Source organism: uncultured Thiothrix sp., assembly GCF_937873765.1.
Lineage (GTDB): Bacteria > Pseudomonadota > Gammaproteobacteria > Thiotrichales > Thiotrichaceae > Thiolinea.
On sequence record NZ_CALMZC010000027.1, the window covers coordinates 1 to 56,430 of the forward strand.

Consider the following 56,430-nt stretch of genomic DNA (forward strand, 5'->3'; position numbering starts at 1 on the left):
AACTCGCGACCCCAACCTTGGCAAGGTTGTGCTCTACCACTGAGCTATTCCCGCTTACTGGCTTGTGACAGCCTGAACTTAATCCAGAATATGCTCCAGAATTCTGGAGCGGGAAACGAGATTCGAACTCGCGACCCCAACCTTGGCAAGGTTGTGCTCTACCACTGAGCTATTCCCGCTGAACAGGCTGCGAATAATAATCGCGCCCCTTAGGGCTGTCAAGCTTTAAGCAAGCAGAAATTAATATGTCTGCCTATTAGCCGACAACCAGCTCTATTCAGGCGACGGCTAAGCAGGTGTTGATAGCAAGTAAGGTTGAAGAATTTCATAGATTGCTGGGCGATGCTCCTGAATTTCTGCGATACTTAACCCCTCTAAGGAATGTGGATACTTTAACCACTCTTCCGTTTCATACAAATAGAAATTAGGAAGACGTTCGATTTGCCGCCGCTTAGGTTTGTAATACGGAACAGCCACCCGAATATCCTCGGGTGTATTCAGGCGTGCTTTACGGTGTAGCTCATTGATAATCGCCTCAATCGAACGTCCGGTATCAAAGACATCATCAACTATCAGTAAGCGGTCATGGTGCTGGCAATTCTTGACCAGATAATTCAAACCAAACACTTGGACTTGGCGCGCTTGCTGGTCAATTCCGGAGTAAGAAGCGGTACGAATCGAAATATTATCCGCGTGAATACCGTGAAAACTTAAATACTCTTGCACGGCGATGCCAATCGGGACACCGCCACGCCAGATGGCAATAATGAAGGTTGGCTCGAACCCACTTTGCAGAATTTGATGCCCCAAACGAAACGAATCCTCTAATAAACCTTGCGCATGCAGATAACGCTTCATGCTCATCCTGCCACAGCCCTCTAGTTACTTAACCATACCTTTGCATTCTTCAATCAGTTCATCTAGAGCTTTAACCGCCGTTTTAGCTTCGGCCTTGATCTCTTGCAAAAACTCTAATTCACTTTTGCTCACATCACCGTCTTTGAGTACTAAGGCTCTGAGCATATCAACTTCTTTAGTGCTAATATGTCCATCCCCTAAAGCGAAACCTTTTGCAACTTTGCGCCACTCTGCCATGACTATTTCTCCTTATTGATTTGTCTAATTTAACTAGCTTTAACTTGCTTCTAAGCCAAGCTTGGCTGATTATCAGCTAATCACTTCACTGGCACAATTGATTCATGGAAAAACGTTTCCTCAATGAAGAAACTTTAGTTCTCGACTCCTTCCGCTTAGGTGTACAAATCTACGCCAGTGGCTTTCACCCCAGTTTTATTGTGGGGTTATGGCGAGGTGGTAGTACCGTTGGAATCTATGTGCAGGAATGCCTACAGACTCTAGGTGTTCAAGCCAACCATATTGCTTTGCGTACTTCGTATCGTGGGCAACCCCATTATCAACAAATGGTGGCTGATCAAGGGTCAAGCATTCGCGTACACGGCACTCAATATTTGCTGGAAACCTTAAATCGGGAAGATAGCCTCTTGCTTGTCGATGATGTATTTAGCTCAGGGCATTCGATTGAAGCCGTTCTGAAGCGCCTACAAACCCATCTTAAACGCAATATGCCTGAACAAGTGAAAATTGCTACTCTTTGGCAACGTCCATCTTTTAATGCGACTACCTTAAAGCCCGATTTTGTACTCCACTACACCGAAGACTGGTTGGTATTCCCCTATGAACTTAGCGGCTTAACTGAAGCAGAAATCGCTGAGCACAAGCCTTGGTTAGTGCCGCTCTTAGTCAAGAACAAGCTCTCTCACTAAAAATTTTCCCCGGATTAAGTAAATTTAAGGGGTCTAGCGCTTGCTTGATAGTGCGCATTACCGCGACAGCGCCTCCTAACTCCTCTAACAAATAGGCTTGCTTGCCTTGGCCAATGCCATGCTCACCGGTACAAGTGCCATCCATCGCAATCGCTCGCTGGCTAATACGCGAAACAATGCCCTCGGCTTTTGCCACTTCAACTGGGTCATCTAAATCGACTAATAAAATAATATGGAAATTGCCATCGCCTACATGCCCAAGAATAGTAGCGACCATACCAGACGCCTCCAAATCTTGACGAGTTGCTTCCACACACTCCGCTAAACGCGAAATGGGTACACAGGCATCACTCGAATAAGCACGAGCACCCGGCCGCAAGGCTTGAGCCGCAAAGAAAGCATTATGGCGTGCCTTCCAGAGTTGCCCTAACTCCTGTTGATCGCTACTCCATTTGAATTCGTTGGCTCCAAACTCAGCAGCAATACTCGCAAACATGGCTACCTGCTCCGCAACGCCCGCCTCGCTGCCATGAAACTCTACAAATAAGGTGGGTTGCTCAGCCATATTTAGCTTGGAATAGCGGTTGCAAGCTTGAATCTGCAAAGCATCCAATAGCTCAATCCTCGACACCGGAATACCTGATTGAATCGTCACAATCACGGCATTACAAGCATCCAGCACGGTAGGAAACGCACATACGCCCCCTGCCACCACTTCAGGGCGAGCAAATACTTTTAAGCTCAACTCAGTGATAAGACCCAAAGTACCCTCTGAGCCTACAAATAAACGCGTTAAGTCATAACCGGCAGCACTTTTCTTCGCACGACTAGCAGTACGAATCAACTCACCCTGAGCAGTCACCACTTCTAAACTAAGAACTACATCTTTCATCGTGCCATAGCGCACAGCATTCGTCCCTGAAGCACGGGTTGAAGCCATACCGCCTAAACTCGCATTGGCTCCCGGATCAATCGGAAAAAATAAACCGGTATGGCGCAAGGCTTGATTGAGCGCTTCACGCGTTACCCCCGGCTGCACAACAGCCGTTAAATCCTCTGAATGAATCGCTAAGACTTTATCCATGCGCGAGACATCAATGCAGATACCGCCTTGTGGTGCATTCACTTGACCTTCAAGTGAAGTGCCAGTACCAAAGGGAATGATGGGGCAGCGATACTGCTGACAGAGTTTAACGGCATCAATCACCATTTGCTTATCAGTAGCAAACAATACACCCTCAGCAGGTTGATTAGGCAACCAAGTCTGAGTATTGGCATGTTGAGCACGTAAGGTCGCATTAGTCGTGAATAATTCACCAAAGCGTGCTTGAAACGCAGCCACCGCTGCCAGATGCTCACTACCAGACATGCTTGCTCTCCTGCGCCTAAGTGCTGTTTAGTGTAGGTTTAATCTAAGGCTTTATAAAGCTCATAGCGGGGTTTTTGCGCCCTCACCCGCCACTTCGCGCACGAGTTGCGGAACCATATAACCCGGAACTTGTAAGCGTAAAGCTGCGACCAGAGCTTTCGCCTCTGCTTCTGGAACTTCAAAATGTGCCGCACCCTGTACTCTATCCAAAATATGTAGGTAATAAGGCATGACATTCGCTGCTACTAAAGCTTCACTTAAGGCAGCCAAAGCGGGCACGTTATCATTCACCCCACGCAGCAAGACCGTTTGATTTAATAATAAAACACCGATTTCACGTAAAGCTTTTAAACCAGCTTGCACTTCAGCATCTTGGAATTCGTGGGCGTGATTCGCATGAATCACCATAATAACTTGTTTCTTTAACTGACTAAGCCCAGTTAACAAACGCTCATCAATGCGCTCAGGCAACACAATTGGCAAGCGTGTATGTAAGCGGATACGTTGCACATGTTCAATCGCTGCAAGCCGCTCGCATAAATTGCTTAAGCGCTCATCCGATAAAGTTAAAGGATCCCCCCCACTTAATAAGACCTCGGTGATTTCTGGGTTGCTAGCAATATAATCGAGGGCTTCTTTCCAATGGTCACGGGCAGGATTAGCTTCGCTATATGGAAAATGGCGGCGGAAGCAATAACGACAATGAATCGCACAAGCCCCTGTTGTCACTAATAAGACCCGTCCTTGGTATTTATGCAGGACACCATCCGTGACCATCGCTTCATGATCACCCACCGGATCACTTACAAACCCTTGGGTTAACTGTATTTCTGCGGATAAGGGTAACACCTGACGCAATAAAGGATCATTCCAATCGCCTTTTTTCATACGGCGGACATAACTATGCGGTGCTAATAAGCGAAATTGACGCGCTGCTTCTAGGCTCACTTCTGCGCCCTGCCCCTCTAATTCTAAGAGACGAATCAGCTCAAACGGATCACGTACTGCCGAGGCCAAAGCACGCTGCCAAACTGAACTTGTGAATGAACTTGAATTTTTAGTCTGATTTTTTGCAGCGATTCCGGTTATCATACGCACCTTAATTAAATTGAGTGATTTTTGGAGAGCAACAAGGCTATGCCAAGCTACAGCACCAGCGAGTTCCGTTCTGGACTCAAACTAATGATTGACGGCGACCCTTATACCATCGTTGAGAACGAATTTGTAAAACCGGGTAAAGGTCAAGCATTTAATCGCGTTCGTGTGAAGAATTTAAAAACCGGTCGTACCGTTGAAAAAACTTGGAAGTCTGGTGATAGTGTTGAAGCGGCCGATGTCGTCGACCGTGAAATGGAATATCTCTATAAAGAAGGCGATGATTATTATTTCATGGCCACCGATGGCTCTTTCGAGCAAGTAGGTGCACCGGCCTCAGCGATGGAAGATGCGGTGAAATGGTTACGCGGTAATGAAGTCTGCGTCGTGACTTTATGGAATGAAGTTCCTTTAACGGTCACTCCGCCGAATTTCGTTGAATTGAAAATCGTTGAAACCGATCCCGGTTTGAAAGGTGACACGGCCAGCGGTGGTACTAAACCGGCGATTTTAGAAACCGGCGCTGTAGTTAAAGTCCCTTTATATATGAATCAGGATGAAGTCCTGCGCATTGACACGCGTACTGGCGAATACATTTCTCGCGTTAAGTAAGTCTAAGGATCAATGGGGTGAACTGGCAACCAACAGCCTCAATTCAAGCTCTAAAAGCGCGTGCCTGCCTTTATCAGCAGCTACGCGCTTTTTTCCATGCACGTGGTGTCTTGGAAGTCGAAACCCCAGCACTTTCGCAAGCGGGTAATACTGATCCGAATATTGCTAGTTTCAGTGTGAATACACCACAGGGTTTACGTTATTTACACACCTCCCCTGAATACCCGATGAAACGCTTATTAGCAGCCGGCAGTGGCGATATTTATCAAATATGCAAAGTCTGGCGGCAAGATGAAGCGGGGCGCAAGCATAATCCCGAATTCAGTATGCTGGAATATTATCGGGTGGGCTTCAGTTATCAACAGCTTATGCAAGAAGTAGCTGAACTCTTACAGCTTGCGATTCCGCATCTAAATACTGAGCCGCGCATTCTCACTTATCGCCAAGCTTTCCTGCAAATCTTAGGGCTTGATCCCCACCAAGCAAGTATTGAGCAGCTAGCTGCTTGTGCTCAACAGCAACAGATTGATTTTCAGGGTGAACTCAGTCAACAGGCTTGGTTGGACTTGCTCTTCACCCACTGTATTGAAGCCAGTTTCCCGACAGATCGCTTGACCTTTATTTGCCATTATCCTGCGACACAAGCTGCGTTAGCACGTGTGCGTTTAGAAAATGGTCATTGGGTCGCCGAACGCTTTGAAGTGTATTTAGGCCCTTTAGAATTAGGGAATGGCTATCAAGAGCAAACTGATGCTGATCTCTTAGAACGTGTATTGGTTAAGGATGCTGAGCAGCAAGCCCAAGATATTCCAGTAGATACTCGGTTTATTGCGGCAGTAGCAGCCGGTATGCCGTTTTCAGCCGGTATAGCACTGGGCTTAGATCGAATTTTATTATGTCGCCTGCAGGCTAAACAGCTAACCAGCATGTTGAGTTTTGCGTGGGAAATAGCGTAAGTGCTGAAGGGACGGCACAATTCGCGCTTCACTTTTGAATTTTAAGGAGAATTGAGATGAGTTTTTTTATTTCTGATGCAATGGCACAAGCAGTTCCGGCAGGCCCTGCAGGTGGTGGTTTAATTGAAATGGTCTTGATGATGGCAGTATTTTTCGCCATTATGTATTTTATGATCATTCGTCCTCAGCAAAAGCGTGCTAAAGATCATAAAACTATGTTAGAAGCGCTCAGCAAAGGCGATGAAGTTGTCACAGGTGGTGGTCTCTTAGGTAAGGTTGCGAATATTGGCGACAATTTTATCCAAGTCGAAATCGCTGACAATGTGCAAATCAAAGTACAAAAGCAAGCCATTGCCTCTGTACTACCCAAAGGGACTTTGAAAAACGCTTGATTTTTCTCCTTTTAGAACCGCTTGCCTAGGCTGTGCTGTTGAGCTTCTCAGCCTAGGGGCTTGTTTTGGAATATAACAATGAACCGCTATCCCGTCTGGAAGTATGTAATGATTGCGATCATTCTCTTGATCGGCATTATTTACTCAATTCCTAACTTTTTCCCCTCTGAGCCTGCTGTGCAAATCAGCACGAAAACCGAGCAGCCGATTGAACCTGCTGAAATGCAGCGCTTTGAACAAGCTTTAAAAGACAAAAGCTTAAGCTTCCACGCCAGTGAAAATAATGGCTCACAGGTCTTATTTCGGTTTGCCGATACCGATGTGCAGTTAAAAGCGTCTGAAGCACTCAAAGCAGTTGTAGGTGATAAATATGTCGTCGCATTAAACCTCGCTCAATCTACACCACAGTTCCTACGTGCTCTACACGCCAATCCGATGTATTTAGGTTTGGATTTACGCGGTGGGGTGCACTTCTTAATGGAAGTGGATATGAACGCGGCTAAAGATAAAGCCTATGAGCGTTATGAAGATGAATTCCGTGATACCTTGCGCGAAGCCAAAGTCGCCTACCTAGGCATTGCGCGGGAAGGTGATCAATTAGTCGCTAAGTTTAAAACTGAGCAAGAGCGTGATGCAGCCGCACCTGTCTTAGGCAAGGTTTATGTCAATAATGAGCTGATCTGGGATAGGAAAGAACAGGATGGCAGTTATATTCTTGCAGCGGCGATGTCGCCACAAAATCTATTAAATATCGAAAAATTTGCGATCCAACAAAACATCACCACTTTACGTAAGCGCGTGAATGAGTTGGGTGTAGCTGAACCCGTAATTCAGCAGCAAGGCAAAGGTCGGATTGTAGTGCAGTTACCGGGTGTACAAGATACGGTGCGTGCTAAAGAAATCTTAGGTGCTACTGCCACGCTTGAATTCCGCCTAGTAGATGATAGTGGTAATGATGCTCAGCAAGCACAGTCTTCAGGGCGTGCTCCTATTGGTTTGCAACTGTACAAAGAGCGCGATGGCACACCGATCCTGTTAAAACGTAAAGTCATGTTAACCGGTGAATACATCACGGATGCTAGCTCTGGCTTTGACCAAAACAACCAGCCTTCAGTGAATATAACTCTAGATGGCAATGGCGCCAGCCGTTTCAGCAAAGCCACGGGGGAAAATGTCCAAAAACTCATGGCAGTGGTTTATATCGAAACCAAATTCCAAGAAGTAGAAGTTGATGGCCAAAAAGTTCGTAAACCGGTTAAAACTGAAGAAGTTATCAATGTAGCGCGTATTCAAGAGCAATTGAGTAAACGCTTCCAAATCACGGGTTTAGATTCTACCAAAGAAGCCCGTGATTTAGCTTTATTACTCCGTGCGGGGGCATTGGCAGCGCCTTTGTATATCGTCGAAGAACGCACCATCGGCCCAAGCATGGGTAAAGAAAATATCGAGAAAGGCTTCAATTCCAATATTTGGGGCTTTGTTGCGGTCGTTATTTTCATGGTGGTTTACTACCGCGTGTTTGGCTTGATTTCGAGTATTTCCTTAGGCGTGAACGGTTTCTTATTGTTTGCGATCCTTTCTATGATTCAAGCGACCTTAACCCTCCCCGGTATGGCTGCAATTGCCTTAACGCTTGGTATGGCGATTGATGCCAACGTTTTAATCAATGAGCGGATTCGTGAAGAATTGCGCAATGGTGCTGTTCCGCAAGTCGCGATCAATGCGGGTTACGAGCGTGCTTGGGGTACAATCTTAGATTCGAACCTCACCAACTTAATTGCTGGTATCGCACTCTTCATGCTGGGTTCGGGACCAGTGCGTGGTTTCGCGGTCGTACTGTGTTTAGGTATTTTGACCTCGATGTTCAGTGCCGTCACTGTTTCACGCGCCCTGACCAATTTGGTTTATGGCTATCGTAAACGCTTAACCGATATTTCCATTTAGGGGTTGACTCATGATTGAATTATTCCATTTCAAAAAAGACATCCCCTTCATGAAGTATGGGAAGGTAACGACCCTTATTTCTTTAGGCACTTTCGTCTTCGCAGTATTCTTCTTGTTGTATCGCGGTCTTAACTTAGGCGTTGATTTCACGGGTGGAACGATGATTGAGGTGCGCTATGCGCAAGCCGCACCGATTGAACATATCCGTGAGACTCTCAAAGGCCAAGGTTTTCCCGAAGTCTTTGTGCAAAACTATGGTTCGACGCAAGATGTATTGATTCGCTTACCAGTTGAACAAGGCAAATCCGGTGCTCAAGTCAGTGAACAGGTGATGAAAACCCTGAAAGCTGAAAGTCCGGATGTGCAACTTAGCCGCGTAGAATTCGTTGGCCCTCAAGTCGGTCAGGAATTATATGAAAACGGGGGCTTAGCACTGTTATTAGTCGCAGCAGGGATTATTATTTATCTATCCTTCCGCTTTGAATGGCGGTTTGCGGTCGCCGCGACCATTGCGAATATGCATGACGTGGTGATTATTCTGGGTATGTTTGCCTTCTTCCAATGGCAGTTCGATTTAACTGTTTTGGCAGGGGTACTCGCTATTCTTGGTTACTCCGTGAACGAGTCCGTCGTTGTCTTTGACCGTGTACGGGAAAATATTCGCAAAATGCGTGATACTAGTATTCCTGACATCATCGATAATGCCATCACGGTCACAATGTCACGCACTATCATCACTCATACTTCGACTCAAATTATGGTGTTGGCGATGTTCTTCTTTGGCGGTGAAGCCTTACATAATTTCGCCTTAGCCCTAACTATCGGGATTATGTTCGGGATTTACTCTTCGGTGTTAGTAGCCTCTCCTTTGGTCCTTTTGTTTGGCTTGAAGCGTGAACATTTGATTCCCAAAGAAAATGGGATTGAAGGCGCGAACCCGGATGGTTCTGTGGTTTAAACCTGAATCTGATCCATAAAAAAAGACCTGCTTAATGCAGGTCTTTTTATTTGTTACTCAAGCAAGACTCTCAACTCGCTTTCCCCACATACATCTCCAAGGCCTGTACTAAGGCGCGACCATCAAAACCTTGCTCGCTGATTTTTTTGGGTAGCACATAAAACACATCCGGCTTAGGATAAACCAAGAGAAACTCCCTATTTTGTTTCCAATCCTTAATATCTTTCCAGAGCAACTGATTCCTACCATGCATTGAGCTGATTTCCAGCCCCGTTGGGAGTAACTCTACGGTAAAGTTGTCGTGTAAAGCTTTAAAACCTCGATAAAACTTTTTAGCTTTATAGGGTGAACCTACAAAATGCAGAAATAGATAGCTCAAAACCAAACCAATTAAAGCACCATGCGCTAACTGCCCAAAACCATAATAATCCGTTAGATACACGGCTAAGAGCCCTATTAAAATCACCGCAAATAAAACTAACAAGCGCGTCGGTGGGGTTTCGTTTAAACGGCTAGCAGCTAAGAAATCGCGCTCTGAAATAGTATAACTGGCTTTAACAGCATCGGCTGACATCATAACTCACATAAATACCTTGAAACAGAAAAGCAAAAGATTAAGATAAGTTGAAATTTCTAACTCGCTATCTTAATAATTATATGATGAGTGCTCACACCCTCTGACTTGTCTGTACTCAGATTAATAGGATAGGAATTTAAACTCAGAGTAAGCCACTCATGGTCAACTATAGGACCAGGAAAATAAGCAACCTCTTTAAATTGACCTTCTAATTTATAGTCTTTTACTAACCACCAATCTGCACCACGAATACGTAAAAATGCTACTAGTGTATTTACATCGGTTAAATTGCTGAACCTTATACCATTAGGAACTATTGTTCCACCGATAGACTCACTAACTCCTGTTGTTTCTAATGTAAAATCAATCTCATAGGTCTCCTCAACACCACGCTCTCTGTCATCACGAGATGAATCCAGTAAAAATGACTTCCAACCGCTATAAGGGTAAGTACTTGAATCGCTAGGATCTATAAATAAGTCTAAATACACACCACTATCTGTGTCTGCATAACGCTGATTCGCAGTTGTGTGAGTCAATCTAAGTTTTTGTAGATAAACAGACATATGCAACCCTCTCTTAGATCTGAACGAAACTAAAGATAATGCTTACTTCTTAAGGAAAAACTCCAAGCATAACGATAAGTATAGTACTTGTCAGTCATTTAAGCTCCTCATACGGCAATCCCACATATTGCTCAGCAATCACCCTGCGCCCTAAATCTGAACTTAAATAATAATCCAGCTCTGAATCCATAAAGCGGCTGAAGGTGCCGGATTTCATATCACTTAGCTCCATATCACGATAATCGTGCAGCATATTACTCATCCACCACGAGAAGCGCTCCGCATGCCAGACGCGACGTAAGGCTATCGGCGAATATTGGTTAATGCAGTCTTTATCACCTTGCTGATACACGCGCTGCATGATTTTATACAAAGTGGCGACATCCGAAGCGGCAGAATTCAAGCCCTTAGCACCTGTGGGCGGCACAATATGAGCAGCATCACCTACCAAAAATAAGCGCCCATATTGCATCGGCTCACATACGAAGGAACGCAAAGGCGCAATACTTTTTTCTAAACTAGAGCCAGTGACTAAACGCGCTGCTGCTTCTGAAGGCAAACGCTTTTTCAGTTCTTCCCAAAAGGCTTCATCTGACCAATCTTCGAGCTTATCAGTCAGCGGAACTTGCAGATAATAACGTGAGCGGGTGGCTGAGCGCCGACTAGCTAAAGCAAAGCCACGCTCATGCTTACAATAAATGAGTTCTTCGCTCACAGGTGGCGTATCACTTAATAGACCTAACCAACCAAATGGATAGACTCGCTCGTATTCAGTACGAAGTTCTGCTGGAATCGTTTGGCGCGAAATGCCGTGAAAACCATCACAGCCCGCAATATAGTCACATTGCAGCTCGTATGCTTCACCTTGATATTCAAAGCTAATCGAAGGTTGTTCAGATTTAACATGATGGGGCTGTACATTTGCAGCTTCATAATAAGTCGTTAAACCTGCTGCAGCACGCGCATCCATTAAGTCCTTGGTGATCTCCACCTGACCATAGCAAACCACCACTTTGCCGCCAGTTAACGCTTTCAAATCAATATGCGTACACTGCCCATTCACGGCGATTTCAAAACCCTCATGAACTTCGCCTTCCAAATCCATGCGCTTGCCAACACCTGCCTCACGGACTAAATCCACAAAGCCTTGCTCTAAAATACCCGCACGAATCCGGCCTAGCACATAGTCACCGGTGACGCGCTCTACAATAATATTTTCAATTCCTTGTTTCGCGAGTAATTGCCCTAGTAATAAACCCGAAGGCCCAGCTCCAATAATCGCTACTTGAGTTTTTAAAGTTTTAACTGCTTTCATCACTCGCCTCCTAACCGTTAATCTTTACATGATCAAATAAATCCACCCTTTGCAGAATGTTGGAGCACAGCAAAAACTTGTACTTTTAAGTCAATCTTTTACACTAGGGAGCTTAAGATGGATGAGAGTCAATCATGAGGCGTGTGCAAGCGCAGCTTATTCCGCAGTTTGCTTTATACGGTGACAGCAATCTAAGCCAACAGCCGAGCTTAGTGCACATCGAGGATATTGCAGATCGCAGTCGTGACCATGATTGGGTAATCAAACCGCATCGCCATACCCGCTTGTTCCAAATTTTGTTATTAATCAATGGCAGCTTGCAGGTAAAATTAGACGATCAACAGCATCCCCTGCAAGGGAATTGGGCGGTAAGCATTCCTCCCGGCTGCGTGCATGGTTTTGAGTTTCCTGCTGATACTCAAGGCATCGTCTTATCCGTCGAAGCTTCTTTACTAAACACCGCAACCCAGCAATTCCAAAGCTTAGCTAGTTTATTCGAGCAGGCGCATACAGTCAGCTTTGTGGAGCAAGATGTACTTTTCGCTCAATTTAAAAACTACCTAGACTTAATTCGGCAAGAACTCAAGCAAGCTTATACGGGTCATGAAGCGATTTTAAGCTGGCTCGTCAGCACACTACTGATCACTTTGTGGCGACAATTGCAATACAGCAATACCCAAATACATCAGAATCCGAAAAGCAGCCAAAACTTCCATCAATTTAGACAAGCATTAGAGCAGCATTATCGCGAGCAATGGGATGTACAAACATATGCCAACACCCTGCATATGTCGGTATCGAGTTTAAATCGTTTGTGCCAAGAAAAAGCAGGCAATAGCGCTAAAGCACTCATTCAAGAACGGGTATTACTTGAGGCGAAACGGCGCTTAATCTACACCCAAGACTCTTTAGAGCGCATAGCAGAATATTTAGGCTTTAAAGACCCTGCTTACTTTTCACGCTTTTTTAAGAATTTGGCCGGTGTACCACCGAGTGATTATCGCAAAGCAAAATATTTAGAAATGGGCACTAGCTAGAACTCGGGTGGGCACTCAAACTGCAAAGTGGCTTGTGTTATAGGATGCTGAAACCCTAACTGCCATGCATGCAATAACAGCCGATCCGCCTTGGCTTTTAGCTCAGGCGGTGCATACAACTCATCACCCACTATCGGGTGGCCTAAGCTCATTAAATGCACACGCAATTGATGCGAACGCCCAGTAAAAGGCTCTAACTCGACACGGCTTAAATCATCAACTGCATGGTAAGAGAGTAAACGATAGCGTGTGAGTGAAGGCTTACCCGCTTCAAAATCAACTTTGTGCTTCGGGCGATTCGGCCAATCTAATAGCAATGGCAAATTAATCTCACCCTCTGCTTGTTTGAGCTTGCCACCCACCACTGCTAAATAACGCTTATGCACACTGCGCTCTTGAAATAAAATACTTAAAGCACTTTGCATAGGCTTACCTCGTGCCATTAACAGCAGACCAGAAGTATCCATGTCTAAGCGATGCACAATAAAAGCATCAGGGTATTCACGCAGCACTCGATTAATCATGCAGTCTTGTTTATCTTCACCACGCCCGGGAACTGATAATAAACCCGCCGGCTTATGCACAACGAGCAAGTATTCATCAAGATAGTAAAGGTCTAAACCCGTATCTGCTGGAGGACTATAAATCATGTTGGTCTTATGCTACGAAATCACGTTATCTTATCTGTGTAACCGCTTCTAAACGAGAACAAGGTCTATGTGGCCAACACGCCAGCAATTGTATACCTGCTTAGAGCAAGCTGATAGTAGCCCGATAGCGCGTTGGCTCGATTATGGCTTGACGAGTTTAATCATCCTAAATGTGTTTGCTGTGGTCTTGGCTTCTGAGGCATCCATTTACCAGCGCTTTTCTTTAGGTTTTGATTATTTTGAATGGTTTTCGATTGTTGTTTTTACAATTGAATATGGCTTACGAGTTTGGCTTATTCCACACTCAACTCAGAAAAAATACCAACCTCCCCTGAAAGGTCGCTTGCGTTATCTGATTACCCCGATGGCTCTCGTTGATCTACTCGCGATTTTACCCTTTTATCTAAGTGCTGTTTTGGGTATCAGTGACCTGAGAATCCTGCGTAGCTTACGCTTACTGCGCGTGTTCAAACTCACACGCCATTCACAATCGATGGACTTATTAATTAAGGTAGTGCGGCAAGAAGCTGAAACCTTAATCTCTGCACTGTTAGTTTTGTGCCTACTAATCCTACTCGCCGCCGCTGGCATGTATTTAGTGGAAGGTGAAGATCAACCCGAAGCCTTTGGTAGCATTCTACGGGCTTTATGGTGGTCGATGGTGACTTTAGCCACGATTGGTTATGGTGACGTAGTGCCAATCACCAGTTTAGGTAAAGTTTTGGCTGGATTTATTATTATGACTGGAGTGGCAATTGCTGCTTTACCCACTGCTATTCTCGCTTCAGGGTTTATGAATGAACTAATCCACCGCCGTAATTTGTTTCGGATGGAAGTTATTCAAGCCTTGGAACAAGATCAGTTAAAGTTTGCGGATCTGCGCCATTTGGAGCATTTACGTCTCACTATTGGCATTAGCCATGCAGATGCGCGCTTAATTTTTGAAGAGGTCAAGCAAACTGCTTGGCTTCAAACCCATCTGAACTGCCCTCACTGCCACCAAGGTTTAGTTATTCGCCACCCTGCTGGGCAAATTCACTTAACGGCGCATCAAAAAAATGCCACTACTTAAACTATCACTTACCAATCACCTGCGGCTCAGGCTCTAAACACACACCAAACTTATCTTGCACCGACGCAATAATTGCTTGAGCCAACTGCCAAATTTCTACACCACTGGCTTGACCGTGATTGACGAGCACGAGAGCATGTTGAGCATAAGTGCCTGCATCGCCCACACGTTTGCCTTTCCAGCCACATTGATCAATCAACCAACCGGCTGACAATTTCACAAGGGACTCTTGAGTCCAAGCGGGACAATCCGGAAACTTCGCTTTAATAGCAGCGAAGGCTTCGACCGTCACTAGTGGATTTTTAAAGAAACTACCCGCATTGCCCAATATAGCAGGATCAGGCAATTTACTTTGGCGGAGGGTCATAATCGCATCGCTAATACTAAGAGCATCTAGCACTTTCCCTGCTAAAGACTCGCTCACCCCCGCATAGTTTGTTTTCCACACTGGCTGCTTAGGTAAGCGAAAAGTGACGGTCGCAATCAGCCAACGTCCGGGTTCGACCGATTTAAAATGACTATCCCGATAAGCAAAGGCACAGTCGTCTAAACTGAATTTACGCAATTCGGCGGTGCGCCAATCTAAAGCATCGAGTTCATAAAAATGATCTTTTAGCTCCACACCATACGCACCAATATTTTGCATCGGTGCAGCACCTACCGTGCCCGGAATCAGCGATAAATTTTCTAAGCCCGCATAGCCTTGCCCAAGCGTCCAGCGTACAAATTCATGCCAGTTTTCCCCGGCCCCTGCACGCACATACACATAATGCTGATCTTCAGCAATGACCTTACGCTCTGCTAAACGTACTTGCACAACCATCCCGGGGAAGTCTGCAATAAACAGCATATTGCTGCCACCACCCAAAAATAGCACCGGTAAATCTGGATGCTCACGTCGCCAGAGCATCACTGTTTTCAAACCACCCAAGGTGGGTAAGCTACAAAAATACCGCGCTTGTACCTCGAGACCAAAGGTATTCAGTGCTTTTAAAGAATAGTGTTCATAGATTTTCATGCGGGGCATTGTGGCTCGAGTGCTGATAGCCTGCAACTGGATTTAAAGCTGGAATGGCCTATTGAATAGGCAAGATGACTTCAAATACTGTACCGCCCCCAGAACGCGCGTTGCAGGTAACAGTACCTGCATGACGGGTAGCAATTTGTTTGACTAAGCTTAGACCCAAACCCCACCCCCCTTGCATCTCACCATATCCAGCCGGTCGATAAAAAGGCTCAAAAATATGTGCTTGTGCTTCTGTTGGAATGCCTACTCCCCGATCCAAAACCTGCAAACTAACTTGCTTAAGGGTTGTACGAATTAAACGAGCCTCAACTTGTCCTCCACCGTGACGTACTGCATTTTCTAGGAGATTGCGAATTAAACGACGTAATAAGCGCTCCTCACCGTTCAGCTCTACAGCTTCGGCTTCGCAATCCAACTCCAAACGCGCACACTCTTCAGCGAGCAAACCTGAAAGATCCACCCCATAATGCTCCAAGGGTATTTCTAAGGTATCAAGGCGACTCGCCAACAAGATTTCTTCTACTAACTGATTTAACTCCTGCATATCTTGGCGCAGGTTTTTTACTGGCGTGGATTGCTCCAAATTTTGTTGCTCAGCCAAGATCGCTAAGCTCATGCGCATGCGGGCTAAGGGTGAGCGCAGCTCATGCGAAGCATTCGCTAATAATTGCCGATGGCTAGCTAACAGGGCTTGAATGCGCTCAGCGGATTGATTAAAACTACTAGCTAGAATCGCCACTTCATCACAACCCTCGACTGGAACGCGAGTCGCTAATTGCCCAGCTCCTAAAGCTTCCACTCCTTTTTTCAAATTTTCCAAGCGATAGGTTAAGCGCTTAGCAATCGGATACGCTCCTAACGAGACAATCAAAGCAGTAATCAGTAAAAGTGGAAAAATCGGGATATGCGCGCCCTGCTCACGCAAATGAAACACCATACCTGCCAACATGGAAACTAGTACGACACTGCTAATCACTACCAAATAAATTTGCCAAAATAAGCGGCGTTTTAAGCGTCCAAAGCGTCGCTGTTCTTTACGCCATGCTTTTCTATCTGAATGTTTAGCACAGCGCCGCCCCTCGCCTGTCATTACTGTTCCTCACCATCTTGGCTACGCGCAAAGATGTACCCGGCTCCACGCAAAGTAATAATCCGCTTAGGCTGCTTGGGATTATCTTCAATCGCGGCGCGAATCCGTGAGATATGCACATCAATTGAGCGATCAAACGCCTCCAAAGCTTCACCTTTCACCATATCCATCAGTTGCTCACGGCTTAAAACCCTGCCTGCTCGTTCCGCCATTGCCACTAATAGATCAAATTGGTAGCTGGTTAATTCACGTAGTTGCCCATCAACCCGAACTTCACGAGCCTCACGCTCAATCTCTAAGCGTCCAAAACGGAGCACTTGCGCATGAGTGTTTTCACGTAAACCCCGACGCAAAATGGCTTTAATCCGCGCCCGCAGTTCACGTGGCTCGAAAGGCTTAGGTAAGTAATCATCCGCGCCCATTTCAAGGCCAATGATTCGATCCATGGCATCGCCGCGTGCGGTCAGCATTAAAATAGGCACTGCTGCCGTCGCACCCATCCGTAATTGCCGACAGAGATCTAAACCATCCGCATCAGGGAGCATTAAATCTAAAATAATCAGCGACCATTCACCCTGTTGTGCTAAACGCAAACCCTCTTGTCCGGTATGCGCAGCCCTAACTGTATAGCCCGCCTCACCTAAATACTGCACCAGCATTTGACTTAAACGGACATCATCATCGATCAATAAAAGTGATTCTAGCATCAGGGTTTCATCCATTAAAAAAGCAGAGCTAGTGGCCTAACTCTGCTGCTGATTATACTCAATTAAGACCGCTTAACTGTTGAAGCTTAACGCATCAGCTCCACTGCTTTAGCACGTTGGGCAGGCGTGGCTTCAATCCCATCTAAAATCATACTCATGGGCAAACGGTTCGCACCGCCTTCATACATTTGCTGCTGATAGCCATGATGACGCTCATAATGGTGATAACTCGTTGCTTTGCCTAGCATAAAACCAAACAGGCCAATAAGGAACGCTGCTAACAGCACTTTGCCGCGACGTTTGCGGTGCTGCCAAAAGTCTTGTTTTGACCAATCCCCACAGCCACCCCGCTTACAGCCGCCATTGGAGGTGCTTGTTTGGGTTTCAGCCTCGGTATTGAGCTTAACATTTAAACCTTCAGTCGTATTTTCTGAGTGGGTTTCGTTGGTATTTTTTACATCTGACATGATAACTACTCCAGTTTATTGATTCATTCAGCTTGCTTGGCTGAGCCAGTTGTCGTTCTGGCATGGGAGCTATCATGCAAAACTTGTGTTGCTGGATTACGGCGGGTTTGTAAAGTTTTGTGAACTTGATTATCTTCATAAGACACCCTAAAGTATGAATAAGTATTCATACTCTGAGGACGTAATATGCAAATCAGTGAACGAGGACAAGTCACCATCCCTAAAGCATATCGGGCGCAATTTGGCTTTTTACCCAATACCGAAGTTGAATTTATTGTACGCAATAATGAATTAGTACTCGTGCGTAAAACCACCACTCAAAACCAAGCAATTCGAGCTTTACGTGGGCGCAAGCAAACAGGTATGACTACCGATGAATTGATGAGCCTGTTACGCGATGGCCACTGAATGGCTAGTTGATACCAATGTGCTCATTGACATTATTCACGAAGACCCGTTGTTTGCAGAAGCCTCAACACAAGCTTTAGAACGCTGTGCCGAACATGGAATCTTAGTGATTAATCCAATTATCTATGGTGAAGTTGGAGCTATTTGCGACTCTTTAGAAGAGCTAGATTCCCTACTGTCGCTGGGTTTGTTTCGGCGTGATCCATTGATTTGGGAGGCTAGTTTCCTTGCAGGACAAGCTTTCCGCCGTTACCGGAAAAATGGCGGACAAAAACAGCGAGTACTCGCAAATTTTTTAATTGGTGCACATGCGAGTGTAGCTGGATTTGGCTTGATCTCGCGGGATACTGGCTATTTGAAGTACTTCAAATTAGAACTGTTAAATCCAGCCGAAGTTTAAGTTCATCTTGCTTGGCTGAGCCCGTCGTTACGTAAGAAATCGCATTCTAAGCGAAGGGATTAACGATTTTCACGCTACCGATGACACGTCCGTTTTGCATATCTTCGGAATACAAAATGCTACAGGCGGTCTTTTGAGACATGCGTATGATGAGCGAATCCCAGAATGAAAAACCATGCAGTCGGTGCAGATCAATCGCTTGCACAATATCATCGGGAGCAATGCTGAAAACATTAGCCTGTTGGCTCAGTAGCTGAATTTTTCGCTGTGCCCTTTCTATGGGTACGCCAAGCTTACGCGTTGCAGCGGCGAAATACTCTTGAAGCACTTGGGTAGACAACACTAAATTGCTACTCATCCAAGCATTTTGTAGTAAAGCAAGCGCCTTGGCCTGCTTAATTGGATCATGGCGGTCATCTGTATAAAGCAAGATATTAGTATCGAAAAAGCTACGTTCTTTCATGGAGCTCATCCCGATTGAAAACCCAAGCTTTAGAGTCCCCCTGCCCAGATAAAGATAGAAACTCATCAAAACTAGCATTGGCCTGCTGCTGCCGAGTCAGTTGCTCTAAGTATTCTCGTACTAACTGGTTGAGGCTCGTCCCCATTTCTTGGGCAATCTTGCGAACTTCATTGACCACTTTATCATCAATTGAGAGAGTGATATTCATAGCACTGTATCCGTGTACACGTAATAAGGCTATTATTGTACTGACTTGAGTGGCGAGCAATGATAAATTGCGAATCCTCCCTACTTAAACCCTACACCACTGTAAAACCCAAACCTATACACAACACTCTCAACATGACTACGCCTTAGCCTTTAGGAGAAGCTCTTGCCCACGCTCAACTGGATAGGCAAACAAGCCGTCGCCTCACATCACAAGGAAGTGCCATTCCGTTTGGTCGAACCCGTACCGGAACTGTCCGCTGGGGATACGGAAAGTGGCAACTTGATTGTACAAGGCGATAACCTGCTGGCCTTGAAAGCCTTGCTACCGCGTTATGCGGGGCAAGTAAAGTGTATCTACATTGATCCGCCGTATAACACCGGTAACGAAGGCTGGGTGTATAACGATAACGTCAACAGCCCCGAAATCCGTCGCTGGTTGGGGGAGACGGTTGGGCGGGAAGGTGAAACGCTGGATCGGCATGACCGTTGGTTGTGCATGATGTACCCACGGTTGATGCTCCTCAAGCAGTTTTTGCGTGAAGATGGCGCAATCTTCATCTCCATCGACGACAACGAAGTCGCATCCCTGCGCCTGATCATGGACGAAATTTTCGGTAGCCAAAACTTCATCGCCACGATTCTCTGGCAGAAGAAATATGCGGTAGCCAACGATCACAAAACTATCGCACCAATGCACGATTTTGTTCTCGTCTATCAAAAATCCACTTCATGGCAGAGAAATCTACTACCACGTGGAAACGACAAAAATACTCAGTATAAGTATGAAGATGAGGGTGGTTTATATCGCTCCAGTGACTACACCTGCAATAAAACAGCGGAAGAACGACCGAACCTTTATTACCCCATTCAAAATCCCAATACTGGTGAAGAAATTTGGCCTAAGCAAACCAGAGTTTGGGCATATTCCCAAGAAGAACATAATCGCCATATTGTTGAAAATTTGATTTATTGGGGGAAAGATGGCACAGGGAAAGTTCCAGCTTACAAACGTTACAAACATGCGCTGAAAAATGATGGCATCGTTCCGCAAACCCTTTGGACACATGATTTTGCAGGTCATACAGATGGTGCACGCAAGGATTTACGCGAGGTTTTGCATGATATATCTGCTGTTTCTGATTTTGCGACCCCGAAACCAACAACCTTGATTCAGCGGATTTTGCAGATTGCGACGGATAAAGATTCGCTGGTGCTGGACAGCTTCGCAGGCTCAGGCACAACCGCCCACGCCGTGCTGAAACAGAACGCGGAAGATGGCGGCAACCGCCGTTTCATTCTGGTCGAAATGGACAACACCATCGCCCAAACCGTTACCGCCGAACGGGTCAGGCGCGTCAGCCAAGGCTATACCAGCGCCAAAGACAAAACCGTGGATGGACTCGGCAGCGGCTTCCAGTTTTACCAACTTTCCTCAGAACCCCTCTTCGCCGCTGATGGCAAAGTCCGCCCCGACGTGACCTTCCGCCAACTCGCCGAATTTGTTTGGTTCACCGAAACAGGCACAGGCTTAACCTCTTGTTCCTCCCCTGACAAGGGGAGGCCAGGAGGGGTTTCTTTATTCACTACCCCATTACTCGGTATCTTCCAAAACCGCGCCATTTTCATGCTCTACAACGGTATTCTCAAAGACAAAACCGATCTCGGCGGCAATGTCTTAAATGCCAAAACCTTACACCTGCTGCAAACGCTACTGCCTGAAAAAGATATGCCGTGTGTGGTGTTCGGCGCACGCAGCCGCCTCGACAAAGCCACGCTGACCAAATTGAACATCACCTTCCACCAATTGCCTTACGAATTGGCGGCGAAAACATGGTTTTAAGACTCAAAGATTACCAAGAGCAATTGCTGGATGCGCTCGAAGCGTTTTTGCGCCGTACCCGCGAATTGCAAAACCCCACGCTGGCATTTTGGGAAAGTACCAGGGAAGTATTCGACTACGGTTTGCCCTACACCCCGTTACCCAACGCAGAACAAGTGCCGTATGTGTGCTTGCGCGTCCCCACGGGTGGCGGCAAAACCCGCATTGCAGGGCAGTCGATTGCACGGGTCAAAAGCGCCTTACTCGCCACCGAATGCCCGCTGGTGTTATGGCTTGTCCCCTCCGAGCCGATTCTGGAGCAAACGCTCCACACCCTGAAAACACGCGGCGAAATGCTCCACGCGGATATGCGCGAACTGTTCGGCGCGGTAAATGTGCTGGACATTAACCAAGCCCTCTACATGACCCGCCCGACGCTGGAAAGCGGTGTCACGATCATTGTTGCCACCATGCAGAGTTTCAAACGCGACACCGCCGAAGGCTTGCGCGTCTATCGACAAAACGGCGCGTTAATGTCGCACTTTGAACACCTGCCCGCTGACTTGAAAGGCGATCATTCGCTGGTCGATGCTATCCGTTTACAGATGCCCTTCATCATCGTGGACGAAGCCCACAACCAAGGCACACCGTTGGCAATGGACACCTTGGTGCGCTTTAACCCCAGTTGTATCCTCGAACTCACCGCCACCCCTGACCGCATCAACCAGCCTTCCAACGTGCTACGCAGCGTTTCCGCCGCCACCTTGCAAGCGGAAGATATGCTCAAACTGCCGCTGGAACTGGCAATACACCCCGAATGGCGCACCTGTTTGACCGAAGCGATTGCGCGTTTACGCACGCTGGAACAGGAAGCTCAAACCGAACAGCAATTGACGGGCGAAATCATCAACCCAATCATTATGTTGATCCAAGCCGAACGCAAAAATGCCAATAGCGAAAGTTTCGTACCGGAACGGGTCAGACAATTTCTCATCGACGATTATCAAATCCCCGCCGCACGCATCGCCATTGCCACAGGCGCATTAGACGAATTGTCCGGTAAAAAACTCACCGACCCCGACTACCCACAATTTATTATCACCGTGGACAAATTACGCGAAGGCTGGGATTGCCCGTTTGCCTACGTGCTGTTTTCCTTCCGCAACACTACCTCCGCCACCGCTGTTGAACAGGTGTTAGGGCGCGTATTACGGATGCCACACGTTAAACGTAAACAACGCGAAGCCCTCAACCGCAGTTACGCCTATGTGGTTTCCGACCAATTAGCCGCCACCGTACAAGGTTTGCGGGATGGTTTGGTACAAAGCGGTTTTGAACGCCAAGAAGCTAAAGATTTAATCAATATCCCGAATGCCCGTAGCGGGGATTTATTCGCCCCCACGAACGACTTAGTGGTGACACTGCCCACCGCCAACGACACCGTTGTTACCCCTAATAGCGCGGCGATTGCCGTGTTGCCCAAAGCCTTGCGCGACAAAATCGAAATCTCCCCCGAAGCAGGCACACTAACGCTCAAAGGCGGCGCGACTCCCGAACAAATCAAAAAAGTGGCGGAAACATTTAAGCAACCGGAAGCCGCCAAAGCCGTGCGCGAACAACTGGATACGGCACGCGCTAGTGCCATCGCCCCCCAGCAACGCGAACCAACGCCCGCTGAACGCGGCATTATCGCCACTGTGCCCTTGTTGGGTCTGCACCAGTTTGGTTTCTTTGATGTGTTTGATACCCGTGCCCTCTCGGATGCGGATTGGGAACTCACCGACTTTGACCCCAAACTCACCGCCGCCGAATTCGCACCGGATGCGGACGTGATGAGCCGCGCCCAATTATCCATTACTCAAAAGGGCAAGCTGCAACTCGATTTCTACGACAAACTGGATAACCCTCAACTCAAGATCGACACTATCGAACTGGGTTGGACAGCCATCGAATTGGTGACATGGCTAGACAAAAACCTGCCTTTCATTTACGCCGACCAGCCGCAAAAAGTGGCATGGTTGAATCAAGCCGTCCAATATTTACTACATGAACGCGGCTTTACCTTGGAAGAACTCGCTTACCGCAAATTCCACCTGCGCGGTGCATTGGAACGCAAAATGGCAAGCGGTCTGGTATTAGCCAAACAAACCGTGTTTACCGACCTGTTCAAGGATGAAACCCGCTTTGAAGTACGCGACGAACACAGCATTACGCTCAAGCAAGGCAGCTATGCCTACAATACCCGCTACGACGGCTTCATCCATTTCAAGCACCATTTTTTCACCGCCATCGGTGATTTGCAGCCACACGGCGAAGAATTTGAATGCGCCCAACGCATTGACCAACTCGACAATATCGACTGGTGGGTGCGCAATGTCGACCGCAAACCCAACGCTTTTTGGCTGCAAACCGCCAAAGACCGCTACTACCCCGACTTTCTAGTACGCCTGAAAAACGGTATAACCCTAGCCGTTGAATACAAAGGCAAACACATCGCCGAACACGACAAAGAAAAACGCCAAATCGGTGAACTGTGGGCAAGACGCAGCAACGGACGTTGCCGCTTCGTGTGGGTAGAAAACAAAAACTGGCAAGCGTTAACCGCCGCTACGCTGAATTAACAAGGGCAATCAATCATGGCAGACAACAGCTCCCAAATCGTCTATCTCCTCACTAATCCTGCTATGCCTAACTTGGTCAAAATCGGCAAAACCACGCAATTAGAAGTTGACGTGCGCGTGCGGCAATTATATAGCACAGGTGTTCCTTTGCCGTTTGAATGTGTGTTTGCTTGTCAGGTAAAAGATGCAACCGAAGTAGAAAAAGCCTTACACATTGCGTTTAAAAAGCAACGCCTTAATCCGAATCGGGAGTTTTTTGAAATCGACCCTGAACAGGCGATTGCTATTTTAAAACTGCTGCGGGTTGATGATATTACGCTGCAATTTGAGCAACAAATGGAAGCCGAACTGGAAGCGATTGATAAACAATCCGCCCAGACTTATAAACGCCGTCAGCGCCCGCCCATGAATTTTCACGATCTAGGGATGCCTAACGGCTCAATTTTGCTGTCTAAAGACGGGCAACTCCAAGTCACCATAGTGAGTGAGAAAAAAGTAGAACTGCAAGGAGTCGTTTGCTCACTGACTGAAGCAACCCGCAAATTATTGAATATGTCGAATGGTGCAGCTATCCAGCCTTCACCATATTGGCTGTTTAACGGACGAACAGTAAAAGAGATCTATGAAGACTATCACAGCCAAATTGCTACTGATTAAGCGACGATTTTTTCACCTACGCTGAACACTGATCAAAAGCCTCCGAGGTTAGGAGGGAAGATGATGCTAGTGCAACCATAAAAAACCACTCATCTCAAGTAATTCCTCAACTATAGCACTAACTCCCCCTAGCCCCGAAAACTCGTTATAATTCGCGGCTCTATGCAAACCTAAGTATAAATTTAAAGGCACAGCACCCCTTATGAGTACGAGTTACGACGCCTCCGCCATTGAAGTTCTGACTGGTCTTGACCCTGTAAGGAAACGTCCGGGGATGTATACCGACACCACACGCCCGAATCATCTGGCTCAAGAAGTCATCGACAATAGTGTGGATGAAGCTTTAGCGGGGCATGCCAATCGTATTGAAGTGACCTTGCATACGGATGGTTCCGTCACGGTTACGGATAATGGACGGGGTATGCCGGTCGATATTCACCCGGAACAAGGTAAACCGGGAGTGGAAGTCATTCTTTGTACCCTACATGCGGGTGGCAAATTCTCCGATCAGAATTATCAATTCTCTGGGGGTCTACATGGCGTGGGTGTATCGGTGGTGAATGCCCTCTCGCAGCGTTTAGAAGTGCGCATCAAACGGGGCGGGCAGGTATGGCAAATGGTGTTTGCAGACGGTAACAAAGCCAGCGAACTGGAGGTGATCGGTAAAACTGCCAAGAAAGATACTGGCACTGCTGTACACTTCTGGCCTGATCCCAAATACTTTGACTCGGCTAAATTCTCAATTCCGCGCCTAAAACACAATTTACGCGCTAAAGCAGTACTTTGCCCCGGTTTATTGATTCGCTTTACGGATGAAGAAAGCCAAGAAACGCTTGAATGGCATTACCAAGATGGTTTGCGCGATTATTTAATCGAAGCGGTGAAAGGCTTTGAGTTACTACCGGAACAACCCTTTACTGGTTCGCTCAAAGCCGCACGCGAAGCGGTCGATTGGGCATTACTCTGGCTACCTGAAGGTGGTGACCTCACCCAAGAAAGCTATGTGAATCTCATCCCAACTATTCAAGGCGGAACCCATGTAAATGGCTTGCGCACCGGTGTCACGGATGCTTTACGCGAGTTTTGTGAATTTCGGAATTTACTCCCACGGGGCTTGAAACTGACACCGGATGATGTTTGGGAAAATATCAGCTATGTGCTGTCCTTCAAGATGCAAGAACCCCAATTTGCCGGACAAACTAAAGAGCGTTTGTCTTCCCGCGAAGCAGCGAGTTTTGTATCCGGCTCTCTGAAAGATGCGTTTAGCCTCTACTTAAATCAAAATACCAGTATGGGCGAACAACTCGCGGAAATGGCGATTAATAATGCCAATCGTCGCCAGCGCGCTAGCAAGAAAGTCGTCAGGAAGAAAGTGACCAGTGGTCCGGCGCTACCCGGAAAACTTGCCGATTGCAGCTCACAAGATATTACACGCACTGAATTATTTTTGGTGGAAGGTGACTCAGCCGGTGGCTCCGCTAAACAAGCACGGGATCGTGAATTCCAAGCCATCATGCCTTTACGCGGGAAGATTCTAAACACTTGGGAGGTCGATTCTGATCAAGTGCTTGGCTCACAAGAAGTGCATGATATTTCGGTCGCGATTGGTGTCGAACCCGGCCATAGTGACCTTAGCCAATTAAGGTATGGCAAAGTGTGTATTCTAGCGGATGCAGATTCAGACGGAGCGCATATTGCCACCCTACTCTGTGCTTTATTTGTGCGTCATTTCCGTACTCTGGTGGAATCCGGTCATGTCTTTGTCGCGATGCCACCTTTATATCGGATTGATATTGGCAAAGAGGTTTATTACGCTTTGGATGATGCTGAGCGACAAGCACGTTTAGACCTATTAGCGGCAGAGAAAAAACGCGGCACGATTAGTGTCACTCGGTTTAAAGGCTTAGGTGAGATGAATCCGTTGCAATTGCGCGAAACCACGATTTCTCCCGATACGCGCCGTTTGGTGCAACTCACGATGGAGGATAGCGCAGCTACGGAAGCCACTATGGATATGCTGCTTGCGAAAAAACGTGCCTCGGATCGTAAAACTTGGTTAGAAGATAAAGGGAATTTAGCCAGTGTTTAAGCACTTACCGCCTGCTGATAGTGAAGCCCCGTGTTTTTGCCTCGTGCGTCACGGCCAAACCGATTGGAATGCGGTAGGGCGTATTCAGGGCTTAGAAGATATTGAGCTAAATGCGCTGGGTCGATTACAGGCTGCGCAAACTGGCTTCTATTTGCAGCAATGGCACTGGGATCGGATTATCAGTAGCCCCTTAAAACGTGCGGCTGAAAGTGCTGAAATTATTGCAGAGCAGCTCAAACTAGCACCGGTTGCAATCATGGATGTCTTCATGGAACGTGATTATGGGGACTGTTCAGGCATGACGGCAGCACAACGTAGGCAGTCTTTTCCGGATGGGATTATACCGCGCCAAGAAACCTTGGAAACTTTGCAAAGGCGCGTGCTAACGGGTTTGCAGCAATTAACCCGCGAACCATCAGCACGTACTTTGATTGTGACGCATGGTGGCGTGATTAATAGTCTACTAGCGCATATTAGTCATGGCGAAATCGGTACAGGCAAATCGACTCTGCACAATGCCAGCCTTGCCTTAGTTCAATATCAACAAGGCTGGCAAATCTTAGCTTATAACCTCATCAGCCATTTAGATCAGTTTAATCACACAGTTGCGTCTGATAAAACTTAGATTCCCCCTTGCCCGGTCGGCAGCGCCAAGCCCGTTGGATACTGGCTGCATACCAGCCATAGCGAGTTGCTTTAAAAGTGATTTTTTGAATCACACCCACGACGGAGTGGTCGGGAATGTTTTCTTCACGGAAGGTACAAATTTGTTGCCCAGCTTTCACCTTGCCGCACCAATGATAAGCTTTGGTATGCCCTGCCGGTTCAACCGGTAAGCGCTTTAACAGCGCTAAAGGTGAGGATTTAGCGCTAGGGTATTGAGCCACCACCGCTTTTAAATGCTCATTAAAGGCCTTTAAATCTTGTGTCGGCGCAGCCTGAAAAGCCCGAATCGGATAGCGCCCATCATTGGCTTGTGCTAATGAACAACTCACCAGCATTGGAGTTATTATTATTAACTGCTGATAAAGCTTCACCGTTTACTCCTAAGATGAATCCAGCAATGGCTCAATACATTGCTGCTGAGACAAGCCTAGAGTGCGCTAGCTTCACCTATGTTTAATGAAATCTGCTCTTGCTTTAAATCCGATAAAATAACAAGCTAGGGCGATAAACTGTGCTCTACTTCCGCTACCGCTAGCCGAATCATTTCCCATTCTTGCGGATTTAAGACAGCAGGACGGCGTTCAGTGGTTAAATCATCAGCAAATAAATTATGCAAGAATACCGCTGCAGCTAAACAACTGCCTTTCGGTGAAGGATGTGAACCATCGGCAGCATAGAGTTCTTCACCAAATACCGAATCGTTAGCGCGTATCCACGACCACACTAAGCCTACTGGCACAACTCCTGCCTGATTTTGCTCAGCAGCGGTTTCATAAGAAGTAGTCACTTGCTGTTGCATGGTTTTAAAATCGGGCAAGACTTTACGATTTTCTGCATCCCCATCGCGGCGTCCCCAAGTCATATACAACAGTGGTGTAGCCCCTGCATTGCGGATTTCTTGGCTGAATTTAGCCACTGATACTTGAAAACTTTCTACAGGAGCACCTTGCAAAGCCGGTAAACGACTGTATTCCTGCAAAATCACCCGATCCCATTGACCGGAGTGAATTTTATCGACCGTGTGGGTATTTGCTAAATGCTGAGCCAAGCGCATGCCACTATGGGTTATAAACTCTAAATACGTTTGTTTCCAAGGGGAGTTGTCCACCATTTGCGTGAGGCAAGGTCGCATATACTCAGTGTAACTATTGCCTATAAATAAAATCCGCTGTGGTTTGAAACTAGACTCATCAGCCAGTGAAGCACTCGCCCAGATTATTAATCCCAAGAACAAACCACGATAAGAGTTGATACGGCAGCTCTTCATAGACAGCTCCTATAAACTGTTTAATTGACTTGATACGAATACAGGATTGCTAGGGCGGACGCAAGGCAACTATTCAAGCGAGTTACAAAATGCTAAGTTTAGCCGATGCAAAGATCTGATGAACTTGATTTCAGCCGCCGCTTTGGTGGCATTGCCCGCGCTTATGGCGAGTTGGCCTTAGAGCGCTTTCAAACGGCGCATGTCTGTGTCATTGGCGTGGGTGGGGTAGGCTCTTGGGCAGTAGAAGCTTTAGCCCGCAGTACTATTGGCAAACTAACCTTAATTGATTTGGATAACGTAGCCGAGTCGAATATCAATAGGCAGTTGCCTGCACTCTCCAGCACGATTGGTTCACCCAAAATCGAAGTCCTAAAAACACGTATCCTCGATATTAATCCACGCTGCCAAGTACAATTGATTGAAGATTTTGTTGAACTGGATACCGTCGCGCAGTTACTTACGAAAGACATGGATTATGTGATTGACTGCATTGACAGCTTCAGGGTGAAAGCGGCTTTAATTGCCTATTGTAAACGCCAGAAAATTCGCGTGATTACCTTAGGTGGAGCCGGTGGACAGCGTGACCCGAGTCAAATTCGCCTAGGGGATTTGGCCCGTAGCCAACATGATCCTTTACTCGCGCGCGTGCGTAAGCAACTCCGTCAAGATTATAATTTCAGTCGTAACCCAAAACGGCGTTTTGAAATCCCTTGTGTCTGGTCAGAAGAGCAAATGCAATTCCCCAGCGCGGATGGAGGTGTAGGCTCAGAACGCCCTACTGACTCCAATGCAACGAGCCTCAGTTGTGCGGGTGGCTTAGGCTCAGTGATGACCGTTACCGCAAGTTTCGCTTTATTCGCGGTCAGTCATGTCTTAGAAAAGCTGGCTATTGGTCGTAAAAATCAAGGTACGCCCGAAAACTCAAGTTCATAGCCCCCAAATTTACGGATATTGATGACACCCGTATCGAATAGTAGATATTGGCCTTTAATGCCTTCTAATACCCCTTCCACAACAGGCTCTTTATCAAAGCTTAAAGATTTCACTTTACTGGGATAAGTTAGAACAGGGTAGCGAATATAGACCACCTGTGCCTCGGGTAAAAGCTCTACTGCGTTATCCCCAAACCGATGCCGCAAATCGCGAAAAGCATCTTCGACTTGAGGGAGTAAAAGATCACGTTCAGCCGCTAGATCAATGGGTGCCGCTTCACTTTTCAGCATTTGCTGCCAATTGGTTTTATCAGCTACATGGTCTTTAAAAGCCACCTCCATTAAGCCTGATAAATAGCGTGACTGTACTTTCAAAATTGGCAAAGCCGCCACCGCACCTTGATCAATCCAGCGGGTCGGAATCTGCCCTTGACGGGTGATGCCTACTTTTAAAGTGGAGGAATTCGCCAAATAAACCACATGCGGCTGCATACAATGCTGCTCGCCCCATTGAGGTTCACGGCAAGTACCCGCCGTGTAATGACATAACTCCGGTTTAACGATGCAGGTATCACATTGCGCCAGCTTTATGAAGCAAGGATAGCAATAACCTTGATTGAAACTTTTCTTGGTTAAGCGTCCACAATGAATGCAGTAAATTTTACCCGTATGCATCAACTTAAGCGGCTTGCCTAAGTAAGGGGTTAAGGGCAGCTCTACATTATTGAGCACTAACTGGTACTCGACTGGCTCAGCAAGCTTGCTAGGCATTTTACGTAAAATACCAGATTGCGGGGTCATACACGCTCCATGTGTTGCTTAAAAAGTACTGATTCTAAAATAACATTAACCCTTAAGTAACACTAAACAGCGCCTAGGTTCAAGAAGCCTAGATCGAAGCCAAACTCGCTTACTCTAAAACCACCGCCGTACCACTGGCTGAAACCATGAGCATACTGCCACTTGAACCTAAGACTTCATAATCAATATCCACACCCACCACGGCATTTGCACCCAACTCCTGCGCACGCTCCTGTAATTCTTGTAAGGCAATTTCGCGTGCTTTTTGCAATTCACGCTCGTAAGTACCCGAACGCCCTCCCACTAAATCACGAATACCCGCAAACAAATCTTTTACAATATTTGCTCCTAAGATCGCTTCGCCAGCAATCACGCCACAGTATCGAGTGATCCGTTTACCTTCAATGGTGGGAGTAGTACTAACTAACATGCTCTTGGCCTCTTTTTTTAGATGAAGTCAGAGTTTAGCAGCTCTAAAAAGTTTAACCCAAAATCCCCCAAGAGTGATCCAGCCTAATTGTTAGCACCATATATGGCTTAAGGCGCACTCGCCGTAAATAGTAACTTACCTGTATAAATTCCAGGATTTACAGCTTGGGCATTATAAGTAAAGAACCAGTTGGCAGTGCGGCTAGTTACCAAGCCATAAGTACTGGTCGTCACATTAACCGCACTGCCCGTTCCTGTATCCGGCACGGGTGGTGCTGGTAAATGATTATCGCTAGAAGTAATAGTTAGTGCAGAGAACGGCAAAGTACTAGAAGCATTGCTTAAGGGTGCAGTCACGGTAGTTTTAAGGCTAACTTGCCCGGCGTTACTCTGCACTTGCACTGGTAAGCTGACGGTATTTGAAGCAAAGCTCGGGGCAGCACCGCTCCAAAGGATGGCTGTATTATTTCCATCAGAGGGGATTACAGGTAGGGTTGTGGTTGGAAGGCTAGCGGCTGTGGTTAAACTCACAGTGTCTATGCTACTCACATTGCCGATTCTAAAATAAATAAACTGATCAATGTTTATATTAAACTCTAAACGAGCACTGACGTTCAGTGCTCGATAGGGCTGTCCCTTAGTACCTGCCATGGTGTCTAGCTCTGCTTGAGCAGAATGCACTAGCATTAAATAAACTAGCAGCGCTAAACCATAGGGTTTCATTTAAATACTGCCTGATTAATCTTAAAACTACCTTTATCCCAATCAATGCTCCCTTTGGCTTGGATGGGATAAGTCAGTGGTTGCAGTGTTTGCTTGGCGAGCGCTTGAGGTAAAAGAGCTAGAGTGCGCGTTTGTCCTGGTAATACCGGTGTTGTTTCTGGCGCTAACTCAAAGGCTTGACCCTTTGCATCCGTGGCTTCTATCAAGCCTTCTAAGCGCCCATGAGCATCTCCTTGATTGGTAACAGTGGCAACTGGAACCTTTTGACCTTTCACATTTTGTACATTCATCTGCTTGATACTGAGTTTGGGTTCAGCCCCACCCACTGCGACATAAACAGCGACGGCAATACGCCCATTCACTGGTAAGCTGAGATTGGCACCACCTGTTTTCAATACCGTATTAGTAGCGGCCTCTTTTCCTTCAATCGCCACCATAAAACGACATTCTGCACGAGGTGCATTAGCAGGCACTTCAATTTGGAAGCGGAAAGTCCGTTTAGCTTGCGCATTCAGTTTGATGATATTTTTTTCTAAAGTTACCCAAGGACGACAGCTATTAGGGATTAAAGCTTCATGATAGCTAATTTGCCCTTCATTTGAATAAGTCCAATCCAAAGTACGAATACTCAACTCAGTGGGTGCTTTACCAATATTTTGAATATCAATCGACTGACCTAAACGCTGGCTAGCCTTAGCACTTAACTCCAAACGTGAAGGCGCAACCGCCACTTCAAAAGCGTCTGCATACACCGGCAATGCCATCAAGCTGCTTAAAAAACCTAAAGCTAATAGACTAGTTTTTTTATTATTCATTTGTTTCTATCTCAAAATAAGACTCAAAGCCAAATCCTTGCCCTTCTCGCAAACGCAACTGCGCTAGCTCGACTTGCATTTCTAGATCAATTTCATCTTGCATCCAATCTTCAGTCACTGTGCCCGACCAAACTAATTGCCGCTCCCCAGCATGACCAGCGCCATCAGCCAATAATCGATTACCTTTCCAAGTGACTGTGAGAGCTTGAGGATTTTGTAACCCCTCAATAAACAGTGGAATCACATAATAAATTTTAGCTTTTTGACCTTTATAGGCAGATGTAGCCAAGCGATACTGTACTAAACCAAACTTTAGGAACATAAAATTAGCCGAACTAGTTTCTGCTAAGGATGTACCAAACTCATTAGTAACATAACGCGCTTCGACTCTTCTCTGAGCTGAGGAGCTATCATCTAAACGATAGATTTGAGCAGAGGCCGACCCACTTAATAGAAGAAAAGCCAAACTTAGCCCAACAAAGTTCTTAGTCATTTTCATGGTAAACTCGCCGTATAAATCACTCGGCCGGTATATTGTCCTGCTGGATAAATAATGTCGTTCGCATAATAAAACACCAAAGTATTTTCAATTTTTAAACCAGCATTTTCCGTACTCAAGTCTAATAAAGTTTGCGTTGTACCACCTGCAAATACGCCGTCATTCATATCTAAACCACTGGAATCTCGCTGGTAAGCAACCCAGCTAATCGTATTAAAGGGAATGATCGTGCTACCACAACCAGAGCCATTTTGACAACTCAGCCCCAGCGGCGAATCCACCGTAAATTTCACCGTTTGAAGAGTATTGGCCAAACTTGTCGGTATCTGACTGGTGACTCTGAATAAAATACCATTGGCAGGTGACGTAGGCTGCGTCCAAGCACTATCACTAGGATTACCAACGATAGGTGTATTGTTCGTCAATGACTCACCACGGACATTAAAACTTACCGTATTTACCGTACCAAACTGTGACGAACCTATTTGCAATGTTAAACGACGTGGGGTATCCACTAAATCTGTATAAGTGAATACTGCAAGTGCCTGCTTAATTAAGCAGGCACTCAAGCATACGCTCATCAGCAATTGGGTTGTCATTGAAAACTTGCGTTTAAAATTAAGCTTTGCTGTGAGCATTTTATTTTACCTTTAAATATTAGCGGCTGTATAAACCGTCGTTTGAGTAGCCGTACCTGCATACGCATTGGCTAAAGCATCCGAGCTAATCGAATAAACCCAAGTGGCTGTTTGCAATTTGTTGGGTGGAATGTCAATTTTCTCTCCACATGCAGTTGTAGCACCGGGATGTTTTAAATCACCGTCTGCTACTTCAACATTGACTTTACTACTATCTAAATTAATAGCGCTTAACTTATCATCACTTTCACACCGCAAAACAACACCCTTAGCATTCGTCCACACATAAGCAGCGAGCTTTTGAGACTCTGCTTCAAAGCCAGGTACTGCCCCATCCCAAGCTGCAGCAATATTATTTGCATCGTCCTTAATTAAACCGGGGTCAGACTTTACAGTTGCCTGTGCATTTAGCTTAAGCAAATCAATTGCTTTAGTATCACCGACTCTTAAGATAACTAGTTCAGGGACATTAACTTGAATGTTTACTTGAGCCTGTGCTGATACACCTTTTGCAGCTCCGTTATAGCCATATTGGCTGTCAGCATTAGCGCTAGCTGCAACAGCTAATAAACTACCTGCTGCCATAGCGGCTAAAAACTTGTTAGTTGTAATTTTCATTTTTGGGGTTTCCTTCAGTTATTTTTATTAATAAGTAAAATTTATGACACTTTGACGCTTAAGCGTCACAACAGTTCAATACAAGTGGCTAATCGGCTCCTTTAGTCAAGGCTAAATTCGCTGATGTTTGTCCTCGTAAAGAAACCTCTACACTGACACTCTCTTCCTTCACACTCCAAGGAAGCGGTACTGTATCGAGATTCAGTGTAAGCGCATGTGCGCCCGTGGCAACACGCGTAAATTCATAGTAGCCATGCTGATCCGTGCGTACCGAATAGCCACCATCTAAATAAACTTCAACCTCAGGTACGCCTGCCTCATCTCCTTGACGTTGCCCATCTTGATTACTATCAAAGAAGACCGAGCCAATAATACCGCCTATACCCGCTAAGCCAGTTGTTCTTTTCCCAATCACACTATGCTCACGTCCACGACTACCCTCCCAACGTAAATACACTTGAGCCGATTTGTCGTGGCTACGTGAAGTTTGAGCTTCATGCATGCCATTGCGCTCAACTTCGACCTTAGCCTGATTTAAATTAAGTGCTGCTCCAAAAGTTAGTCCGGCACTAAGCCGATATTCACTTGATACTGAACCTGACAAACCTTGTGAGCTAGACAACTTACCTGAACTAGCGCTATAACGTAGGCTGCTATTCAACCTCCAATCGGAATTAAGCCAATAACGCCCTGTTATGCCAGCCGTCGGATAAGTTCTAGTTTCATCTGCACTACGGTCATGGGCTAAACCTAAAGTAGTGATTAGTTCAGGTTGAGAGCTTAAGATTTGCTTGGAATTAGCTAACCAATCTTGCTCCCACTGCACTTCATCACCAGTCGCTGCTATATCATTGCTGACGATTTTTTCATTACGATGAACCGTTGTACTAAAACGACTCCGTCCCCAATCAGCATTAATTAATTCGTAATAAGCATAGGCATATACACTGCGCTGATCATTTGCAGCCATATCAGCATAACGAATTTGCTGTAGGCGTAAACTTCCACCATACGAATGGCTGCGATCTAGCCGATAGCGCAAACTTCCATCAAAACCTAAGGTCTTTGCCTGTTTATCTGGATTTTTTTCTTGTAACTGATGCTCTTCTAGACTCAAACCTGCACTAAAACTAAACTGACTACTATCACGTGTGAAGCGCCAAGAAGCGCCTTGCTCATCAGAACTCAGCAAATTTTTACCGAAATAAAGTTCAGGGTCTGTCCGATAAGCTCCGAACTCATGTAGATAGCGGCCTACACGAAAACCACCTTCTAAGTAAGCACCTTGAGAAGTCGTACTATGCCCGGCTGCAGTGCTTTTTTGGCTTTTAAGCAAAGTAAAACGTAGTTTTTTATCATTTTTATCCTCAGTTTTATAATTTAAAGCTAAGGCAGCACTCGTTAATTTAGAGTGATTCTGATTAGTTCTAAAACTATCTAGCTGATTCGCTTGGAAACCAACCACAAGATGCTTATTCAACTGCTGACTTGCACCTAGCCAATCTAAGCGTTCGTCGGTTTGCCGATAACCTGCATAAGGACTACCCTGCAATTTACCTAAGTCACCACTACCTAAACGTAGATCAAATTTTTCACCACGAATACGAGTACGTGCACCCTGTAAATTATCCACCCCTAGCGCAACACGGGAGCTACGTCTTAGAGCATCGGTGAGCTCACTAGAGATATCACCTAGCGCGGAATCTGCAGCAATACTCGGTGTCAGGTATAAATTATTATTAATTAGAGTGATACTAGTATCAGGTTCATCTTCTTCAAAACTTAAACTCTCTTGGTGTTTATTGTTCGCCTGTTGACTGGTTTGTGCCTGAATTTTGACATCACCCAAACTAGCAGTCTCGTAGAGATACTCCAAACGTAGTCCCAAATCGCCCGTTTTGTACAAGTCAGTTTTATTTGTTTTTGAATCTATATAATTGGCACGCGTCTCTAAAAAATAGGACTGAAAACCTTCAGGTATTTCTTCTGCTTCTGCATTAGTCAACTCCAGCAACTCAGGGGCAGACATCACTTTATCTTGATAGGCAGGCGGCGAATTTTCGATCAGAATTTTGAGCTTCTCTTGCTGAGCTTGAACCTGATCAACAGACTCAATTTGCACTGACACATTACTGTTTTGAATTTCTAACTGCTGCGCCTTCTCTATGGCCAAAGCTGGCTGCCATACTGCAAATAGGAAAACACCCAGCAAACAGTTTAACATCAAGCTATTCAACCAGCTTGCCACGTTAAAACTGTTTATTAAACAAGCAATCATTTGATTTTATTTGAACTTTTATTAAAATATATTTTATATGGTATAAGTATTTATTTAATTTCACAAGTTTAAGCATTCACTTAATTTTGTTATTTATTACCAAAATTTATCTACTTTCTAAACTGAAGACTTAGCCATCCGTCCAACCATGTTAGCTTCAGCCTTGCAGTTTTTTTCTGTCAATGGGTATTGAAACTCCTTGTAAGCACTCCTATCATTACTGAGAATGATTTTCATTAAGAGACATAACCATGACACACTCTCGTCTGTTAGCGTTAGCTGAACTGCCTGAGCTACATCACGCACACATTGAACTTATCCAAACAGATAATCCAACCCGAATTCGCTTATTAGGTATGGGCCTAGGGAAAGGTTCGCGTGTTGAGGTATTGCGTAATCGCAAAGGTGATTTAGTACTAAGCCATGGTAATACTCGTATTAGTTTAGGCAGAAGTATTACTCAACACATTTTGGTACAGGTGTCTGCCTAAAATGCAAAAACCTTGTTGTGACACCGATAGCTCATTAACCCAGTTGGATTCTAATGCGCTCAAATTAGCCCTAGTCGGTAACCCGAATGCGGGTAAAACGACCCTGTTTAATGCACTTACAGGGACACGCCAACGCACAGGTAATTGGCCGGGAGTGACGGTTGAGCGTAAAGAAGGTTTCTGTCGGCTGGATGAGCTTGATGTTCAGGTAATTGACTTACCCGGCACTTATTCACTGGATTTAAGTGATGCTTCTGCAGATGAGCAAGTCGCTCGTGAGTTTGTGCATACCAATCCTGACTATCTGTATTTGAATATTGTGGATGCAACGACCCTTGAGCGAGGTCTGTATTTAAGCTTACAACTGCGTGAGCTTGGCGTGCGGATGATTGTGTTATTGAACATGATGGATATGGCCGCAAAGCGTGGCATGAAAATTAAATTACGCGCTTTAGAGCAGCAATTAGCTTGTCCAGTAATAGCGATATCTCTTCGTCAAAACCCAAATCTAGCTGCCGTCTATCAAGGTATTAGCGCTTATCAAGCTCAAGCTCAAGCTCAAGCTTTAGAACTGCATTATCATCCTGCCGTTGAAAGTGCGCTAGCTGAATTACAGACGCAAACAGGCACTGAGCGCTTAGCCGCTTTAACGAATTTGCAAACCAGTTCATCGGCACCAGCGACTCAATTACGTGAACAAATTGAAGCCACTACTGACGAGACACTTGATTTCCTACTAGCCGATGCGCGTTTTGATGCCGCCACTGCTTTAGCTAAAAAAGTAGTGCATGAGCAAGGTAAAATCAGCCGCACCCTTTCGGATAAGCTCGATCGTTGGATACTGGGTAATTGGACAGGTTTACCCATTTTCCTATTGATAATGTATCTGCTGTTTTTATTTAGTATCAATCTCGGTGGAGCGTTTATTGATTTTTTTGATCAAAGCGTACAAACCATCGCTGTGGATGGCATTCGGCATCTACTTAGCAGTCTTGCGACGCCTGAATGGCTGATCACTTTAATAGCGGATGGTTTAGGCGGTGGCTTACAAGTAGTCGCTACTTTCATTCCGATTATTGCGGCTTTATATCTATTTTTAACCGTTTTAGAAGAATCGGGTTATATGGCACGTGCTGCTTTTGTCATGGATCAATTCATGCGTAAGCTTGGCTTATCCGGCAAAGCGTTTGTACCTTTAATTGTCGGCTTTGGCTGCAATGTACCAGCGATTATGGCAACCCGTACTTTAGATAGTCAGCGCGAACGTATTACCACTGTGCTAATGGCTCCATTTATGTCTTGTGGTGCGCGTTTAGCCGTTTATGCTCTATTTGCTGCAGCTTTTTTTCAAGGAGGTGGTCAAAATATGGTCTTTTTGCTCTACCTGACTGGCATTGGCTTTGCCATTTTGACTGCTTATATTCTGCGTAAAACTTTATTGCGTGGTGGTACGGATCACTTTGTGATGGAAATGCCGACCTATCAGCTTCCAAGGCTCCAGAATGTTCTACTGAACACTTGGAATAAGCTCAAAGGCTTTTTGTTGGGGGCAGGAAAAATTATTGTCTTGGTAGTGATGCTTATTAATTTTGCCAATAGCATTGGTACGGACGGTAGTTTTGGTAATCAAAACACTGAAAAATCAGTATTAAGTGCGGCTGCTAAAACGGTTACTCCGGTGTTTCATCCTATCGGAATTACACAGGACAATTGGCCAGCAACAGTGGGTATCTTGAGTGGTCTATTAGCTAAAGAAGTCGTAGTAGGTACGTTAGATGCGCTTTATAGTCAAATGGATGGCAGCTCTAACCATCAAGCAGCAAGCACTTATAGCTTTTGGCGTAGCTTACAGGCTGCGGCGGCAACTATTCCAGCTAACCTGACTGATGCGCTTAATCATTTGGGCGACCCGCTTGACTTGGGTAGTATCAATCAGCGACCAGAAGAGGTGAGCAATGCAACTTTCACCGCAATGAATCATTATTTTGATGGAAAAATCGGGGCTTTCGCTTATTTACTCTTTATCTTAATGTACTTCCCTTGTGTAGCGTCGACTGGAGCGATGGTTCGAGAAGTGGGGCCACGTTGGGCTTTATTAGGTGTTGCTTGGAGCACTGGCTTAGCTTATGGTGCAGCGACTTTATTTTACCAAATCGCGACCTTTACACATCACCCAGCACAATCTTTATGGTGGACTGCTTTAGTCTTATTAGCCTTTAGTTTATCTGTCTATGCTTTTTATCGTGCTGGACAAAAACAAGTTTCTCTTAATCCTCTCCAGCGTTTAGTGGGCTAATCTATGCTCTTGAAAGATATTCGCAGCTATCTGCAGCAACGCGGTACAGCCAGTGTCAAAGAGGTGGCTATACATTTTGATATTGCCTACGATACCGCAGAATTTGCCCTTAATTATTGGCAAAACCAAGGCAAAATTCGTCCACAAACAGCGAGTTGTGGCTCAGGCTCGTGTGGTGGCTGTGGGGATAGTGCTTCTACCCTTTATATTTGGGTGAAAAAAGAAGCACCCTTACAATGGTTGCCTAACTGGCGAAAATCTAGTTAGACCCATTACGCTTGTTGGGCAGATTCAGCTAAACTCGCGCTACCATCAAAAAACTAGGAAAGCCTTATGCGCGATTTTGGCAGCTTCGATTATATTATTGCCGGTGGCGGTGCTGCAGGCTGCGTACTGGCAAATCGCTTATCCGCTAATCCAGCCCTACGCGTATTACTTCTCGAAGCTGGTAATGATGAGCGCTGGATTTGGACTAAAATCCCAGTGGGCTATCTATTCTGTATTAATAATCCACGCACTGACTGGTGTTATAAAACTCAAGTCGAACCCGGTTTAAATGGGCGTTCGATTATTTACGCGCGCGGTAAAGGTTTAGGTGGCAGTACCTTAATTAATGCCATGATCTATATGCGCGGCCAAGCCCGGGATTATGATGAATGGGCGGCACTCACCGGTGACTCGCGTTGGTCGTGGCAAGCAGTTTTACCCAGTTTCAAAGCTGTTGAGAATTATTGGCGCGGTGAAAGTGAATTTCATGGCGTCGATGGCGAATGGCAGGTCGCTCAGCAGCGCTTATCTTGGGATATTCTTGACCGCTTTGCCGAAGCCGCCAACCAAGCGGGTATCCCTAATACGGTTGATTTCAACACCGGCAATAATGAAGGGGTGAGCCAGTTTGAGGTCAATCAAAAATTCGGGATGCGTTGGAGTGCAGCTCGTGGCTTTTTAAAACCTGCACGTGGACGCAAAAATCTCCTGATCCTCACTGGCGCACTTAGCGATAAAGTAGTGTTTACCGATAAACGCGCGACGGGCCTACAGTTTTATTTGCATGGCGAACTTTGCCAAGCTCAGAGCCGAATTGAAACGATTTTATCCGCAGGCTCGATAGGTTCTCCGGCTATTTTACAGCGTTCAGGGATTGGAGATGCAGCCTTCTTACAAGAGAAAGGGATTCCTGTGCTGCTGAACTCCCCGGGTGTGGGGAATAATCTGCAAGATCATCTACAACTACGCAGTATTTATAAAGTTCAAGGTATTCAAACCCTAAATCAAACCGTGAAAACTTGGCAAGGCAAAGCCAAGATGGGTTTGGAATACGCCTTGATGCGTAAAGGGCCGTTGACGATGGCGCCGAGCCAGCTTGGTCTATTTGCGCGCTCCGATGACTGCGTAGCAACGCCTGATTTGGAATATCATGTCCAACCTTTGTCTTTGGATAAATTCGGCGACCCTTTACATGATTTTCCAGCCTTTACCGCCAGTGTCTGTGATCTACGCCCAGCATCACGCGGTTGGATTAAAATTGCTGATGCTGATCCGAATAGCGCACCGTTGATTGCACCTTGTTACTTGACGGCTGAAGTGGATCGGATTAAGGCCGCACAAGCGATTCAATTAACCCGCAAAATCGCTAGCCAAGCAGCGCTACAGCCTTACCAACCAGAAGAATATTTACCCGGCTCTGCTTATCAAAGCACAGAAGAATTAGTGATAGCAGCGGGCAAGATTGGTACAACCATTTTTCACCCGGTGGGTACTTGCAAAATGGGGCGGGCAGATGATCTCAGCGCCGTTACGGATAGTCGTTTACAAGTACGCGGTGTGCAAGGCTTACGCGTGGTGGATGCCTCGATTATGCCTACGATTACCTCTGGAAACACCAGCTCACCGACTATTATGTTAGCCACTAAAGCCGCCGAAATGATTTTGCAAGATCGCTTAGGCGCTTAAAGCGGCAGCATCTCTAGGCAGATCGCGCTACACTGTTTAGCTCAGAAAATAATTTTAAAACAGGAGCTGAAGCTCATGCCGATTGGCAGTTTAATGATGGATTTAACCGGCACTGATTTGAGTGCTGAAGAAGTGGATTTATTAGCGCACCCAGCGATTGGTGGTGTAATTTTTTTCACCCGCAATTATGAATCTGTGCAGCAACTCACGGCTTTAGTGAAATTAGTACGCATGGCGGCACAACGCCCTTTGCTCTTAGCGGTTGATCACGAAGGGGGGCGCGTGCAGCGTTTTCGCAAGCAATTTACCCGACTCCCTGCCATTGCCAAACTAGGTGAGAGCTATACCCAAAATCCTCTTGAAGCGCGTCAACTGGCTTATCGCACGGGCTGGCTAATGGCGGCAGAAGTGCGTGCCGTTGATATAGATATTAGCTTCGCACCGGTATTAGACTTGAATTATGGGGTCAGCCAAGTGATTGGCGACCGTGCCTTTCATCAAAATCCAGAGATTGTTACTGAACTCGCGGGAGCCTATATCAGTGGCATGCGTGAAGCAGGTATGGCCTCAACAGGTAAGCACTTCCCGGGGCATGGATTTGTTGAAGCCGATTCCCACTTAGCGATTCCCCTAGATTTACGTCCTAAAGAACAGATTATGCAAGCTGATGTTCTGCCCTTCGCTAGGCTGATGCAGCAGGGCTTAAATGCCGTCATGCCAGCTCATGTGATTTATGAGCAAGTGGATACACAACCCGCAGGTTTTTCACGGATTTGGCTGCAAGATATTTTGCGCACTCAACTCGGATTTGAAGGCGTGATTTTTAGCGATGATCTAAGTATGGAAGCTGCAGGTGTGGTTGGTGGCTATGCCGAGCGGGCTGAAGCGGCTTTAGCAGCAGGCTGCGATATGATTCTGGCTTGTAATAAACGGGCGGGCATTATTGAAATCTTGGATCAAGTTAAGCTACAAACCTCAGAAGCTTCAGCTAAACGTTTGCAAAGTATGTTAGGCACGTCTTTTATGAATCGCTCTGCTTTATTAGAACAGACTTATTGGCAACAGACTGTCGAGGAAATTAGCCATTTAGCTTAAGCGCTGTTAACAATACAGAAACCAAGAAATGATAGGATGAGGGCATGAGCGAAACGAAAATTGCATTTGCAGTGATTGGCGGTACGGGTCTCACTGCTATCGAAGGCCTAGAAGTGATTCATCGTGAAGTGGTACACACCCCTTATGGCGAACCCTCTGGGCAAATTACCCATGGTGTGATCGGAGAAAAGCGTATTGCCTTCTTGGCGCGTCACGGCTATACGCATAATATTCCACCGCATCGAATTAACTATCGTGCGAATATTTGGGCGCTGCATAGTATTGGCGTTAAAAATGTGGTCGCAGTGGGTGCTGTGGGTGGAATTACTGCCCAAATGACACCGCAGTCTTTAGTGATTCCTAATCAAATTATTGATTATACCTATGGGCGGGCGCATACCTTCTTTGATGAAGGCTTGACCTCAGTCACGCATATTGATTTTTCGCAACCTTATTGTACAGAGCTACGCCAAGCTTTACTTGCTGCTGGCAAACAAGCACAGCTTGACTTAATTGATGGTGGTACTTATGCCGCGACTCAAGGCCCTCGTTTAGAAAGTGCTGCAGAAATTCTGCGTCTTGAAAGGGATGGTTGTGATTTAGTCGGTATGACCGCCATGCCTGAAGCGGCTTTAGCTAAGGAACTCGGCTTAAGCTATGCCAGTTGTTCAGTGGTTGCCAATTGGGCAGCCGGCAAAACGCTTAGTGAAATTACCATGCAGGTAATCCATCAAAACTTAATCATTGGAATGGAGCGTTTACGCAAGCTTCTAAAAGTGCTGGATTGTTGACGCATGTCACGCGCACTTAGCTCTGCTCAGGTATTTGAAGCAGAGCTAGTCCTCAGATTGCTACCCTCTCGTCTGCTGCTCAGCTTCATGCTAATGATAAACCTATTTGTACTCACGAGCGTCTGCTTCATGCCACTAAGTTGGTTTTGGAAATGGGGTTTAATCCTATTCATTAGCCTGATTAGTTTCTATGAATGGCGTTCACAACTGAGTTTAGGCCATAGAAACTTTAGCACTTTAATTTGGCGAGAAACCGGTGGTTGGGAAATATTATCCGTTGAAGGCAAACTACAAGCCGTTAAATTGATTCAGCATTTTAGTTCAAGACTAACAATAATTTTACATCTGCAAGTACAAGGAAAAATGCAGGTTGTTATTTTTCTGCCAGATAATTTGGACACGATGAGTGCACGGGTTTTAAGACGGCGCTTGCATTTACTCTCCTAAAAACCCTTTCCAGAGCAGAAAGGGTAATCAACAACTGACTAACACTTATTGTTATTCATCAGTATTAAGCAAGATCGGCTAAGCCTTAGCTTTGGGTAGGTTTATCAACGACTGGTAGTTCAGCAGGTTGCCCGGGGGTAGCTTCAACTTTGACTTCAGTAGCCGGAGCCTCTTTGGTCTCAACTTTGACTTCAGTAGCCGGAGCTTCTTCAGTCTCTACTTTGACCTCTGTTGTTTCACAAGCCTTTTGAGCAGTAGGTATGCATACCGTTGGCTCAGCTTTCACTTCAGTCGGTGCAGCAATCGGCTCTACGCTAACACTAGGTTTAGCCTCAGGCTCAGCCGGAGCGCCTGCAAATACAGAACCTGTCATGGTTAACACAACAACTGCAGCAAAAGGAACAAGAACTGATTTCATTATACGATCTCCATATCAAAGAACAGTGCACTTCAGGCACATCCATGTACCTGTGTGAAAAAAGCTGGTATTCAGAGCTGAGTCACTTAGAACTCACTGAACACCAGCTTAACCATATTAACGCTTAATTCTCTATGAGGTTGACAGCTAAAGAAAAAATTTTATTGTTAGCTGTCTACCGAGTGCTCGCGATAAAATAAGCCGATGCAAGCTCTTGATCCCTTCAAACTTCCCTTAAGTGGTAAAAATCTTATCCAAGCCAGCGCAGGTACGGGTAAGACTTGGACGATTTCGCTCCTTTATTTGCGTTTAATTTTAGAACAACACCTCACCGTCGATAAGATTCTGGTCGTCACTTATACGCGTGCTGCCACCGATGAATTGCGTTCGCGGATTCGAGCGCGTTTAAAAGAAGCGGTAGCTGCTTATGAGCAGCCCGAATTAGCTAGCCATGAATACCAAACTTTATTAGAGCAATACCCTGCTGATACCGAACGCCTATGGTATTTACAGCGCGCTTTATTAAGCTTTGATGAGGCAGCCGTATTTACTATTCACAGCTTTTGCCAGCGAGTTTTGCAGCAACATGCCTTTGAAGTTGGTATTCCCTTTGAAAGCGAATTAGTCGCCAGTGAAGCTGATTTACAGTTGCAATTAACTGATCAATTTTGGCAACAACGCTTAGTCTACCCCAATGCTTTAGATGCCCTAGTCCTCAGTACCAATAAAATTACCCCTGAAACTCTTCTGCAAGAAGTGGCTGAATTTATTGGTCGTCCGTATCTGCAAATTATCCGCGCTCAGAACTACTCAGAAGCCGAATTTAAGGCTTTAAAACAGCATTATGAGATTCTTCTTCAGCAAGCTAGCTTAGTTTGGACGCAAGACCAAACAGCCATTATTCAATTACTGAATGATAAACAACGCTTAAATCAGAAGACTCATGGTCCCTTAACTATCCAAAAAGCCTTGGCTGCTTGGACAGCGATTCTATCTGGCAAACTTGAAGCGGAACACCAAGAGCTACTCGCTAAACTTGGTACTCAAGCCTTAATGGCAGGCACTAAAGCCAAACAAGAATCACCCCAGCATCGCTTTTTTGATTTAATAGATGAGTTATTAGTACCCTGCGCGCAATTGCTTGAAGTACAAACTCTAGCCCTAGAGCAACTCCGCCATGATTTATTAGTCTGGTTACGCGAACAGTTACCTGAACGGAAACGTTTAAAAGGCCAATTAACCTTTGATGATCTCTTGGTGAATTTGCAAACCGCGCTCCAGCAGCGGCCTGCTTTAGCAACTCAAATAGCCGAACAATATCAAGTGGCTTTGATTGATGAATTCCAAGACACTGACCCCATTCAATATGATGTGTTTGAGCGTATTTATCGCAATACCCAAGGCCAAGTCTATTATGTTGGCGACCCTAAACAGGCGATTTATAGCTTTCGTGGGGCAGATATTTACACCTATTTGCAAGCAGCCAATAGTGTACAGCACAGCCAACGCTATACTTTAGCGCGTAATTTCCGCTCACACCCCAAACTCTTAGAGGCTTTTAATTTACTGTATGCACGCTCACCTGATCCGTTTCGCAATGACCAGCGGATTGCTTACGAAACAGTCAGTAGTGGGGGTACAGTCAACCATGAACTTGTTTGCGAACCCTCACTTGCACCCCTGCGAATTTGGGATTTTCAAGGCGACCCGCAGCATGAATGCAGCCTAGGCGAAGTTCAACTGGCGGTTGCCCAAGCGGTCGCGAATGATATTGCGCGTCTGCTACTTCAAGCGCAACAAGGTCAAGCAACGATTGGTGATCAAGCCTTAACAAGTGGCGATTTCGCGGTGCTAGTACGCAGTCATCGCCAAGGCCGCATGATTAAAGAAGCACTCCAAGCTTGCGGGATTGCTAGTGTGCAGAAATCACCCAAAGGAATTTTTGAAACCGAAGAAGCCGAAGAGTTGCGTTTAGTCTTAAGCGCGATTGCAGAACCGAGCCAAATCAGCAAACTACGCCGTGCTTTAGTCACCGAACTCATGGGAGGGACTGCACAAACTTTATTAGCCTTGGATGCTAGTCCAGCCCTGTTTGATGCTGAGTTAGAGGACTTTTTCCACTGGCAATATCTCTGGCAAAAGCATGGCTTTATGCGCATGTTTCGTGATTGGTTGGATAAACGTAAGGTGCGTGCTCGCCTGTTGGCTTATGTCGATGGTGAACGCCGCTTAACGAATCTCTTGCACTTGGCGGAGCTAATTCATGTAGAGACCCGTAAACAAGCACCGAGCTTACACACGACTTTACGTTGGTTGCAACGACGTGCTACGGAACAAACGAATGAAGAACATCAACTGCGTTTAGAAAGTGATGAAAATTTAGTACAGATTGTTACCATCCATAAAAGTAAAGGCTTGCAGTACAAAATCATTTACTGCCCCTTTTTATGGAATGACCAAGAGCGCGAGATTAAAAAACAATGGTTTGCTTGGTATGATACCGCGAATCAACAAAGCTGTTTGCAAGCTAGCCTCTTAAATCTTGAAGCAGCCAAACAAGCACGACGCGCTGAGGAACGCAGTGAGAATTTACGGCTCTTATATGTAGCGATTACCCGCGCTCAATATCACTGCACGATTGTGAATTTGAGTGCCGCCGTTAGCTATAAAACCTTTAGCTATGACACGGCGCTCGCTTGGCTGCTGTTCGGCTATTTACCTGAAAGTGAACATATTCTCTGTACCATCGGTAAAGCCGATAAAGTCGCTTTACGCCAACAATTAATGCAACAAGCTTTACAAGACTTGGCGGCAAACTCGCAAGGCTGCATCAGCTATGAACCTGTACCTGTTGAGCAAGAGGCGCTACGCTATCAAGCCCCTCGGATGCAAACCCGCTTTCACTGCCGCTCATTCAGACAACCCTTAGCTGAAATCTTACGTGTGGGTAGTTTTAGTAGCCTAGCACAAGGCTCACATGATGAAAAACCTGATCATGACCGTCCTATTGCTATTGAACTGTATAGCAATACGCCGCAAGCACTGGATTTAAACACTTTCCCCAGTGGTGCACGTGCGGGCATTTGCCTACATAGCCTGTTGCAACAAGCTGATTTTCAACAGCCATTAGTGGAACAATTAGATAGTGTCATCATCAAAGGTTTGCGTAGCCAAGGTTTTAGCTCTGAACTACAAACCGCCGCCATCCACTTATTGCAACCTGCCTTAGATACACCTTTGCCGCCACTCCATCACTTTTCTCTAAGCTGCTTAGACAAGAAAAATCGCTTAGATGAATTAGAGTTTTACTTCCCAGTCCAGCAACTTAAACCTGAGCAACTTAAATTAGTGCTGCACTTTTTACCCGACGAGGCCGCTTGGCAACCGATTCGAGCCGCCATCGAACGCTTGGAATTCCAAGACTTAAAAGGCTATATGAAAGGCTATATTGATTTAGTGTTCCGTTGGCAAGATCAATATTACCTAGTGGACTATAAATCGAATTGGCTAGGTGAGGAACCGGATGCTTATTCTGCCCCTCAACTGATGCAAGCCATGGCGGATGCCCATTATTATTTGCAATATCTTATTTATTGTGTGGCTTTGCACCGTTATTTAAAACAGCGTTTAGTGGATTATACTTGGGATACCCATTTTGGTGGAGTATTTTATTTATTCCTGCGCGGGATGCACCCTGATAAACCTGATCAGGGGATATTCTTTCATAAGCCGGATTTAGAAATTATTGAAGCTTTAGAATTTATTATGGGCGGTTGAGCAATAATTCGAGGTTCTGCTCAATTAAAGCCACCGCTTGCTCCATTTGCTTAGGGCTATCGCTAAACCGATGCAAAAACCAAACGCCGTGAATGCTGGCTAATAAGAGATTGGCAGCTTCTTGGGACTTATCGCGATCACCCAATAAAGCACGAAAATCATGGGCTAGATTGCTGTGAAAACGTCGATAATACACCCGTAAAAGGCGAGCAGTGCGCTCATCATGCGCCGCTTGTGCCCAAAATTGTGGCCATACATCACGCGCTTCGGGAGAGATATGCACCGAGGAAAAATTCATGCGAATCATCGCTTGTAGACGCTTTTTCGGGTCAGCCTCTGAACGAAAGATAGCCAAACTGGATTGATGCAAATCGCGCACTAAATACACATAAGCCGCGTAAACTAGATTATCTTTGGTATCGAAATAATGATGAATGATGCCGGTGGATAAATTGGCACGTTGACTAATGCCTTTTGTGGTCAAACCACTAAGGCCATTAGTGCTGATTTCCTCCAGAGCGGAATGCATAATACGCAGTGGTGTCGATTCCTCTGTCAACTCACCAAAAGTGAAGCGTTCAGATATTTTGTGATCGCTCATGGCCATCTCCATCACTTGGGGCTTACAGCTTAGGTTTGATTGACTGTTCAGTCAATAGCTTGACAGGAAATGGCAAGCACTCATTACCCATCCAGCTAGGCTATACTGAAGCTTCAAGTCGTACCCGAATTCATTCACTACCAAGCACTATATTAAGATGATCAAAATACTCACGAGCTGGATCATTTGCCTAAGTAGCCTCATAGCCTGCGCGAATATTCACCCCGATTGTGAACGCTCTGATACTTTTGGTCATTGCCAGCAATGGAAAAACCAGCCTCAAACCTGCGAAAAGCCCGACTTTCTTGGTTTTTGCCCACCTGTCCGTCATTGATGTGAAAACTTAAAGCCCAGCCGCAGATTTTTTAAGCGTTTCTCGCTATGCTGCATGAGGGGCTGGAGCAGTTCGCGGCGGTTCTTGGAACAATAACACCGATCATCTGCGGTGTGCGGTGCGCAACAGGAATCATCCACACAATCGGAACAACAACTTGGGTTTTCGGATTGTGAATTGTCCCTGATTGCTCTTGCTTTCTGAATACTACTTGCTGACTGCTGATAGGGTATGGGCGAAGAACGGGGTGGGTGGGAGTGCGCCAAAACCACACAAACATCACCCCTCTTGCAGCCACTTAGGCAATCCGCTCTAATGCCATCATGAACACTACACCGATTCTCGAAGTGCGTAATCTGCGCAAACATTATCCCAAAGTCAAAGCCGTCGATGGCGTAGACTTTTCCGTTCCGACCGGCATTTGCTTTGGGCTGCTCGGCCCGAATGGGGCGGGCAAAACTACCACGATTGAAATGATGGAAGGGATTATTCGCCCCAGTTCTGGCGAGATTCTGTATAAAGGCGAGCCGATGGGGCCGCGCTTTAAAAATGAAGTCGGTATCCAGTTTCAATCCACCGCGTTACAAGATTTTTTGACCGTGCGCGAGAATCTGAAGTTTTTCAGTAATCTCTACCCCAAAAATAGGTCGATGGATGAACTGATTGAGATTTGCGCCCTCGAATCCTATCTGGATCGAGATGCACGCAAACTCTCCGGTGGACAACGCCAACGCATGCTGTTGGCTATTGCTTTAGTGAATGATCCAGAAATCGTGTTTTTGGATGAACCCACTACCGGGCTTGACCCGCAAGCACGTTTGAATTTCTGGGAGCTGATTAATCGGATTAAAGCGCAGAACAAAACTGTCCTCCTAACCACGCATTATATGGAAGAGGCTTATAACCTCTGCGACCAAATTGCAATTATGGATCATGGCAAAATCATTGCCCAAGGTTCGCCTGATCAGTTACTCAGCGAGCATTTCCAAGATGTGATTATTGAATTGCCTGCACAAGACTTCCCCCAAGCGGCTGAAGTCATTCCGCATCGGCGCTTAGCTAAAGTGAATCCAAGCATTGAAATCAGCACCCAAGACGTGAATAAAACCGTCGCTGAATTGCTGCAAGCAGGCGCTTCGCTCGCCGGTTTACAAGTGCGCCAACGCACTTTAGAGGATTTATTCTTGGAATTAACCGGCAAGGAGCTACGGCAATGAATCTGCGACGCATTGGGGCAGTGATTTATGCCCGTAGCCTTGAATTTATTCGTGATCGCTCGGCACTCTCGTGGAGCTTCGTGATGCCGATTGTGATGGTGGTAGGGTTAGCGTTTATTTTTTCCGGTGAAGGGCAGCCCTTGTTTAAAGTCGGGGTCATCGCTGATAATTTAGCCACAGAAGCCGAACCCAGTCCTAAGCTACATCCTTTCCTTACGACCCAGCATATTGATTTCTATAGCGTAGCGGCTGATCAACAAGCGGCCGTCGTCAAAAAGGTCGGGCGGCATCAAGTGGATATGCTTATAGATTTACGCGCCGGTCAGCAGCATTATTGGGTGAATACCGAATCACCTAAAGGCTATTTTCTGGAGCTGCTACTTAAAAGTAGTGAGGGCGCTAAGCTCACCCAAGAAACCGTGCAAGGCCAACAAATCCGCTATGTGGATTGGGTGATCCCCGGTATTTTAGGCATGAATATGATGTTTAATTGCCTGTGGGGGGTGGGCTATGTGATTGTGCGCTATCGCAAAAATGGTTATCTCAAACGCCTGAATGCCACCCCGTTGACCGCGACTGAATTCCTGCTGGGGCAAATCATCTCACGGATGGTGTTAGTCGTGGGTGTCAGCACCTTGGTGTTTACCCTGACGAATCTGTTCATGCACTTCGTCATGGAGGGTAGCTATTTAGATTTACTAGTCGTATTAATAGTGGGCACGTTTACTTTAATTACGATGGGCTTGCTCGTTGCCAGCCGCGTGCGAAGTGAGGAATTATCCGATGGCCTATTGAATCTGCTGACTTGGCCGATGATGTTGCTTTCTGGTGTGTGGTTCTCAATGGAAGGCACTAACCCGATCATGCAAGGGTTAAGCCAACTTTCTCCATTAACCCATACACTAACTGCTGCCCGTGCGATTATGTTAGACGGTGCAACGCTTTGGCAGGTCGCCCCGCATCTGTTAGTTTTATTAGCAATGTCCTTAGTATTTTTAGCGATTGGTGCTTTGGGCTTCCGTTGGACAACCGATTGAGGAATCCGCATGCAGCGTGACACTAAGCTTTATCAAGGGGGCTGCTTATGCGGCAAAGTTCGTTATGCTGCAACCCAGTTTGAGGCCAACATGGCGCATTGCCACTGCTCCATGTGCCGCAAATTTCACGGGGCTGCTTTTGCAACCTTTGGCTCAGTCAAGCAAGAAAACTTTCGCTGGATACAAGGTGAAAAGGAACTCGCTGCTTATCAAGCCCCCAATGGAACAGTGCGCCGCTTTTGTAAACATTGCGGCTCCAGTCTAAGCTTTGCACCCTCTGCCGACGCGGTTGAAGTTATTGAAATTAGTTTAGGTAGCTTAGATTCTGATTTAGAACGTTTACCCGATGCGCATATCTATGTTGGCTCAAAAGCAAATTGGGATGTAATCAGTGATGAACTGCCGCAATACGCGGAAGGGCGTGCTAGTCGGTGTTTGAGCGCCCCTAAGTAATTTTACTTAGGTAACCCAAGTTGCGCGAACTAAGGCAAAAGCCCATAAGGAAGGTTTAAAGTGTTATTGACCAAAACAACCGCTTTAAACGAGGTTCCTCATGGACATGACGATCATAGCGCTGTATTGCTTATGTGACGATCTGTTAAACCACCGAGGTCATCGCGAAAGTCCCAGCCGCATGAGCGATGCGGAGGTAATCACCACAGTCGTGGTGAGTGCACTCTACTTTTCCGGTCATCATGACAAGAGCTGTCAGTTTATGAAAGCTCATGGCTACATTCCCCAGAGAGCACGAGTCGCTTTAACCGTCGAGTCCATGAATTAGCTTCGGTAATTAGGCGGCTCTTTCAAATCCTTGGGCATTATTGGAATAGTCCTTCGCCTTCACACCTTTATGTCATCGACAGCTTTCCTATGGCCGTGTGCCATAATAAGCGCATTCAGCGCTGCCAACGGTTTCAAGGGGAAGAGTGGCGCGGTTATCAAGCTAGTAAGCAGCGCTATTTTTATGGACTTAAAGTCCATCTACTCGTCACCGAGGCAGGACAGCCTGTCGAGTGCTTCTTCACCGAAGGCTCGATGAGTGATGTGAACGCCTTGACATTATTTGATCTGGATTTGCCTGAAGGCTCTGAAATCCTGGGGGATAAAGCCTACAATGATTACCGCTTCGAGGATCAGATGGCTAAAGTAAACTTGATTCCCTCCCCCTTGAGAAAGAGCAACTCCAAACGGGCGATTCCTGCTTACACCACCTATTGGCGATCACTCAAGCGCAAAGTGGTGGAAACCACAGGCAGTCTATTAGAACAGCTTATGCCCAAACACATTCATACTTCGACCAGTACAGGCTTTGAGATTAAACTCATGTCTTTTATCTTAGCACTCAGTTTCAAATTATTGCTCAATTGAGGCACGCAACTTGGGTTATAATATCTAATTTACCTGTTGGCTTATCTACTGAGGTAGAATGGGAGTATGCCTGTCTGGCAGGGACGACGACACCATTTTTTTCGGTAAAACTATTACGCCTGTACTGGTCAAGTAAAACCGGACACTTTAATTTGAGACGATTCAAAGTTAATGGGGGACACGCCACCATTAGCCGTGTGTAGCCGATCTAGGTTGTAATATTTAATGTAAGCCGCCACATCAGATTTCATCTGATCACGCGTGAGCTGTGCAACTTTGAAGATCCAATCGTGCTTCAAGCTTCCAAAAAAGCGCTCAACCACTGCGTTATCCCAGCAAGCTCCAATATCGCCCATGGATGAGCGTAGGCCGTAGCTTTCTAACAAGGTTCTGAAGCGTTTGCTTGTGTACTGCGAGCCTTGCTCGCTGTGAAATACAACTCCTTTTAGCGGCTGTCGGAGGTTGACCGCTTTGATCATCGCCTTACCAATTAAATCGGTCGTCATGCGCTTATCCATATGCCAGCCCACTATCCGACGCGAAAATAATCCATCACAATCGCTAAATACATCCAGCCTTCAGCGGTTTTCAGATAGGTAATATCGCCCGCCCATACTTCATTCGCGGCAACAGGATTGAAGTTTTGATTCAGCAGATTATCAGCAACCGGATCACCATGCTTTCGTTAAGTGGTCACCCTGTAAGCGACTCGCTGCTTCACCACTAAATTCAGCTTTCTCATCAGCTTACGTTTACGTTCGCGACTGATTTTAATGCCTTCTTCACGTAATTTTTTCGCCAATTCTCGACTGCCAAGACAGCCTCTGCTTGCACAAAACAACTCTTTTGGTCGGCGATACAGATGCAAGTCAACAGCAGTCATCAGAGTCGGTAGCCGAACCTTCCATGCATAGAAAGCTGACTTACCAACCTGCATTCGGCACAATATCCGCACGGGATAACGTGTCGACTCCGCCTTGATAAAAGTGACCTTTACTTCATTTCTTTCGCGAAGAATGCACTGGCCTTTTTTAAAATCTCCTTCTCCATGCGCAGCTCCTTAACTTCTTTGCGCAAGCGTTTTAGTTCTTCACGCTCATCTCCGGCTAACGATTTGACTTCAACTAGTTGCTCGTGAAGCTGTACAACAGGCTCGCCGTACTCCCTAATGATTTAGCAGTCTCCAGCACGGTATAACCCTGTTCCAGCACCAGTGCGACCGCCTCGTCTTTGAACTCTTTCAGGTAGTGTTTGTAACGGCGTTTCTGAGTTATAGGGACACCTCGATGCTTGTCGTTTATTGTCTCTCATTAATGTGTCCGGTTATATTAGATCACTACACTGATGCCAACGCTGTAATAACAACTCCACCGCCTCTTCATACAATTTAGCGTGTGAAGAGAGCAAGCCAATATCTGCATAATCCAAGCCAAGTCAATGAATAAAGTGAGCAACATGGCATTCTTCGTTATTTCTGGCAAATAGGGGCGTGAGAAAATTTCATCAGATAATTCGTATTTTTCAGCTTGTTGTTCTGCCCAGCCATTCGGTTGATGGGCGACCCGATACCAAGGCGATACAAAAGCACGAATTTGCTCTGCAATCATGGGCGATAAATCAGCCTGCTGGCAATAGGCTGATTTTTGTTCTTGACGTTCATAAGCATAAGGTCTTCCAGTAACAATAACTAAGGCATTAGGTGCACCCGATATTGATCCGCAAGCGCTCTTGAAACTGATGCATGAGCTAGCACCTGACTGGCTACAAGGTTGCCGCTTGCGCGAGTGCTGGTTTGAACCAACTTTCCATAAGCATGTAGGTAAACTCTGTGTGGGTGTGCAGATTCATGTTGAAGATACAAGCTATCAGCATCGACAGTTTAAACCTTGGTGTCTGCAGGCTTTAGCCTTCAAAGCCTTACGGTTATTAAAAGCCGATTACCCCTTATGGCGTGATTTTCCTTATGAATATGAGCTGGATAAGCTTGCGATTGATGTCATCAATGGTTCGCCCTTATTGCGAGAGTGGGTGGATGATCCAATGGCTGTAGTAGCCGATTTAGACGATTTAGCACGAGTCGATGAGCGCACATGGCTAGAGCAGCGTCAGCCTTAGCTATTGTATTAATTGAGGTTTTATGTCTTATTTTTATTTGGCGATTGCCATTATCTCTGAAGTGATCGCTACGAGCGCTTTAAGAAACTCAGCGGAATTTACTAAGCTTTGGCCGACTTTAATTATGATTGCTGCCTATGGCAGTGCATTTTATTTCATGACTTTGGCGTTGCGCACCATTCCTTTGGGAATTACCTATGCGATTTGGTCGGGGCTTGGAATTGTACTGATTAGTTTAGTCGGCGTAGTTTTGGTCATGCTTTAGAAGAGTAGAAGAAAGTTCGGTTAATGAATTCTCCAATGACCTTATCGTGAACCTCAATGGATTTAGAGAAACACAAGGTACGACGGGCTAAGCGTTTCAGTCGAGTTCGGAAAAATTGAGGTTCTGGCGTTCAATCGATTGAGTGTAACGCTTGGTCATCAGGTGCAACTCAGAAGGCAGTAAGCGCCGATAAGCTTCCCAACGATCCGTGCAGTAGAGTCGAATGTTGAACGTTTGGAGCAAGGCTAACAAGAGTATATGGTCTCCACAGTCAACTCTTTCTGGCATTTCCTTTCCGGCAAACATTCAATCCCCCCTTACTCAAAGCGCAGACCCTGTGCCTTTTGGTGCAACAGCCCCTGCTGATGTCTTTGCCTGAAACGCTGGTATTGTCAAGGAGGAGTCTTGCAGGGAAGCTCCTTGATAATGCCGGTGTGTAAGTCATCCTGTTGGCGGGCATGTTGTCTTCATGCGATGTGTCTTTCCCCTGTGTTGCTGATAACGGTTTTGCTCAAGTACAGGCATTGGACAGACCAAACTGCATTTGTATATCCGGCTTCTTTACGCGGGGCGCATGGCCCCAGAGCTATCATGGAAACCGCGTAGTAGGTGCCTATCGCTCGATCGGGCTTGGTTTGGTTTACGTCACTCTCGTTACCGGCTTTTCCTGCTACTGGTTTAACCTGTCAAACCATGAACGTACTATCGTCAACGCAAGGTCAGGGAGCATAGGTATCTACACAAATTCCCCTGATTCATAGAGAATCGGGGGATGATTTTTAAAAACATCTTCTTGGCGTTGATAAACGTCTGTCTGACCGTTACCAGCGCTTGGTGGCAGAGCACATGAAAACGGGTACGGCCTTAAGTACGGGGCTAAAAGCCTTGCCGGACAAAGTGAGCAGTTTTGCTAGCACCCAAGCGGCCTGGCGTTTTTACGCCAATGAGTCAGTTAGTCTGCCCGTATTGCAGGCTCCTCTGACAAAAGCTGCCCAATCGACAACAGTGTGATACTTATGCCCTGTGCATCCATGACTGGTCGCGTTTGGCCTAAAAACAGGCTAATAAATCGGACACTTACGCTATGACGTATCAGCATGATGTGGGCTACAACCTGCAAAGCAGCCTGCTAGTGAGTGACCGAGATGGACAGCCGCTAGCTCCTGTGGCGTTGCGGTTAGTCAGTCAGGATGGCAGTTATTCCACCTATGAGGCAGACGCAGCGGACACTCCTCCTGTCCGAGAGCATCTGGATGAAGTCACTCACTGTATTCATACCTTGGAACAACAGGGTTTCGACAAACTCCTAGTCCACATCATTGACCGAGAAGCCGACTCCGTTGGTCATATCCGTTAATGGGAACAAGGTGGTTATCGTTGGCTGGTCAGGGTGAAAGCCCATTCCCGCCTGGCCTATCAGGGGCAGACCACTCACAGTAAAACACTGACCGAAACATTAGCGTTTGAGAGAACCCGTCAAGTCACTCACCAAGGCGGAACATACTGACAATGGGTTGCCGAAACCACCGTTAGCCTGACTCGCCCCGCCAAACCCAGCCGCAAGAAACGCCCTAAGCCGGAAGTACCGGGCAGCCCGGTGGAAGCCCGCCTGATGGTCAGCCGTATCCTCACCGAGGACGGTGAACAACTGGACGAATGGTACCTGCTGACCCATGTGCCGGAGGTAAACCAAGCCACTATCGCCCTTTGGTATTACTGGCGTTGGCAGATTGAATCTTTCTTCAAACTGATGAAGTCAGTCGGGCACCAACTGGAATCCTAGCAGCAGGAATCGGCACTGACCATCGCCAAGCGATTACTGGTTGCTTGCATGGCGTGCGTCACTGTTTGGGGGATTGCGGCTGATCATAGTCAGGAGGCCGCCGAACTTAAAGCGTTGTTGATCAAACTCAGTGGTCGGCAAATGAAGCGGAAGCAACCCTTCACTTACCCAGCTTTATTGGATGGAATGTGGGCATTGCTAGCCATGTTAGAAATCATGGAAGTTTACTCCCCCGAACAATTGGACAGCCTCAAAAAGACTGTCCGACGATTTGTGTAGGTACCTATGTCTACTATAGGCACGACATAAGCCCGCTTCTCAGCTAACAAAGCCTGTAATTCTTCCTCAACTTCACGAGTGATCCAGTAATCAGCTTGTATAGAGGGGTTACGAGCAATAGGTATGATAAGCACCTATGAAGTGATGGGTTTCTAAGCAGGATATATTAAGTATAAGTATAGCCAACACTAATGAGAAACCAAGCCAGATTG

The 56,430-nt window shown here is 46.1% G+C and carries 60 protein-coding genes, 1 tRNA gene and 4 pseudogenes; 35 read left to right on the forward strand and 30 right to left on the reverse strand.

Features of this window, described 5'->3' with window-relative positions:
* Positions 1-104 precede the first annotated feature (104 nt).
* The 3 genes from Q0307_RS08025 to Q0307_RS08035 form a co-directional block, all read right to left on the reverse strand.
* Positions 105-179 (reverse strand) — tRNA-Gly (locus Q0307_RS08025).
* Between the two features lie 109 nt (positions 180-288).
* Positions 289-858, reverse strand: a complete 570-nt coding sequence (locus tag Q0307_RS08030; RefSeq protein ID WP_298659181.1) for a phosphoribosyltransferase — start codon at positions 856-858, stop codon at positions 289-291.
* A gap of 24 nt (positions 859-882) precedes the next feature.
* A complete protein-coding gene (locus tag Q0307_RS08035; protein ID WP_298659184.1) occupies positions 883-1,095 on the reverse strand; it encodes a hypothetical protein in 213 nt (70 codons plus the stop codon).
* Positions 1,096-1,199: 104 nt separating this feature from the next.
* Here Q0307_RS08035 and Q0307_RS08040 point away from each other — a divergent pair, with 104 nt between their 5' ends.
* A complete protein-coding gene (locus Q0307_RS08040) occupies positions 1,200-1,784 on the forward strand; it encodes a phosphoribosyltransferase (protein ID WP_298659186.1) in 585 nt (194 codons plus the stop codon).
* On the opposite strand, the gene Q0307_RS08045 is transcribed toward Q0307_RS08040, so the two are convergent.
* Together Q0307_RS08045 and epmB are read right to left on the reverse strand one after the other, a co-directional pair.
* Positions 1,762-3,153, reverse strand: a complete 1,392-nt coding sequence (locus Q0307_RS08045; RefSeq protein WP_298659189.1) for an FAD-linked oxidase C-terminal domain-containing protein — start codon at positions 3,151-3,153, stop codon at positions 1,762-1,764. The two genes, Q0307_RS08040 and Q0307_RS08045, sit on opposite strands and share 23 nt — an antisense overlap.
* A 60-nt stretch (positions 3,154-3,213) precedes the next feature.
* The gene (epmB, locus tag Q0307_RS08050; RefSeq protein ID WP_298659192.1) at positions 3,214-4,245 is read right to left on the reverse strand and encodes an EF-P beta-lysylation protein EpmB; all 1,032 of its coding nucleotides are present in this window, start codon (positions 4,243-4,245) and stop codon (positions 3,214-3,216) included.
* Between the two features lie 45 nt (positions 4,246-4,290).
* Between epmB and efp the strand changes: the two genes are divergently transcribed.
* The 5 genes from efp (at position 4,291) to secF (ending at position 9,110) form a co-directional block, all read left to right on the forward strand.
* Complete coding sequence (gene efp, locus Q0307_RS08055) at positions 4,291-4,860, forward strand: elongation factor P (protein WP_298659194.1); 570 nt, start codon at positions 4,291-4,293, stop codon at positions 4,858-4,860.
* Between the two features lie 17 nt (positions 4,861-4,877).
* Positions 4,878-5,816 (forward strand): EF-P lysine aminoacylase EpmA, encoded by a 939-nt coding sequence (gene epmA / locus Q0307_RS08060; RefSeq protein WP_298659197.1) that lies wholly within the window; start codon positions 4,878-4,880, stop codon positions 5,814-5,816.
* Positions 5,817-5,872: 56 nt separating this feature from the next.
* Positions 5,873-6,208 carry a preprotein translocase subunit YajC gene (gene yajC, locus Q0307_RS08065; RefSeq protein WP_298659201.1) on the forward strand — a complete coding sequence of 112 codons (336 nt, stop codon included), beginning with the start codon at positions 5,873-5,875 and terminating at the stop codon, positions 6,206-6,208.
* A gap of 78 nt (positions 6,209-6,286) precedes the next feature.
* Positions 6,287-8,152: a protein translocase subunit SecD gene (gene secD / locus Q0307_RS08070; protein WP_298659204.1), complete on the forward strand. Its 1,866-nt coding sequence runs from the start codon at positions 6,287-6,289 to the stop codon at positions 8,150-8,152.
* A 10-nt stretch (positions 8,153-8,162) separates the two neighbouring features.
* Positions 8,163-9,110 carry a protein translocase subunit SecF gene (gene secF / locus Q0307_RS08075; RefSeq protein WP_298659207.1) on the forward strand — a complete coding sequence of 316 codons (948 nt, stop codon included), beginning with the start codon at positions 8,163-8,165 and terminating at the stop codon, positions 9,108-9,110.
* 70 nt (positions 9,111-9,180) lie between these two features.
* Here the strand turns inward: secF and Q0307_RS08080 are convergent, their stop codons facing one another.
* The 3 genes from Q0307_RS08080 to pobA all read right to left on the reverse strand — a co-directional run bounded on the left by Q0307_RS08080 (position 9,181) and on the right by pobA (position 11,568).
* Positions 9,181-9,687 (reverse strand): YcxB family protein, encoded by a 507-nt coding sequence (locus Q0307_RS08080; protein ID WP_298659210.1) that lies wholly within the window; start codon positions 9,685-9,687, stop codon positions 9,181-9,183.
* A gap of 56 nt (positions 9,688-9,743) precedes the next feature.
* On the reverse strand, positions 9,744-10,253 hold the full coding sequence (locus Q0307_RS08085) for a hypothetical protein (RefSeq protein WP_298659213.1): 510 nt from the start codon (positions 10,251-10,253) through the stop codon (positions 9,744-9,746).
* 94 nt (positions 10,254-10,347) lie between these two features.
* Entirely contained in the window at positions 10,348-11,568 is a 1,221-nt protein-coding gene (pobA, locus tag Q0307_RS08090) for a 4-hydroxybenzoate 3-monooxygenase (protein WP_298659216.1), read from the reverse strand.
* Between the two features lie 134 nt (positions 11,569-11,702).
* Here pobA and Q0307_RS08095 point away from each other — a divergent pair, with 134 nt between their 5' ends.
* The gene (locus Q0307_RS08095) at positions 11,703-12,605 is read left to right on the forward strand and encodes a helix-turn-helix domain-containing protein (protein WP_298659219.1); all 903 of its coding nucleotides are present in this window, start codon (positions 11,703-11,705) and stop codon (positions 12,603-12,605) included.
* Here Q0307_RS08095 and Q0307_RS08100 read toward each other — a convergent pair.
* Complete coding sequence (locus Q0307_RS08100) at positions 12,602-13,255, reverse strand: pseudouridine synthase (protein WP_298659221.1); 654 nt, start codon at positions 13,253-13,255, stop codon at positions 12,602-12,604. The two genes, Q0307_RS08095 and Q0307_RS08100, sit on opposite strands and share 4 nt — an antisense overlap.
* Positions 13,256-13,322: 67 nt before the next feature.
* Between Q0307_RS08100 and Q0307_RS08105 the strand changes: the two genes are divergently transcribed.
* Positions 13,323-14,327 carry a potassium channel family protein gene (locus Q0307_RS08105; protein ID WP_298659224.1) on the forward strand — a complete coding sequence of 335 codons (1,005 nt, stop codon included), beginning with the start codon at positions 13,323-13,325 and terminating at the stop codon, positions 14,325-14,327.
* Between the two features lie 4 nt (positions 14,328-14,331).
* On the opposite strand, the gene murB is transcribed toward Q0307_RS08105, so the two are convergent.
* The 4 genes from murB to Q0307_RS08125 all read right to left on the reverse strand — a co-directional run bounded on the left by murB (position 14,332) and on the right by Q0307_RS08125 (position 17,618).
* A complete protein-coding gene (murB, locus tag Q0307_RS08110; protein ID WP_298659227.1) occupies positions 14,332-15,345 on the reverse strand; it encodes a UDP-N-acetylmuramate dehydrogenase in 1,014 nt (337 codons plus the stop codon).
* A gap of 58 nt (positions 15,346-15,403) precedes the next feature.
* Entirely contained in the window at positions 15,404-16,444 is a 1,041-nt protein-coding gene (locus Q0307_RS08115) for a HAMP domain-containing sensor histidine kinase (protein WP_298659230.1), read from the reverse strand.
* Positions 16,444-17,151 carry a response regulator transcription factor gene (locus Q0307_RS08120; RefSeq protein ID WP_298659233.1) on the reverse strand — a complete coding sequence of 236 codons (708 nt, stop codon included), beginning with the start codon at positions 17,149-17,151 and terminating at the stop codon, positions 16,444-16,446. The genes Q0307_RS08115 and Q0307_RS08120 overlap by 1 nt, the downstream gene beginning before the upstream one ends.
* Positions 17,152-17,237: 86 nt before the next feature.
* Positions 17,238-17,618: a hypothetical protein gene (locus tag Q0307_RS08125; protein ID WP_298659236.1), complete on the reverse strand. Its 381-nt coding sequence runs from the start codon at positions 17,616-17,618 to the stop codon at positions 17,238-17,240.
* 186 nt (positions 17,619-17,804) lie between these two features.
* On the opposite strand from Q0307_RS08125, the gene Q0307_RS08130 reads away from it, so the two are divergent.
* Positions 17,805-18,026 carry an AbrB/MazE/SpoVT family DNA-binding domain-containing protein gene (locus Q0307_RS08130; protein WP_298659239.1) on the forward strand — a complete coding sequence of 74 codons (222 nt, stop codon included), beginning with the start codon at positions 17,805-17,807 and terminating at the stop codon, positions 18,024-18,026.
* Positions 18,016-18,426 carry a type II toxin-antitoxin system VapC family toxin gene (locus Q0307_RS08135; protein ID WP_298659243.1) on the forward strand — a complete coding sequence of 137 codons (411 nt, stop codon included), beginning with the start codon at positions 18,016-18,018 and terminating at the stop codon, positions 18,424-18,426. The genes Q0307_RS08130 and Q0307_RS08135 overlap by 11 nt, the downstream gene beginning before the upstream one ends.
* A 46-nt stretch (positions 18,427-18,472) precedes the next feature.
* On the opposite strand, the gene Q0307_RS08140 is transcribed toward Q0307_RS08135, so the two are convergent.
* Positions 18,473-18,889, reverse strand: coding sequence for a PIN domain-containing protein (locus tag Q0307_RS08140; RefSeq protein WP_298659247.1), 417 nt, complete (start codon positions 18,887-18,889; stop codon positions 18,473-18,475).
* Entirely contained in the window at positions 18,876-19,097 is a 222-nt protein-coding gene (locus tag Q0307_RS08145) for a DUF6364 family protein (RefSeq protein WP_298659249.1), read from the reverse strand. Before Q0307_RS08145 ends, Q0307_RS08140 begins: the two co-directional genes overlap by 14 nt.
* Before the next feature lie 165 nt (positions 19,098-19,262).
* Between Q0307_RS08145 and Q0307_RS08150 the strand changes: the two genes are divergently transcribed.
* The 5 genes from Q0307_RS08150 (at position 19,263) to Q0307_RS08170 (ending at position 26,910) form a co-directional block, all read left to right on the forward strand.
* Complete coding sequence (locus Q0307_RS08150) at positions 19,263-20,939, forward strand: site-specific DNA-methyltransferase (RefSeq protein WP_298659252.1); 1,677 nt, start codon at positions 19,263-19,265, stop codon at positions 20,937-20,939.
* Positions 20,930-23,539: a DEAD/DEAH box helicase family protein gene (locus Q0307_RS08155; protein WP_298659255.1), complete on the forward strand. Its 2,610-nt coding sequence runs from the start codon at positions 20,930-20,932 to the stop codon at positions 23,537-23,539. Before Q0307_RS08150 ends, Q0307_RS08155 begins: the two co-directional genes overlap by 10 nt.
* 15 nt (positions 23,540-23,554) lie before the next feature.
* The gene (locus Q0307_RS08160) at positions 23,555-24,196 is read left to right on the forward strand and encodes a GIY-YIG nuclease family protein (protein ID WP_298659258.1); all 642 of its coding nucleotides are present in this window, start codon (positions 23,555-23,557) and stop codon (positions 24,194-24,196) included.
* Positions 24,197-24,398: 202 nt separating this feature from the next.
* Positions 24,399-26,285 carry a DNA topoisomerase IV subunit B gene (parE, locus tag Q0307_RS08165; protein ID WP_298659261.1) on the forward strand — a complete coding sequence of 629 codons (1,887 nt, stop codon included), beginning with the start codon at positions 24,399-24,401 and terminating at the stop codon, positions 26,283-26,285.
* On the forward strand, positions 26,278-26,910 hold the full coding sequence (locus Q0307_RS08170; RefSeq protein ID WP_298659264.1) for a histidine phosphatase family protein: 633 nt from the start codon (positions 26,278-26,280) through the stop codon (positions 26,908-26,910). The genes parE and Q0307_RS08170 overlap by 8 nt, the downstream gene beginning before the upstream one ends.
* Here the strand turns inward: Q0307_RS08170 and Q0307_RS08175 are convergent.
* On the reverse strand, positions 26,879-27,322 hold the full coding sequence (locus Q0307_RS08175) for a hypothetical protein (protein WP_298659267.1): 444 nt from the start codon (positions 27,320-27,322) through the stop codon (positions 26,879-26,881). The two genes, Q0307_RS08170 and Q0307_RS08175, sit on opposite strands and share 32 nt — an antisense overlap.
* A gap of 125 nt (positions 27,323-27,447) precedes the next feature.
* Positions 27,448-28,218, reverse strand: coding sequence for a hypothetical protein (locus Q0307_RS08180; protein WP_298659270.1), 771 nt, complete (start codon positions 28,216-28,218; stop codon positions 27,448-27,450).
* A 105-nt stretch (positions 28,219-28,323) separates the two neighbouring features.
* Between Q0307_RS08180 and tcdA the strand changes: the two genes are divergently transcribed.
* Positions 28,324-29,151 (forward strand): tRNA cyclic N6-threonylcarbamoyladenosine(37) synthase TcdA, encoded by an 828-nt coding sequence (tcdA, locus tag Q0307_RS08185; RefSeq protein ID WP_298659273.1) that lies wholly within the window; start codon positions 28,324-28,326, stop codon positions 29,149-29,151.
* Here the strand turns inward: tcdA and Q0307_RS08190 are convergent.
* The 8 genes from Q0307_RS08190 to Q0307_RS08225 all read right to left on the reverse strand — a co-directional run bounded on the left by Q0307_RS08190 (position 29,121) and on the right by Q0307_RS08225 (position 35,921).
* Complete coding sequence (locus Q0307_RS08190) at positions 29,121-29,951, reverse strand: DUF2797 domain-containing protein (RefSeq protein WP_298659275.1); 831 nt, start codon at positions 29,949-29,951, stop codon at positions 29,121-29,123. The two genes, tcdA and Q0307_RS08190, sit on opposite strands and share 31 nt — an antisense overlap.
* A gap of 109 nt (positions 29,952-30,060) precedes the next feature.
* The gene (locus Q0307_RS08195; protein WP_298659277.1) at positions 30,061-30,381 is read right to left on the reverse strand and encodes a heavy metal-binding domain-containing protein; all 321 of its coding nucleotides are present in this window, start codon (positions 30,379-30,381) and stop codon (positions 30,061-30,063) included.
* A 107-nt stretch (positions 30,382-30,488) separates the two neighbouring features.
* A complete protein-coding gene (locus Q0307_RS08200; protein WP_298659280.1) occupies positions 30,489-31,103 on the reverse strand; it encodes a hypothetical protein in 615 nt (204 codons plus the stop codon).
* Positions 31,100-31,918, reverse strand: a complete 819-nt coding sequence (locus tag Q0307_RS08205; protein WP_298659282.1) for a hypothetical protein — start codon at positions 31,916-31,918, stop codon at positions 31,100-31,102. Before Q0307_RS08205 ends, Q0307_RS08200 begins: the two co-directional genes overlap by 4 nt.
* Positions 31,911-32,417 (reverse strand): hypothetical protein, encoded by a 507-nt coding sequence (locus Q0307_RS08210; RefSeq protein WP_298659285.1) that lies wholly within the window; start codon positions 32,415-32,417, stop codon positions 31,911-31,913. Before Q0307_RS08210 ends, Q0307_RS08205 begins: the two co-directional genes overlap by 8 nt.
* Positions 32,414-32,986, reverse strand: a complete 573-nt coding sequence (locus Q0307_RS08215; RefSeq protein ID WP_298659288.1) for a hypothetical protein — start codon at positions 32,984-32,986, stop codon at positions 32,414-32,416. Before Q0307_RS08215 ends, Q0307_RS08210 begins: the two co-directional genes overlap by 4 nt.
* 81 nt (positions 32,987-33,067) lie before the next feature.
* Positions 33,068-33,673, reverse strand: a complete 606-nt coding sequence (locus Q0307_RS08220) for a hypothetical protein (RefSeq protein ID WP_298659290.1) — start codon at positions 33,671-33,673, stop codon at positions 33,068-33,070.
* An 88-nt stretch (positions 33,674-33,761) separates the two neighbouring features.
* Complete coding sequence (locus tag Q0307_RS08225) at positions 33,762-35,921, reverse strand: SdrD B-like domain-containing protein (protein ID WP_298659293.1); 2,160 nt, start codon at positions 35,919-35,921, stop codon at positions 33,762-33,764.
* Positions 35,922-36,202: 281 nt separating this feature from the next.
* Here Q0307_RS08225 and Q0307_RS08230 point away from each other — a divergent pair, with 281 nt between their 5' ends.
* The 7 genes from Q0307_RS08230 to Q0307_RS08260 all read left to right on the forward strand — a co-directional run bounded on the left by Q0307_RS08230 (position 36,203) and on the right by Q0307_RS08260 (position 43,024).
* On the forward strand, positions 36,203-36,442 hold the full coding sequence (locus Q0307_RS08230) for a ferrous iron transport protein A (protein WP_298659296.1): 240 nt from the start codon (positions 36,203-36,205) through the stop codon (positions 36,440-36,442).
* 1 nt (position 36,443) lies between these two features.
* Complete coding sequence (gene feoB, locus Q0307_RS08235; protein WP_298659299.1) at positions 36,444-38,738, forward strand: Fe(2+) transporter permease subunit FeoB; 2,295 nt, start codon at positions 36,444-36,446, stop codon at positions 38,736-38,738.
* A gap of 3 nt (positions 38,739-38,741) precedes the next feature.
* Positions 38,742-39,005: a FeoC-like transcriptional regulator gene (locus tag Q0307_RS08240; RefSeq protein WP_298659302.1), complete on the forward strand. Its 264-nt coding sequence runs from the start codon at positions 38,742-38,744 to the stop codon at positions 39,003-39,005.
* A gap of 66 nt (positions 39,006-39,071) precedes the next feature.
* Positions 39,072-40,691, forward strand: a complete 1,620-nt coding sequence (locus tag Q0307_RS08245) for a GMC family oxidoreductase N-terminal domain-containing protein (RefSeq protein WP_298659304.1) — start codon at positions 39,072-39,074, stop codon at positions 40,689-40,691.
* Between the two features lie 75 nt (positions 40,692-40,766).
* Positions 40,767-41,786, forward strand: coding sequence for a beta-N-acetylhexosaminidase (gene nagZ / locus Q0307_RS08250; protein WP_298659307.1), 1,020 nt, complete (start codon positions 40,767-40,769; stop codon positions 41,784-41,786).
* Between the two features lie 44 nt (positions 41,787-41,830).
* The gene (locus tag Q0307_RS08255) at positions 41,831-42,577 is read left to right on the forward strand and encodes an S-methyl-5'-thioinosine phosphorylase (RefSeq protein ID WP_298659309.1); all 747 of its coding nucleotides are present in this window, start codon (positions 41,831-41,833) and stop codon (positions 42,575-42,577) included.
* Positions 42,578-42,706: 129 nt separating this feature from the next.
* Entirely contained in the window at positions 42,707-43,024 is a 318-nt protein-coding gene (locus Q0307_RS08260; RefSeq protein WP_298659312.1) for a hypothetical protein, read from the forward strand.
* 85 nt (positions 43,025-43,109) lie between these two features.
* Here the strand turns inward: Q0307_RS08260 and Q0307_RS08265 are convergent, their stop codons facing one another.
* Positions 43,110-43,442 carry a hypothetical protein gene (locus Q0307_RS08265; RefSeq protein ID WP_298659315.1) on the reverse strand — a complete coding sequence of 111 codons (333 nt, stop codon included), beginning with the start codon at positions 43,440-43,442 and terminating at the stop codon, positions 43,110-43,112.
* 204 nt (positions 43,443-43,646) lie between these two features.
* On the opposite strand from Q0307_RS08265, the gene recB reads away from it, so the two are divergent.
* Entirely contained in the window at positions 43,647-47,219 is a 3,573-nt protein-coding gene (gene recB, locus Q0307_RS08270; protein WP_298659318.1) for an exodeoxyribonuclease V subunit beta, read from the forward strand.
* Here recB and betI read toward each other — a convergent pair.
* Complete coding sequence (gene betI, locus Q0307_RS08275; RefSeq protein WP_298659321.1) at positions 47,206-47,820, reverse strand: transcriptional regulator BetI; 615 nt, start codon at positions 47,818-47,820, stop codon at positions 47,206-47,208. The two genes, recB and betI, sit on opposite strands and share 14 nt — an antisense overlap.
* A 413-nt stretch (positions 47,821-48,233) precedes the next feature.
* On the opposite strand from betI, the pseudogene Q0307_RS19060 reads away from it, so the two are divergent.
* The 5 genes and pseudogenes from Q0307_RS19060 to Q0307_RS08295 all read left to right on the forward strand — a co-directional run.
* A pseudogene (locus Q0307_RS19060) lies at positions 48,234-48,341 on the forward strand (hypothetical protein); the annotation flags it as partial.
* A gap of 136 nt (positions 48,342-48,477) precedes the next feature.
* Positions 48,478-49,371 carry an ABC transporter ATP-binding protein gene (locus Q0307_RS08280; RefSeq protein ID WP_298659324.1) on the forward strand — a complete coding sequence of 298 codons (894 nt, stop codon included), beginning with the start codon at positions 48,478-48,480 and terminating at the stop codon, positions 49,369-49,371.
* On the forward strand, positions 49,368-50,408 hold the full coding sequence (locus Q0307_RS08285) for an ABC transporter permease (protein WP_298659327.1): 1,041 nt from the start codon (positions 49,368-49,370) through the stop codon (positions 50,406-50,408). Before Q0307_RS08280 ends, Q0307_RS08285 begins: the two co-directional genes overlap by 4 nt.
* A 9-nt stretch (positions 50,409-50,417) precedes the next feature.
* Complete coding sequence (locus tag Q0307_RS08290) at positions 50,418-50,861, forward strand: GFA family protein (protein WP_298659330.1); 444 nt, start codon at positions 50,418-50,420, stop codon at positions 50,859-50,861.
* A 252-nt stretch (positions 50,862-51,113) separates the two neighbouring features.
* Positions 51,114-51,776 (forward strand): IS982 family transposase, encoded by a 663-nt coding sequence (locus tag Q0307_RS08295; protein ID WP_298659358.1) that lies wholly within the window; start codon positions 51,114-51,116, stop codon positions 51,774-51,776.
* 128 nt (positions 51,777-51,904) lie between these two features.
* On the opposite strand, the pseudogene Q0307_RS08300 reads toward Q0307_RS08295, so the two are convergent.
* Both Q0307_RS08300 and Q0307_RS08305 read right to left on the reverse strand, forming a co-directional pair.
* Positions 51,905-53,050: pseudogene (locus tag Q0307_RS08300) on the reverse strand (IS3 family transposase).
* Between the two features lie 54 nt (positions 53,051-53,104).
* Complete coding sequence (locus tag Q0307_RS08305) at positions 53,105-53,383, reverse strand: hypothetical protein (RefSeq protein WP_298659332.1); 279 nt, start codon at positions 53,381-53,383, stop codon at positions 53,105-53,107.
* A 76-nt stretch (positions 53,384-53,459) separates the two neighbouring features.
* Between Q0307_RS08305 and Q0307_RS08310 the strand changes: the two genes are divergently transcribed.
* Together Q0307_RS08310 and Q0307_RS08315 are read left to right on the forward strand one after the other, a co-directional pair.
* Positions 53,460-53,891 carry an exo-beta-N-acetylmuramidase NamZ domain-containing protein gene (locus Q0307_RS08310; protein WP_298659361.1) on the forward strand — a complete coding sequence of 144 codons (432 nt, stop codon included), beginning with the start codon at positions 53,460-53,462 and terminating at the stop codon, positions 53,889-53,891.
* Between the two features lie 22 nt (positions 53,892-53,913).
* Positions 53,914-54,135 (forward strand): annotated as a pseudogene (locus Q0307_RS08315) (multidrug efflux SMR transporter); the annotation flags it as partial.
* A gap of 10 nt (positions 54,136-54,145) precedes the next feature.
* Here the strand turns inward: Q0307_RS08315 and Q0307_RS08320 are convergent.
* Positions 54,146-54,408, reverse strand: a pseudogene (locus Q0307_RS08320) (IS1 family transposase); the annotation flags it as partial.
* A 594-nt stretch (positions 54,409-55,002) separates the two neighbouring features.
* Between Q0307_RS08320 and Q0307_RS08325 the strand changes: the two are divergent.
* The 4 genes from Q0307_RS08325 to Q0307_RS08340 all read left to right on the forward strand — a co-directional run bounded on the left by Q0307_RS08325 (position 55,003) and on the right by Q0307_RS08340 (position 56,218).
* Positions 55,003-55,167, forward strand: coding sequence for a hypothetical protein (locus Q0307_RS08325; RefSeq protein ID WP_298659337.1), 165 nt, complete (start codon positions 55,003-55,005; stop codon positions 55,165-55,167).
* A gap of 73 nt (positions 55,168-55,240) precedes the next feature.
* Positions 55,241-55,513 carry a hypothetical protein gene (locus Q0307_RS08330; protein WP_298659340.1) on the forward strand — a complete coding sequence of 91 codons (273 nt, stop codon included), beginning with the start codon at positions 55,241-55,243 and terminating at the stop codon, positions 55,511-55,513.
* Between the two features lie 255 nt (positions 55,514-55,768).
* On the forward strand, positions 55,769-55,939 hold the full coding sequence (locus Q0307_RS08335) for a hypothetical protein (protein ID WP_298659343.1): 171 nt from the start codon (positions 55,769-55,771) through the stop codon (positions 55,937-55,939).
* Positions 55,940-55,987: 48 nt separating this feature from the next.
* Positions 55,988-56,218: a hypothetical protein gene (locus Q0307_RS08340; RefSeq protein ID WP_298659346.1), complete on the forward strand. Its 231-nt coding sequence runs from the start codon at positions 55,988-55,990 to the stop codon at positions 56,216-56,218.
* Positions 56,219-56,430 lie beyond the last annotated feature (212 nt).

Bases quoted from the DNA above. Each gene is read 5' to 3' on its own strand.
- Q0307_RS08030 (WP_298659181.1), bottom strand. From the start codon at position 858: ATGAAGCGTTATCTGCATGCGCAAGGTTTATTAGAGGATTCGTTTCGT.
- Q0307_RS08035 (WP_298659184.1), bottom strand. From the start codon at position 1,095: ATGGCAGAGTGGCGCAAAGTTGCAAAAGGTTTCGCTTTAGGGGATGGA.
- Q0307_RS08040 (WP_298659186.1), top strand. From the start codon at position 1,200: ATGGAAAAACGTTTCCTCAATGAAGAAACTTTAGTTCTCGACTCCTTC.
- Q0307_RS08045 (WP_298659189.1), bottom strand. From the start codon at position 3,153: ATGTCTGGTAGTGAGCATCTGGCAGCGGTGGCTGCGTTTCAAGCACGC.
- epmB (WP_298659192.1), bottom strand. From the start codon at position 4,245: ATGATAACCGGAATCGCTGCAAAAAATCAGACTAAAAATTCAAGTTCA.
- efp (WP_298659194.1), top strand. From the start codon at position 4,291: ATGCCAAGCTACAGCACCAGCGAGTTCCGTTCTGGACTCAAACTAATG.
- yajC (WP_298659201.1), top strand. From the start codon at position 5,873: ATGAGTTTTTTTATTTCTGATGCAATGGCACAAGCAGTTCCGGCAGGC.
- secD (WP_298659204.1), top strand. From the start codon at position 6,287: ATGAACCGCTATCCCGTCTGGAAGTATGTAATGATTGCGATCATTCTC.
- secF (WP_298659207.1), top strand. From the start codon at position 8,163: ATGATTGAATTATTCCATTTCAAAAAAGACATCCCCTTCATGAAGTAT.
- Q0307_RS08080 (WP_298659210.1), bottom strand. From the start codon at position 9,687: ATGATGTCAGCCGATGCTGTTAAAGCCAGTTATACTATTTCAGAGCGC.
- Q0307_RS08085 (WP_298659213.1), bottom strand. From the start codon at position 10,253: ATGTCTGTTTATCTACAAAAACTTAGATTGACTCACACAACTGCGAAT.
- pobA (WP_298659216.1), bottom strand. From the start codon at position 11,568: ATGAAAGCAGTTAAAACTTTAAAAACTCAAGTAGCGATTATTGGAGCT.
- Q0307_RS08095 (WP_298659219.1), top strand. From the start codon at position 11,703: ATGAGGCGTGTGCAAGCGCAGCTTATTCCGCAGTTTGCTTTATACGGT.
- Q0307_RS08100 (WP_298659221.1), bottom strand. From the start codon at position 13,255: ATGATTTATAGTCCTCCAGCAGATACGGGTTTAGACCTTTACTATCTT.
- Q0307_RS08105 (WP_298659224.1), top strand. From the start codon at position 13,323: ATGTGGCCAACACGCCAGCAATTGTATACCTGCTTAGAGCAAGCTGAT.
- murB (WP_298659227.1), bottom strand. From the start codon at position 15,345: ATGAAAATCTATGAACACTATTCTTTAAAAGCACTGAATACCTTTGGT.
- Q0307_RS08115 (WP_298659230.1), bottom strand. From the start codon at position 16,444: ATGACAGGCGAGGGGCGGCGCTGTGCTAAACATTCAGATAGAAAAGCA.
- Q0307_RS08120 (WP_298659233.1), bottom strand. From the start codon at position 17,151: ATGCTAGAATCACTTTTATTGATCGATGATGATGTCCGTTTAAGTCAA.
- Q0307_RS08125 (WP_298659236.1), bottom strand. From the start codon at position 17,618: ATGTCAGATGTAAAAAATACCAACGAAACCCACTCAGAAAATACGACT.
- Q0307_RS08130 (WP_298659239.1), top strand. From the start codon at position 17,805: ATGCAAATCAGTGAACGAGGACAAGTCACCATCCCTAAAGCATATCGG.
- Q0307_RS08135 (WP_298659243.1), top strand. From the start codon at position 18,016: ATGGCCACTGAATGGCTAGTTGATACCAATGTGCTCATTGACATTATT.
- Q0307_RS08140 (WP_298659247.1), bottom strand. From the start codon at position 18,889: ATGAAAGAACGTAGCTTTTTCGATACTAATATCTTGCTTTATACAGAT.
- Q0307_RS08145 (WP_298659249.1), bottom strand. From the start codon at position 19,097: ATGAATATCACTCTCTCAATTGATGATAAAGTGGTCAATGAAGTTCGC.
- Q0307_RS08155 (WP_298659255.1), top strand. From the start codon at position 20,930: ATGGTTTTAAGACTCAAAGATTACCAAGAGCAATTGCTGGATGCGCTC.
- Q0307_RS08160 (WP_298659258.1), top strand. From the start codon at position 23,555: ATGGCAGACAACAGCTCCCAAATCGTCTATCTCCTCACTAATCCTGCT.
- parE (WP_298659261.1), top strand. From the start codon at position 24,399: ATGAGTACGAGTTACGACGCCTCCGCCATTGAAGTTCTGACTGGTCTT.
- Q0307_RS08180 (WP_298659270.1), bottom strand. From the start codon at position 28,218: ATGAAGAGCTGCCGTATCAACTCTTATCGTGGTTTGTTCTTGGGATTA.
- tcdA (WP_298659273.1), top strand. From the start codon at position 28,324: ATGCAAAGATCTGATGAACTTGATTTCAGCCGCCGCTTTGGTGGCATT.
- Q0307_RS08190 (WP_298659275.1), bottom strand. From the start codon at position 29,951: ATGACCCCGCAATCTGGTATTTTACGTAAAATGCCTAGCAAGCTTGCT.
- Q0307_RS08195 (WP_298659277.1), bottom strand. From the start codon at position 30,381: ATGTTAGTTAGTACTACTCCCACCATTGAAGGTAAACGGATCACTCGA.
- Q0307_RS08200 (WP_298659280.1), bottom strand. From the start codon at position 31,103: ATGAAACCCTATGGTTTAGCGCTGCTAGTTTATTTAATGCTAGTGCAT.
- Q0307_RS08205 (WP_298659282.1), bottom strand. From the start codon at position 31,918: ATGAATAATAAAAAAACTAGTCTATTAGCTTTAGGTTTTTTAAGCAGC.
- Q0307_RS08210 (WP_298659285.1), bottom strand. From the start codon at position 32,417: ATGAAAATGACTAAGAACTTTGTTGGGCTAAGTTTGGCTTTTCTTCTA.
- Q0307_RS08220 (WP_298659290.1), bottom strand. From the start codon at position 33,673: ATGAAAATTACAACTAACAAGTTTTTAGCCGCTATGGCAGCAGGTAGT.
- Q0307_RS08230 (WP_298659296.1), top strand. From the start codon at position 36,203: ATGACACACTCTCGTCTGTTAGCGTTAGCTGAACTGCCTGAGCTACAT.
- feoB (WP_298659299.1), top strand. From the start codon at position 36,444: ATGCAAAAACCTTGTTGTGACACCGATAGCTCATTAACCCAGTTGGAT.
- Q0307_RS08240 (WP_298659302.1), top strand. From the start codon at position 38,742: ATGCTCTTGAAAGATATTCGCAGCTATCTGCAGCAACGCGGTACAGCC.
- Q0307_RS08245 (WP_298659304.1), top strand. From the start codon at position 39,072: ATGCGCGATTTTGGCAGCTTCGATTATATTATTGCCGGTGGCGGTGCT.
- nagZ (WP_298659307.1), top strand. From the start codon at position 40,767: ATGCCGATTGGCAGTTTAATGATGGATTTAACCGGCACTGATTTGAGT.
- Q0307_RS08255 (WP_298659309.1), top strand. From the start codon at position 41,831: ATGAGCGAAACGAAAATTGCATTTGCAGTGATTGGCGGTACGGGTCTC.
- Q0307_RS08260 (WP_298659312.1), top strand. From the start codon at position 42,707: ATGCCACTAAGTTGGTTTTGGAAATGGGGTTTAATCCTATTCATTAGC.
- Q0307_RS08265 (WP_298659315.1), bottom strand. From the start codon at position 43,442: ATGAAATCAGTTCTTGTTCCTTTTGCTGCAGTTGTTGTGTTAACCATG.
- recB (WP_298659318.1), top strand. From the start codon at position 43,647: ATGCAAGCTCTTGATCCCTTCAAACTTCCCTTAAGTGGTAAAAATCTT.
- betI (WP_298659321.1), bottom strand. From the start codon at position 47,820: ATGAGCGATCACAAAATATCTGAACGCTTCACTTTTGGTGAGTTGACA.
- Q0307_RS08280 (WP_298659324.1), top strand. From the start codon at position 48,478: ATGAACACTACACCGATTCTCGAAGTGCGTAATCTGCGCAAACATTAT.
- Q0307_RS08285 (WP_298659327.1), top strand. From the start codon at position 49,368: ATGAATCTGCGACGCATTGGGGCAGTGATTTATGCCCGTAGCCTTGAA.
- Q0307_RS08290 (WP_298659330.1), top strand. From the start codon at position 50,418: ATGCAGCGTGACACTAAGCTTTATCAAGGGGGCTGCTTATGCGGCAAA.
- Q0307_RS08305 (WP_298659332.1), bottom strand. From the start codon at position 53,383: ATGATTGCAGAGCAAATTCGTGCTTTTGTATCGCCTTGGTATCGGGTC.
- Q0307_RS08325 (WP_298659337.1), top strand. From the start codon at position 55,003: ATGAAAACGGGTACGGCCTTAAGTACGGGGCTAAAAGCCTTGCCGGAC.
- Q0307_RS08330 (WP_298659340.1), top strand. From the start codon at position 55,241: ATGACGTATCAGCATGATGTGGGCTACAACCTGCAAAGCAGCCTGCTA.
- Q0307_RS08335 (WP_298659343.1), top strand. From the start codon at position 55,769: ATGGTCAGCCGTATCCTCACCGAGGACGGTGAACAACTGGACGAATGG.
- Q0307_RS08340 (WP_298659346.1), top strand. From the start codon at position 55,988: ATGGCGTGCGTCACTGTTTGGGGGATTGCGGCTGATCATAGTCAGGAG.